The sequence below is a fragment of the Microbacterium sp. Gd 4-13 genome (assembly GCF_003095395.1).
In the GTDB taxonomy this organism is placed as follows: domain Bacteria; phylum Actinomycetota; class Actinomycetes; order Actinomycetales; family Microbacteriaceae; genus Microbacterium.
This window is the reverse complement of record NZ_QEIJ01000001.1, coordinates 624210-681704: the sequence shown is the minus strand read 5'-3', so window position 1 is coordinate 681704 and position 57495 is coordinate 624210. Positions and strand designations below refer to the sequence as shown.

Below are 57495 nucleotides of genomic sequence, written 5' to 3'. Positions count from 1 at the left end.
TGGCGGTCGAGATGTCACCGTCGATGCCGACACCCCAGAGGCGCTCGCCCTCCACCCGCAGCTCGACGTACGAAGCCGCCTGCGCGTCGCCGCCGGCACTGAGCGTGTGCTCGACGTAGTCGTAGAGCGAGATATCGATGCCGCGCGAGCGCACGATCTCGAGGAACGCCGCGATAGGGCCGTTGCCGTTCGCGGTGGTGTCTTCGATCGAGTCGCCGTCGCGCAGTCGCACGTGCAGCTCGACGTCGCCGCTCATATCGCTCGACGAGCGCGTGCCGAGCACTTCGAAACGCCCCCAGCGATCGGCGGCGTCAGGCGCCGGCAGATACTCGTCGGTGAAGACGGCCCAGATCTGGTCGCTCGTGACCTCGCCGCCCTCGGCGTCGGTCTTGGCCTGCACGACACCCGAGAACTCGATCTGCAGCTTGCGAGGCAGGTCGAGGGCGTGGTCGCTCTTCAGCAGGTAGGCGACGCCGCCCTTGCCCGACTGCGAATTGACGCGGATGACGGCTTCGTACGAGCGGCCCAGGTCTTTCGGGTCGATGGGCAGGTACGGCACGGCCCACTCGATCTCGTCGACCGTGACGCCCTGGGCATCCGCCCGCGCGGCCATCGCCTCGAAGCCCTTCTTGATGGCGTCCTGGTGCGAGCCGCTGAAGGCCGTGAACACGAGGTCGCCGGCCCAGGGGCTGCGCTCGGGCACGGGCAGCTGGTTGCAGTACTCGACCGTGCGCTTGACGTGGTCGATGTCGCTGAAGTCGATCTGGGGGTCGATGCCCTGCGACAGCAGGTTGATGCCCAGTGCGACGAGGTCGACGTTGCCGGTGCGCTCCCCGTTGCCGAAGAGGCACCCTTCGATGCGGTCGGCACCGGCCATGTAGCCGAGTTCCGCCGCCGCGACGGCGGTTCCGCGGTCGTTGTGCGGGTGCAGCGAGAGCAGCACGTTCTCGCGGTGGTTGAGGTGACGCGACATCCACTCGATCGAGTCGGCGTAGACGTTCGGGGTCGCCATCTCGACGGTGGCGGGCAGGTTGATGACGACCTTGCGCTCGGGCGTCGGCTCGAGGATCTCGAGCACCTGGTTGCAGATGTCGACGGCGAACTCGAGCTCGGTGCCGGTGTAGCTCTCGGGCGAGTACTCGTAGAACACCTCGGTCTCGGGCACGGTCTTCTCGTACTGGCGGCACAGGCGCGCACCAGCCAGGGCGATGTCGACGATGCCCTGCTGGTCGGTGCGGAAGACGACCTCGCGCTGCAGCACGCTCGTCGAGTTGTAGAAGTGCACGATCGCGCGCTTGGCCCCCGCGATCGACTCGTAGGTGCGAGCGATCAGGTGTTCGCGCGCCTGCGTCAGCACCTGGATCGACACGTCATCGGGGATGCGGTTCTCTTCGATCAGCTTGCGCACGAAGTCGAAGTCGGTCTGGCTCGCGCTGGGGAACCCGACCTCGATCTCCTTGTAGCCCATCTGCACGAGCAGCTCGAACATGACGAGTTTGCGCTCGGGGCTCATAGGGTCGATGAGGGCCTGGTTGCCGTCACGGAGATCAACGGCGCACCACCGGGGAGCCTCGGTGATGCGGGCGTCAGGCCAGGTACGGTCGGGCAGATCGACGCGGATCTGCTCGTGGTACGGCCGGTACTTGTGGATGGGCGCGGCCGTGGGCTGCTGGGTGTTCTTCATGATGCTGTCGCTTCCGTTGAATGAGAGACGGGCCGACGACAAGCTCCGCGACGAGGTGGGCCCTAGAACGAGGCCTCGTCGCGGCGACTAAGAAGAAGCAGACCGTGAAGCATGCACAGATCGTACCAGGATGCTGCGCCCCGGCGTTCGCTCAGAACCCGAGGCGTCCGAGCTGCTTCGGGTCGCGCTGCCATTCCTTCGCCACGCGCACGCGTAGAGACAGGAAGACCCGCGTGCCGACGAGCGGCTCGATGCCGGCGCGGGCGCGGGCGCCGACGTCGGCGAGACGCGAACCCTTCGGCCCGATGATGATGCCCTTCTGACTGTCGCGTTCCACGACGATGTTGGCGTAGATGTCGGTCAGGTCGGTGCCCTCACGGGCCGCGATGTCTTCGACGGTCACAGCGATCGAGTGCGGCAGTTCGTCCCTGACGCCCTCGAGTGCGGCCTCGCGGATGATCTCGGCGATCCGGTCGTCGAGGCTTTCATCGGTCACGACGCCTTCGCCGTACAGCGGCGGGCCGTCGGGCATCATGCCGATCAGCTCGGCGACGAGCACGTCGAGCTGCTCCCCCGCCGTCGCCGAGAGGGGGATGACACTCGCCCAGTCCTCGCGGAGAGCGTCGACCTCGAGCAGACGCTCGGCGATCTGGTCGCGACTCGCCGCGTCGGTCTTGGTGACGATCGCGACCTTCTTCGCGCGCGGGTAGCCGCTGAGCGACTCCGCGATCCGCCGGTCGCCGGGGCCCACCTTCTCGGTCGCCGGCACGCAGAAACCGATCACGTCGACGTCGCCGAGTACCTGCTCGACGAGGTTGTTCAGCCGCTCCCCGAGAAGGGTGCGCGGGCGGTGGATACCCGGGGTGTCGACGATGACGAGTTGCCCGTCGGCGCGATTGACGATCCCGCGGATCGCTCGCCGGGTCGTCTGCGGCTTCTCGCTGGTGATGGCGACCTTCTCACCGACGAGGGCATTCGTGAGCGTGGACTTTCCCACGTTGGGTCGGCCGACGAAGGTGGCGAACCCCGAGCGGAAGTCGGTCATCTCATTCCCCTTTTCGAGGGAGACGGATCTCCCCGGTCTGCGGTGCGCGACCATCGGTGGTCGTCGTCGCCGCGTCAAGATTCTCGGCCCGCTCGACGAAGACCGTCGCAAGCCCGCGGCCGCGGCCGCGGGAGGCGCCGCCGGTCATCGTGAGGCCGGCGTACTGCGCTGTGGCGCCCGGCTGCGGCACGCGACCCAGCGCCTTGCCGAGGAGACCGCCGATCGAGTCGACGTCGTCGTCCTCGAGCTCGATCCCGAACAGGTCGCCGACCTCGTCGAGCGCAACGCGCGCACTGAGACGGTATCGGCCGGGCTCGAGCTCGACGATCTCGGTCGAACGCGCGTCGTACTCGTCGGAGATGTCGCCGACGAGCTCTTCGATGAGGTCCTCGAGGGTCACGAGGCCGGCCACGCCGCCGTACTCGTCGACCGCGAGGCACACGTGAACGGCGTCGCGCCGCATCTTCTGCAGAAGCGTCTCGGCCTTCATCGACTCGGGCACGAACATCGCCGGACGCGCTATGCGGCGGATCGGGGCGTCGCGCCACGAACCCTGGTCTTCGAACCCGAACTGCACGAGGTCTTTGAGGTACAGCATTCCGACGACGTCGTCCCGCTCATCGTCGACCAGCGGGAGCCGGGAATGACCCGTGTCGAGGAAGAGGGTCATCGCCGAACGGGTCGAGGCCGCAGCATCCACCGTCGTCATGTCGGTGCGCGGGATCATCACCTCGCGCACATACCGATCGGTGAAGTCGAACACCGAATGGATGAGCTCGCGGTCGTCCTCTTCGATGAGTTCGTTCTCGGCGGCCTCGTCGATGATGCTGAGCAATTGCTCCTCCGACGCGAACGACGAGCCCTGCGACAGACCGGGCGTGACGCGGTTGCCGATCGCGACGAGGCCGTAGGCGAGGGGGCCGAGCAGGATCCGCAGACCCCGCACGAGCGGAGCCGCTCCCAGCAGGAGGCCGCGAGCATGCTGACGCCCCACCGAGCGGGGGCTTGCGCCGACCGCGACGAACGAGATGCCCGTCATCAGCAACGCCGCCGCGAGCATCGCCCACCAGATGTTGTCGAAGAGGAGGGTGAAGGCGACGGTCACGAGCACGGCCGCCGCGGTCTCTGCGAGCACGCGGATGAACGCGACCGCGTTGGCATGGGCGTCGGGGTCGTCGGCGATCTTCTGCAGGGCGCTGACGCTGCGACCCTCCGAGGTGAGGTCGACGAGATCGGCGCGCGAAGTGACGCTGAGCGCGGCCTCGATGGCGGCCATGAGACCGCCGAAGGCGACGAGGAGGAGGGCTGCGACGAGCAGGAGGGTTTCGGTCATGTGCGGCGACGTCGCCGCTCGGAAGCCTGGAAGCCCGAGATGAGCTCCTTCTGCAGACCGAACATCTCGCGCTCGTCTTCGGGCTCGGCGTGGTCGTAACCGAGCAGGTGCAGCAGCCCGTGGGTGGTGAGCATGACGAGTTCGTCCTGCGTAGAGTGCTTCGCCGCCACGGCCTGTGTCTCAGCCACCTGCGGGCAGAGCACGATGTCGCCGAGGAGACCGGCCGGAGTGGGCGCGTCGTCGGTGCCGGGGCGAAGTTCGTCCATCGGGAAGCTCAGCACGTCGGTGGGGCCGGGCTCGTCCATCCACTGCACGTGCAGCGCCTCCATCGCGCCCTCGTCGACGAGCACGATGGCGAGGTCGGCGTCGGGGCTGACGTGCAGCTCGGCGAGGTCGAACTCGACGAGGCGGAGGAGAACCTGCTCGTCGACCGCCACGCCCGACTCGTTGTTGATCTCGATCGTCACGGGCGTCCTCGTCTCGGCTGGTGATCGCGGGGGCCGGCCGCGCGACCGCCGCGGCGCTCGGCACGGTTGGCGAACTCGGCGGCTTCGTCGCGCTCGCGGCGAGACGCCAGGCGTTCCTCGTCGTACTCGGTGTAGGCGTCGACGATGCGCCCGACGAGCGTGTGACGCACCACGTCGGCGCTGGTCAGGTACGCGAAGTGGATGTCGTCGATGTCGCGCAGCACGCGGGTCACGAGACGCAGGCCCGACGCGCCCATCGGCAGGTCGACCTGGGTGATGTCGCCCGTCACGACCATCCGCGTGCCGAATCCGAGGCGGGTGAGGAACATCTTCATCTGCTCGGGCGTGGTGTTCTGGGCCTCGTCGAGCACGACGAACGAGTCGTTGAGCGTGCGCCCCCGCATGTACGCCAGCGGGGCGACCTCGATGGTGCCCGAAGCGATGAGCTTGGGCACGATCTCGGGGTCCATCATCTCGTTCAGCGCGTCGTAGAGCGGGCGCAGGTAGGGGTCGATCTTGTCTGTCAGCGAGCCCGGGAGGAATCCGAGACGCTCGCCGGCCTCGACGGCGGGGCGGGTCAGGATGATGCGGCTGACCTCTTTGCGCTGAAGCGCCTGCACGGCCTTCGCCATCGCGAGGTAGGTCTTTCCGGTACCGGCGGGGCCGATACCGAAGACGATCGTGCTCTCCTCGATCGCGTCGACGTAGGCCTTCTGCCCGAGCGTCTTCGGGCGGATGACCTTTCCGCGTGACGACAGGATCGCCTCGCCGAGCACCTCGGAGGGGCGGGGTCCGCCTTCGGAGCGCAGGATGCGGCTGGAGCTGCTCACATCCGACGGCTCGAGCCCGTGCCCGGCTTTCGTCATGGCGATGAGCTCTTCGACGAGAGCGAGCGCTCCGGCCACGACACGAGCCTCGCCGCTCAGTGTGATCTCGTTGCCGCGCACGAGCACGTCGACTCCCGGGTGCTCCTTCTCGACCACGCGCAGCAACCGGTCCTGCGGACCGAGCAGCTGAACCATGGCGACACCGTCGACGTAGACGTGCTCGACGACGGTCTCGTCGAAGGATTCAGGCATTCAGGCTCTTCTCGTCGAGGTCGCCCGCGAGCACGTGGGCGTGAACGTGGAAGACGGTCTGTCCGGCAGCTGCGCCGGTGTTGAAGATCAACCGGAACTCGCCGTCGGCGTGTTCGGCGGCGACGGTGCGCGCGAGCCCGACGACCTCGGCCAGGAGCGCCGGGTCACCGGCTGCGAGCTCCACGACATCGCGGTACGCGGCCGTCTTCGGAATCACGAGGATGTGGACGGGTGCCTTCGGGGCGATGTCGCGGATGGCGAAGACGTTCTTCGTCTCGGCGATGATCTCCGACGGGATCTCACCCTCGAGAATGCGCGTGAAGATCGAGGTCTCGGTCATGCAACCAGTCTACCGGCGCGGGGTCGAGCGGATCCGGCCGCGGGCGAGGTCACCAGCGGCCGAGCGCGACGCTCACGACGGCGAGGGCGGCGGCGCCCGCGGTCGAGGTGCGCAGAACGGTCGTCCCCAGCCGCACCCGAACCGCACCGGCGTCTTCGAGAGCGGCGAATTCGGCCGCGGCGATTCCGCCCTCGGGACCGACGACGAACACGACGTCGCGCGTGTCGTCGGCGAGGTCGACCGCGCTCAGGGGAGCCTCGGCCGACGGCTCGAGCAGCAGCATCCGCGTCTGTCCGGCCAGGGCGACGAGGTCAGCCGTACGAGCGAGCGAGCGCACCTCGGGAACCCACGCGCGATGGGCCTGCTTCGCCGCCTCGCGCACGATGGTCGTCCAGCGCGCGATTGCCTTGTCGGCCTTGCCGTCCCACCGCGAGACGCTGCGCTCGGCCTGCCAGGGCACGATCGCGTCGACACCGAGCTCGGTGGCGGCCTGCACCGCGAGCTCGTCTCGGTCGCCCTTCGCGAGCGCCTGCACGAGGATCACCCGCGGGCTCGGTGCCGGTTCCTCCCGACGCGCGTCGACTCGCACCGTCACCTCACGAGGAGAGACGGCAGCACTGCGGCCGGTGAGCCACACGCCCCGGCCATCCCCGACCGTGACCGCCTCGTCGACCCGAAGCCGACGAACGGATGCTGCGTGGTGGGCCTCGGCACCCTCGAGGACGACGTCATCGCCGGGCCGAGCCGAGGTCGCGGCGTCGGAGAGGAAGTGCAGCGCCACGATCAGACGTTGCGGAAGCGGTCGCGCAGCTTCGCGAACAGGCCCTGGTGGAACTCGGCCAGATGAGGGGCGGGGGCCTTCGTGCGCTTGGCGAAGTCTTCGATGAGCGCGCGCTCCTTGGCATCGAGCCTGGTCGGGGTGACCACGTGCACTCCGATGCGCAGGTCGCCGCGCTGGGTTCCCCGCAACGGCGTGATGCCACGTCCCTTGATCGTCAGCACGTCACCGCCCTGGACCCCCGCGCGCACCTCGAGGTCGACCGAGCCGTCGAGGGCGTCGATGGTGGTGTTCGTGCCGAGGATGGCATCCGACATCGACACCTCGAGCGTCGCGAGCAGGTCGTCGCCGTCGCGGCTGAAGGTCTCGTGGGGTGCGACCGTGACCTCGAGGTAGAGGTCGCCGTTCGGTCCGCCGGCGGGTCCGACCTCGCCGGAACCGGGCAGCTGCAGTCGCAGTCCGGTCTCGACACCGGCCGGGATGTCGACCGACACGGTGCGGCGAGCCCGCACACGACCCTGGCCCTGGCAGGTCGCACAGGGATACGGGATGGTCGTGCCGTGTCCCTGGCACGTTCCGCACGGCTGGTTCGTGACGACGTTGCCGAGGAGGCTGCGCACGGTTCGCTGGATGTGCCCGCTGCCGTGGCAGATGTCGCAGGTGACCTCCGACGTACCCGGCTGGGTGCACGCCCCCTGGCAGGTCTCGCAGAGCACGGCGGTGTCGACCTCGAGGTCGCGGTGCACGCCGAAGACGACGTCATCGAGCTCGAGGGTGACTCGCACGAGGGCGTCCTGTCCGCGTTCGCGGCGCGACCGCGGACGCGGACCACGGCTGCCGCCTCCGCCTCCGCCCCCGAAGAACGTCTCGAAGATGTCGCTGAAGCCGCCGAACCCGGCTGCTCCCCCGGCCCCGCCGAACGCTCCGCCATCGCCGCCCATGTCGTAGCGGCGACGCTGTTCGGCGTCGCTCAGCACGTCGTAGGCGTGGGTGACGAGCTTGAACCGCTCCGACGCGTCGGCGCCGGGGTTCACGTCGGGGTGAAGCTCGCGCGCGAGACGGCGGTATGCCTTCTTGATCTCGTCTGAGCTCGCGTCGCGCGCGACACCGAGAACCTCGTAGTGGTCAGCCACATTCGCCTTCCTGCCCGCACGCGGCGGGGATCGTCATTAAAACGGATGCCGCGTCAGCGGGCGTTCTCGTCGTCTTCGAGCATCCGGGTCAGATGGTGGGCGACGGCGCGGACCGCCGCCAGATGTGAGGGATAGTCCATGCGCGTCGGGCCCAGGAGCCCGACCCGCGCGCCCGTCCCCGAGGCGTCGTAGTCGCTGGCGAGGACGGATGCCTCGATGAGGCCGAACGGTTCGTTCTCCCGCCCGATGCTCGCGGCGAGTCCCTTGGCGTCGACGACCATCTCGGTCATGAGCTTCAACAGCGTGACCTGCTCCTCGATCGCCTCCAGGAGCGGGTAGATGCTGCCGCGGAAGTCGGACTCTCGACGAGCGAGGGTCGCCGCCCCGGCCATCACGAGGCGATCTTGACGGAACTCCTCGAGCTCTTCGGCAAGCACTCGCAAGATGGCGTGGGCCGCCGCATCCGTTCCGGTCGCCGGCACGATCGAGGCCGCCAGCAGGTCGGCGATTCGCTGCGTGGCGTCCCCGACGAGGTGCCCCACCACGACCGAGGAGACACGGGCGCGCAGCTGGGCGAGGTCGGCCTCGGTCGGCTCTTCGCGGACGAGGGCGATGCGCTGCGAGACGCGTCCGGTGTCGGTCACGACGATCACGAGCAGCCGCCCGCCACCGAGGTCGACGAGTTCGACGTGGGTGACGTTCGCGCGCGCGAACGACGGGTACTGCACGATCGCGACCTGCCCAGTGAGCTGGGTGAGAGCGCGCACCGTGCGCGAGAGCAGGTCGTCGAGGTCTCCCGAGCCGTCGAGGAACGACGCGATCGCGCTGCGCTGCGCGGGGCTCAACGGACGGAGGTCGGCGAGGTGATCGACGAACACGCGATAGCCCTTGTCTGTGGGAACGCGACCCGACGAGGTGTGGGGAGCGGCGATCAGCTCTTCGTCTTCGAGCAGCGCCATGTCGTTGCGGATGGTGGCCGCCGAGACCCCGAACGCGTGACGCTCGACGATGGCCTTGCTCCCGACGGGCTCGCGCGTGTCGACGTAGTCCTGCACGATCGCTCGGAGCACCTGGAGTCCGCGTTCGCTGACCATGGTCCCCTCCGCTCTGCCGTTCTCGTGGGTCGGACTGGCACTCGCGCGCCGTGAGTGCCAATTCTAGCTGATCGGGCCGCGCGAGGCCCTGACGTCACGCTGTGAGCGTGCGCACCACCGTATCGGCCAGCAACCGCCCGCGGCGAGTCAGCACGACGCGTTCGGCGCCGGCCGGTTCCGCCGCGACGAGTCCCTCGTCGACCAGCGACGCGACGGCGCGCACGCCCTCATCGGTCAGTTCGGTGAAGGGCAGCCCCTCGCGGATGCGCGAGCGCAGCAGAACGGACTCCAGTCGCCGAGCCGTCGCGTCGGGACGCTCGCGCGCGGCCGCCGGTGACTCTCCCCGCGCGAGCCGCTGGGCGTACGCCGCCGGATGCTTCACGTTCCACCACCGCAGACCGGCCACGTGGCTGTGGGCGCCGGGCCCGAACCCCCACCAGTCGGTCCCCCGCCAGTAGGCGAGGTTGTGGCGCGACCGCCGGCTGTCGTCGCGCGCCCAGTTCGACACCTCGTACCAGTCGAACCCCGCGGCGGCGAGCATCTCGTCGGCCAGTTCGTACATGTCGGCCTGCAGATCGTCGTCGGGGGCGACGACCTCTCCCCGACGGATCTGACGGGCAAGCTTCGTGCCGTCCTCGACGATCAGGGCGTAGGCCGATAGATGATCGGGCTCGAGCGCCACAGCGGTCTCGAGCGATGCGCGCCAGTCGTCGAGCGACTCACCCGGAGCGCCGTAGATGAGGTCGACACTCACCGCGAGGCCCGCATCGCGGGCCGCCGCCACCGCCGTCGCCACATTCGCCGGATCGTGCGTCCGATCAAGCGCCGCGAGCACGTGAGGTCTCGCCGACTGCATGCCGATCGACACACGCGTCACCCCGGAGGCCGCAAGCTCCCGCATGACCGCGGGAGTCACCGTGTCGGGGTTCGCCTCCACGGTGATCTCTGCCCCGTCAGCGAGGCCGAAAGCATCCGTCACCCCGGCCAGCATTCGTCCGAGGTCGCCGGCCGGAAGGAGCGTTGGGGTTCCCCCGCCGAAGAACACCGTCTGCGCGGGGCGGAGCGCACCGGCATCGTCCAGGATGCGGCGCGCGAGGCTGACCTCCTGACCGACCGTGTCGGCGTACTGATCCTGTCGGGCACCCTGCAGCTCGGTGGCCGTATACGTGTTGAAGTCGCAGTATCCGCACCGCTCTCGACAGAACGGCACGTGGAGATAGACACCGAACGGTGTCGACGGATCGTGGCCGAGGTCGTCGGGAAGAGCGCCGTCGGGAGGTGCAGGGTCGCCGAGAGGGAGGGCGGACCCCATCAGGCGGGCGTCGTGTACATCGGAGAGATCGCGCGCAGGTATCGCGAGAAGAGCTCGCGCCGACGCTGACGCACCATGGCGGGGAACAGCCGGTAGAGGAACGCCACCGGGCGATCGAAGGCCCGCACCGTGAACCAGACCTCGTCGTTGTCGCGCCACTCGAGCAGGAAGAGCTCCTCACCGCTCACGACTGACCCGCCGACCGTGCCGAGCGCGAAACCGACACGACGGGGGTCTTCGATGACCGAGATCACGCGGGCCTCGGCGTCGGCGCGATAGCGGCCGGCGTGACCGTGCAGATGCACCGTGGTGCCCGGGCCGACGAACGGTGTGCCGTCGGCGGCGAAACGCTGATCGGACTCGAGCCGGCTGGGGGCGATGGGCCTGCCTTCACCGTCGTACCCGACGCCGGTGTACGACGGACCCGCCGCCGGGCGCACGTCGGCGAGGGTGAGGCCGCCCTCGCGCTGGGCCGACCAGCTGAGCAGAGCCTCTCCGGCGATGGTGAAGCGCTCTTCACCGCTGCCGATCCGCCAGGCCTCCTCGGCAGGCACCGACCGCTCGGGCGGGTACTGCATCAGGTCGGGGGCCTGGGTGGCTCCGACGGCGGCGTAGTCCACCGTCTCGTCCTTGAAGGTTCCGCGACGCATGACCTCAGCCTTACTTCTTTTCCTCGACGTCGCCCGAGAGAGCCGCGATGAACGCGCCCTGGGGGACCTCGACGCGACCGATGGTCTTCATTCGCTTCTTGCCCTCCTTCTGCTTCTCGAGGAGCTTGCGCTTGCGGCTGATGTCGCCGCCGTAGCACTTGGCGAGGACGTCCTTGCGCATGGCTCGGATGCTCTCGCGGGCGATGATGCGCGCACCGATCGCCGCCTGGATCGGGATCTCGAACTGCTGGCGAGGGATGAGCTTGCGCAAGCGCTCGGTCATCAGGGTGCCGTAGGCATAGGCCTTCTCGCGATGCACGATCGCCGAGAACGCGTCGACCTTCTCACCCTGCAACAGGATGTCGACCTTGACGAGATCGGCGCTCTGCTGACCCGAGGGCTCGTAGTCGAGACTCGCGTACCCCTGGGTCTTGCTCTTGAGCTGATCGAAGAAGTCGAACACGATCTCGCCGAGCGGCATGTTGTACCGGATCTCGACGCGATCCTCGCTGAGGTAGTCCATGCCGAGGAGCGACCCGCGTCGCTGCTGGCACAGTTCCATGACCGTGCCGACATAGTCCTTCGGCAGCAGGATCGCGGCCTTGACCATGGGCTCCTGAACGGAGGAGACGCGGCCGTCGGGGTACTCGCTCGGATTGGTCACGGTGACGGTCTCACCGTTGTCGGTCGTGACCTCGTAGACCACGCTCGGAGCGGTGGCGATGAGCTCGAGACCGAACTCGCGCTCGAGTCGCTCGGTGATGATCTCGAGATGGAGGAGCCCCAGGAACCCGCACCGGAAGCCGAAGCCGAGGGCGACCGAGGTCTCGGGCTCGTACGCGAGCGACGCGTCGGAGAGCTTCAGCTTGTCGAGCGCCTCACGCAGGTCGGCGTAGTCGCTCTGCTCGATCGGATAGAGGCCCGAGTAGACCATCGGCTTCGGGTCGGTGTAGCCCGCCAGCGCCTCGGTCGCGGGAGACCGGTGCGTGGTGATGGTGTCGCCGACCTTCGACTGGCGCACGTCCTTCACGCCGGTGATCAGGTAGCCGACCTCACCCACGCTCAACCCTCGGGAGGGCGTGGGCTCCGGACTCGACACGCCGATCTCGAGGGTCTCGTGGGTGGCGCGCGTCGACATCATCTGGATCTTCTCGCGCGGCTCGAGCTTGCCGTCGATCATTCGCACGTACGTGATCACACCGCGGTAGGCGTCGTAGACCGAATCGAAGATCATCGCCCGCGCGGGAGCGTCGGGGTCGCCCTTCGGCGCGGGGATGTCGCGGACGATGCGGTCGAGCAGCTCCTCGACGCCCTGGCCTGTCTTGCCGCTCACGCGCAGCACGTCGTCGGGTGAACCTCCGATGAGCCCCGCCAGCTCGGCGGCGAACTTGTCGGGGTCGGCGGCGGGGAGGTCGATCTTGTTCAGCACCGGGATGATCGTGAGGTCGTTCTCGAGCGCGAGGTAGAGGTTCGCGAGCGTCTGCGCCTCGATCCCCTGCGCCGCGTCGACGAGCAGGACGGCTCCCTCGCACGCGGCGAGCGAGCGGCTGACCTCGTAGGTGAAGTCGACGTGACCGGGGGTGTCGATCATGTTGAGCGCGAAAGAGTTCGACGGCGTCTCGAACGCCCACGGCATGCGCACCGCCTGGCTCTTGATCGTGATGCCGCGCTCGCGCTCGATGTCCATGCGGTCGAGGTACTGAGCGCGCATATCGCGGTCGGCGACCACGCCGGTGATCTGCAGCATCCGATCGGCCAGCGTCGACTTGCCATGGTCGATGTGGGCGATGATGCAGAAGTTGCGGATCAGTTCCGGCGGGGTCGCGGAGGGCTCGAGAGACTGGAGTGCGCGCGGTGACATGTTCCGTCGATTCTACGGGCGACGGAGCGCGTCCGCGGGCGCAGGTGCGGGCGGGCGGCTTCGAGCGCCGCGCGCACCCTCTGGTGGCGGCCGCGTTACCGGACGTTTACCTCGACGACACGCGAGTGTCCGTGACATCGTGGAGTATCGACACAGGTCCCCCCGACCTCCGAACGGCCGTCGTCCCGGCCGCTGTTCGTCGTGCGCCCAAACCCTGGAGAAGAGTCTGTGACGTCGCATCCCCCTACCTCTGATCGGTCCGAGACCACGAGAGGAGGAAAGGGCCGGGCGTTCGCAGCGAGTGCTGCCGTCGCGGCCCTCGCCGTCGGCTCGTTCGGCGTCGGCGCCCTGCCCGCCACGGCAGCCGTCAGCAGCGACGCCCCCGTCGTCATCAGCGAGGTGTACGGCGGCGGCGGCAATAACGGCGCCGTCTTGAACCGAGACTTCGTCGAACTCCTCAATACGAGCGACGCCGCTGTCGACCTCGACGGGTGGAGCGTCCAGTACGCCTCGGCGTCGGGCACCTCGTGGCAGGTCACCCCGCTCGGTGACATCTCGCTCGAGGCCGGCGAACACCTCCTCGTAGGACAGGCGTTCGGCACGAACACCGCGCTTCCCGGTTTCGAGGCGGACGTCGACGGCTCGATCGCCATGCAGGCCTCCAACGCGAAGGTCGCGCTGGTCGACACCATCACCCCGCTCGGCGTCGGTACCGGCGTAGCGGCGCTCCCCGAGGTCATCGACTACGTCGGCTACGGGTCTGCCAACGACTTCGCCGTCGCAGCGGCACCGGCCACGAGCGTGACCCAGTCGGCCGCGCGCGATGCCGCGGGAACGAACACCGCGAACAACGCCGCCGACTTCGTTCTCGGTGCCCCGACCCCGACGAACAGCGGCTCCGGCACGACACCGAACCCCGAGCCGACGACGCCCACGCCGCCATCGCCGTCTCCCTCCCCCACCCAGCCGACCACCCCGGGCGCCGTCGTGCCGATCGCCGACATCCAGGGCACCGGGTCGGCGTCACCTCTCGCAGGCCAGACGGTGACTACCGAGGGCGTCGTCACGGCGCACTACCCGACCGGGGGGCTCAACGGCTACGTCATCCAGACCGCCGGAACGGGCGGGCCGATCGACCTGGCGACCCACACCGCGTCCGACGCCCTCTTCGTGTACTCCCCCGCAGCCGTCGGCGCCGTCGCCCTCGGCGACACCGTTCGTGTCACCGGACCGGTGAGCGAGTTCAACGGTCTGACCCAGATCACTGCGGGTGTCGGCGCGGCCACGAAGATCGACGCCGCCACCGCGCCGACCTTCTCGACCGTCGCGTGGCCGACCACCGATGCGCAGCGCGAGTCGCTCGAGTCGATGCTCGTGCAGCTGACCGACGACTTCACCGTGTCGAACACCTACTCGACGAACCAGTACGGGGAGGTCGGCCTCGCCGCCGGCGCCACGCCCCTTCGTCAGCACACCGATGCCGCCCGACCGGGAACTCCCGAGGCTGCCGCCGTGGCTGCGGACAACGCGGCACGTGCGCTCACGCTCGACGACGGCGCATCGACGAATTTCCTGAACGTGACCTACAGCGCGCTGACCCCCGCTTACGTCTCGCTCGTCGAGCCGGTCGTCGTCGGCGGCCAGGCCGAGCTCAGCGGCTCGTTCATCGTCGACTACCGCAACAACACCTGGAAGATCAACCCGACGCAGCCTCTCGTGGCCGACGGCAGCGGAGCAGACCAGGTCGCGTTCTCGAACCCGCGCACGGCAGCCCCCCAGCCCGTCGGCGGAGACCTCAGCGTCGCGTCGTTCAACGTGCTGAACTACTTCACGACGCTCGGCGAGTCGACCACGGGCTGCCAGACCTACACCCCGCTCCCGAACGGCCAGGCGAACTCCGTCCGCACCGGTTGCGACGTGCGCGGTGCGTGGGATGCGGCGGACTTCGCCCGCCAGCAGTCGAAGATCGTGACCGCCATCGAAGACCTCGACGCCTCCGTCGTCGGTCTCATGGAGATCGAGAACTCCGAAGCGCTCGGCGAGACGAAGGACGAGGCCGTCGGGTCGCTCGTCGCCGCGCTGAACGCGGCGTCGACCCCGGGCAAGTGGGCGTTCATCCCGACCGCCGACTCGCTCGCCGACGTCGACCGCGACGTCATCACGAACGCGATCATCTACCAGACGGCGCTCGTGCAGCCCGAGGGCGCCTCGGTGGCGCTGGCCACCCAGAGCGGCAACGGTCAGCCCTTCGCCAATGCGCGCGAGCCGATCGGACAGTTCTTCGTTCCCGCAGGCGGCGGGGAGAAGTTCTTCCTCGCCGTGAACCACTTCAAGTCGAAGGGCTCCGGCGAAGGCGTCGACGCCGATCAGAATGACGGGCAGGGCGCGTCCAACAACTCGCGCGTTCGTCAGGCGACAGCGCTGACCGCATGGGTCGACGACGTCACGACTGTTGAAGACGCCGTGTTCCTCGTCGGCGACTTCAACTCCTACACGCAGGAAGACCCCATGCAGGTGCTCTACGGCGCCGGCTACGTCAACGCCGAGTCGGAGTTCGAGGTCGGCTCGTCGAGCTACTCGTTCTCGGGCCTGACCGGTTCGCTGGATCACGTGCTGCTCAACGAGGCCGCTCTCGAGCGCGCCACGGGGGCCGACATCTGGAACATCAACTCCGGAGAGTCGATCGCGCTCGAGTACAGCCGCTACGGCTACCACGGCACGAACTTCTGGGAAGACGCGACGCCCTACCGCTCGTCGGACCACGACCCGGTGAAGGTCGGCCTCTCGGCTGACGCAACGGCCCCGACCGAGATCGACATTCTGACGATCAACGACTTCCACGGTCGTCTGGAAGCCGACAACGCCAACGGCGTGGCGGGTGCGGCGGTCATCGCCGGCGCCGTCGACGCCTACCGCGACGAGAACCCGAACACGCTGTTCGTCTCGGCGGGAGACAACATCGGCGCGTCGACGTTCACGTCTCTGATCCAGCAGGACAACCCGACCATCGACACGCTCGTGGCGTCTGGCCTGGATGTGAGTGCCGTGGGCAACCACGAATTCGACCGTGGCTTCGACGACCTGGTGAACCGGGTGATCCCGCGGTTCGGGGGCAACACCGACACCGACGTTGTCACCGACGCGCAGCGCGAGCTGGGCGGAGCCTACGGACTCGGAGCCAACGTCTACGACCGTGTGACGGGTGAGACGGTGCTCCCGGAGTATGCGATTAAGGACGTCGACGGCGTGAAGGTGGCCTTCATCGGTACCGTCACCGAAGACACCGCCACGATGGTCGATCCTGCGGGCATCGCCGACATCCGCTTCGGCGACCAGCTCGAGGCGGCCAACCGCGTCGCCGCCGAGATCGCCGACGAGGCCGACGTCATCATCCTGCTCACGCACTCGGGGGCCGCGACCTCGAACGACTGTGCCGACCTCGCCTCGGATCAGGCCGGCTTCGGTGCGCTCGCAACGGGTGCGTCGGCGCAGATCGACGCGATCGTCTCGGCCCACACGCATCAGACGTACGCGTGCGACGTTCCGGTGGCGGGCACCGACGGTCAGACCCGCCCGGTGATCCAGGCGTCGGAGTACGGCAAGGCGCTCGGCAAGCTCGAGATCTCGTACGACACCGCCTCGGACGAGCTCATCTCGATCGGCGGCAGCACGTTCCCGCTCGTGACCGGAACCCCCGCCGCTGGCGCCTACCCCGCGAACACCGAGATCGAAGCAATGGTCGCGGACTACGTGGCCGACGCCGACATCATCGGCGCCGAGCCGGTCGGCGAGATCAGCGCGGACATCCTCCGCGGGGGCACTCCCCCGGGCGGCAACCGCGGCGTCGAATCGTCGATGGGCAACTGGGTCTCCGACGTCTACCTGTGGGCGACGAGCGAGAACCCGGCATTCGCGGGCAAGAAGGCGCAGATCGCGTTGATGAACCCGGGTGGGCTCCGCGCCGACCTGCTCTACGGCGCGGACGGCGTCGTGACCTACAAGGAGGCGGCACTCGTGCAGCCTTTCGCTAACACCCTTGTGACTGTCACCCTCACCGGTGCGCAGATCGAAGAGATCCTCGAGCAGCAGTGGAAAGCGACGGGCGACCGACCCAAGCTGCACCTCGGTGTCTCGGAGGGTTTCACCTACGAGTATGTGCAAGACGCCGATCCGCGCAGCGGGCGTGTCGTGTCGATGTCGTACCAGGGTGACCGGATCGCCCCGAGCGACACCTTCACGGTCGTCACCAACTCGTTCCTGGCGAACGGCGGCGACGGGTTCAAGACGTTCGCCCTCGGCACCGACCGCACCGATACCGGTCAGGTCGATCTCGACGCCACGCTGGCGTACTTCGAGGCCTTCGACGTCGTCGACCCGGCGCCCCTGGGTCGCGCGATCGTGACGACCGATGAGCCGGGCACCGAGAACCCCGGCACGGGTGAGCCGGGCACCGAGAACCCCGGCACGGGTGAGCCGGGCACCGAGAACCCCGGCACGGGTGAGCCCGTCACCGAGGCGCCGAACGGCAGCTGGGCCAGCGTGACGCTCAACGACCGCGTCGAGCAGGGCGGCGTGCTCAACGTCACCGTGACGGGCCTGAAGCCGGGCCAGCTGATCGGCGCCACGCTGTTCAGCGAACCGCTCGTGGTGACGGGAATCCCCGTCGCCGACGCGTCGGGACGCACATCGTTCGCTGTCGCGATCCCGTCGGACTTCGCTCTCGGCGCGCACGAGCTCGTGATCACGACCGCGGGTGAGAGCCCGATCCGGGTCGGTGTCACCGTTCTCGCCGGCGGCCAGCTCGCCGTCACCGGGTCGGAGCTGCCGCTCGGAATCGCCTTCGCTGCGGGCTTCCTGCTCGTGGCGGGCGGTCTGACCTACGCCCTCCGGCGTCGGTCGCCCGTGACGCGCTAGTCGCAGACGAACGCGCCCCCTGTTCGGCTTCGGCCGGGCAGGGGGCGCGTCGTATGTTGGAGACATGTCGGTCGCGGTGGTGTTCGTCCACGGCATTCGCACGTCCGCCAGCATGTGGCGGCCTCAGCTCGAGTACCTCGCAGCGCGAGGAATCACGGCGACAGCGGTCGATCTGCCCGGACACGGAACCCGGATGGCGGAGGACTTCACCATCGAAGGGGCCTTCGCCACCATCGACCGGGCCGTCAGGGATGCGGCCGCCCGGGGCCCCGTGCTGCTGGTCGGTCATTCCATGGGAGGCCTGCTCGCGCTCGAGTATGCGGGATCGGACGCGCCCCCTCCGCTGGCGGCGGTCATCGGCGCGGGCTGCACCGCTATCCCGCGGGGAGCAGCCCTGCGGGCATACCGCCTCTTCCTCCGAGGATTCGACTCGCTTCCCGATCGGGGCGCCGCCATCACCGACTACGTGCTCGCCCGCACGCTGCCGGAAGAGACCCGCGAGGACTTCGGCGCGGGCGGGTACGCGTTCGACACGCAGCACACCGCGCTGGCGAGCCTCTCGGTGCTCGATCTCATGCGAGCGCTGCGCAGCATCCGTGTGCCTCTCTGGTTCGTGAACGGGCAATACGATCAGCTACGCATCAACGAAGCGCTGTTCACGAGGACCGTTCCCGAGGCCGAGCTGATCATCGTGCCGAAGACCACCCATCTCGTCACCTCGATGCGCCCCGATGTGTTCAACGCCGTGCTCAACCTCGCGATAACGACGGTGGAGCAGACCTGATAGACTCGGTGTTTGGCTTGCGTGTGGGTTTTCCCACCCTCACGACCGCCGTGCGACAGCCCTCTTCTGTCAACCGGCAATTGACCGAATCCTCCGAACGAAAGACCGTCGAACGTGGCGAATATCAAGTCGCAGATCAAGCGCAACAAGACCAACGCGAAGGCTAACGAGCGCAACAAGGCTGTCAAGAGCGGCCTGCGTACCGAGATCCGTCGCACCCGTGAAGCCATCGCCGCAGGCGACAAGGCCACGGCCGAGAAGGCCCTCATCACGGCGACCAAGAAGCTCGACAAGGCCGTGAGCAAGGGCGTCATCCACCAGAACCAGGCGGCGAACCGCAAGTCGGCCATCGCCAAGCAGGTCGCCGCTCTCTGAGCCGCACCTCGTGAAAAGCCCGTCCCGTTCGCGGGGCGGGCTTTCTCGCTTCCGCTGCGAACCCGCGGAATGGCCGACACACGAGGCGTGGCGGTGTGCCTCAGCGAATCGCGGCGTCTCGGCGGGTGGACGCCGCTCAGTCGCCGAAGGGCGTGCGCGTCGCGATCACGGTGATCATGCGCTCGAGCGCGAACACGGGGTCGCGTGACGCGCCCTTCACTTCGGAGTCGGCCCGGGCCACCGCATGGATGGCCATCCCCAGCGTCGTCTGCGACCAACCGACGAGGTCGCGCCGGGCTCGGTCGACCTGCCAGTCCTTCATACCCAGCCGGGCAGCCAGAGCCCCCGACGATTCGCGACTGCCCGCAACCCGCGCCATCGTTCGCACCTTCATCGCCACGGCAGCCACAAGCGGCACCGGGTCGGCGCCCGAGGCGAGCGCCTGGCGGAGGGCGATGAGGGCATCTCCGTACCGGCCGGCGATCGCGGTGTCGGCGACGGTGAACGCCGACGTCTCGACCCGACCGCCGTAGTAGCGCTCGACGATCCGGTCGTCGATGTCGCCAGCGACGTCGGAGATGAGCTGCTGGCACGCGGCCGCGAGCTCGGTGACGTCATCGGAGAAAGCCGAGACGAGCGCGCGGAGCGCGGTGGGCGCGATGCGTTTGCGAGCGGCCGAGAACTCGCCCGCGGCGAAGTCGTACTTGTCGCTGTCGCGCTTGATCGCCAGGCACGGAATCTCGATGCCGCTCCCCTGCCCCGCGCGCACCGCATCGAGCAGCTTCTTTCCGCGCACGCTCGCTGCGTTGTGCCGCAGCACGATCGTCGCGCCCTCCTGCGGGTGCTCGAGGTAGGCGAGCGCCTCGAGCAAGAAAGTGTCGGATGCTTTCTCGACGCCGCCGATGCGCACCAGACGCGGTTCGCCGAAGAGAGAGGGAGAACTGACGCCGAGCAGGGTGCCCGCGGCGTAGTCGTCGGCACGGACGTCTGTCACCTCGAGGCTCGGATCCTCGGCGCGCAGGTAGTCGCGGATGCCCGCGATGGCACGCTCGGCGCACACTTCTTCGGGTCCGGAGACCAGCACCACCGGCGCCGGTCGCGGCTCGCGCCACGAGACCTGCGGGATCGCCGACTTGGCCTTCGCCGGAGCGGATCGACGGGGAGCGGCGGCCATACCCACCAGCCTAACGAGCCCCCGCGACGTCGCGTTCCCTCCAGAGAGCGAGCACGCCGTCGTTGCCTTTCCACGCCGCGACGATGCCCTCCTGATCGGTGCGGGCGACGGTCGCCCCCACCGACGCCAACGTCGACAGGATCGACTCTCGAGGGTGGCCGTAGTCGTTGTCCGCACCGACCGTGACCAGCGCGAGCGTCGGCGACGCGGCGCCGTAGAGCCGTGCGTCCTGGTCGGCGCTGCCGTGGTGCGCGACCTTCACCACATCGAACTCCCCCACCGGCTCGTTCCGCTGCATCGCCTGCTGCGCCTCGGCAGACAGGTCGCCCAGGAGCAGGGTGTCGGGGATGCCCCCGCCGCGCACGTCGAGCACGACGCTCGCGTCGTTCCCGGCGGCGACCGCCGCGGATGGCCACAGCACCCGCCACCGCGCACCGCCCAGGATCCCCTGCATACCCGGGTGGGCGAGCTCCGTGCGGGATCCGCCCTGCCGAAGCCCAGCGAGCACTCGATCGGCGGCGCCGCCGTCGGAAGGCCCGTGCACGACCAGGTCGACGCGAGCACGCACTGCCTCGACACCGCCCCGGTGATCGGCGTCGAAGTGGGTGAGCACGAGCAGGTCGAGCCGAGAGATCCCGAAGCGCGAGAGACACGTGTCCAGCGCTGCGGGGTCGGGCCCGGTGTCGATGAGTGCGATGGCACCCTCCGATCTCAGCAGCACGGCATCGCCCTGACCGACGTCGCACGCGGCGATCGCCCAGTTGCCGGGTACCGTCCACGGGCCGGCCACCGTGCGAAGGGCCGTTTGTCCGCCACCGAGCCCGACGACCGTACAGACCACCACGAGCGCGACGCCACGCAGCATCCGCCGATTCGTTCCGGGCGGAGCGAGCACGACCACGGCGACGCACACCGACACGGCTGAGAGGGCGGCGAGTCCGCCCAGTTCGCTCCACCACGGCAGCTGCTGCCCGGGCAGTGCTCCGACCACCTGGGCGATCCCGGCGATCCAGCTCGCCGGGAGCCACGCGATCGCCGTGAGTCCGTCCTGCACCCAGGGGAACGGAGCCGCAAGGCACGCCGCGAGCCCCGCGAGGGTGGCGACAGGGGCGGCCGGCGCCGCGAGGAGGTTGGCCGCGACCCCGAGCACCGGCACGCGAGGGTCGACGAGCACCAACAGAGGCCCGCAGGCGAGCTGTGCCGCGAACGGTATCGACAGAGCGAGGGCGAGCGGTCGCGGCATCCAGCGGCAGAGCCCGTCGGCCAGCGGACGAGCGAGCACCAGAAGGGATGCTGTCGCCACCGTCGAGAGCGCGAATCCCAGCGACATGGCGAGCCAGGGGTCGACGGCGAGCAGCAACACGACGGCGAGGCACAGCACGCTCAGCCCCGCACCCGCGCGCCCGAGCGCGAGAGCGAACATCGCGATGGCGGCCATCGCACCGGCGCGCACCACGCTGGGTTCGGGGGTGACGAGCACGATGAACCCCCCGAGCGTGACGAGTCCGGCGGCGATCCGCGTGCCCCGTCGCGCGCCGACGAGGGCTGCGGTGCCGTACGCCACCCCCACCACGAGGGCGCAGTTCGCACCCGACACGGCCGTGAGGTGCGACAGCGACGACGCCTTCATGCTCTCGTCCAGCGAGGCCGAGACCGCACGCGTCTCGCCCACGGCAAGGCCGGGCACGAGTGCCGCACCAGGGCCGGGAAGCCCTCCGGCCGACTCGACGAGACCGCGACGCAGATCGGATGCGGCGGCGAGCACCGCGTTCGGCCGCTCCGCGCGCACGATCACCTCCTGTGCGCGGAGAACGAGCACGGCCCGATCGCCGACGCCCAACGGGATGGAGGTTGCGCGCACGGTGACCTCGCTGCCGATGTCGACGCGGTCGAGCGACGCGACGGCGTCTGCCGCGACCCCGACGCGCAGCGGCAGCGCCCCGCCGGTGACGGCACGATCACCGGCCGTGATGCGGTCGGCGAGGGCGTCGAACCAGATGTCGCCGGAGCTGTTCGGGTCGAGCTTGCCTGAGACCGTCGCCTCGACGACGAGCGCGCGGGCACCGCCCGTGGCCAGGTGCTCGACGCTCGTGCGGCCGGGCTGCGCGAGCGCCACGTGCGACACCGCCACGGCGGCGCCGACCGCGGCCACCACGATCACCGCGCGCACCGGCGTCGGATGCCGCCAGAGCAGGGCGCAGCCCACGACCGCGGTCACCCAGAGCGCCGCCGATGCCCACACCGCCGTCTCGGGGACGCAGACTGCGAGGGCGGCCGCCGCCCACGCCGTTACGGCCGCTGGAACGAGCCGCGCTGCGCGCCGGCGTCGACGCGCGGCGCTCATACCCTCACGAGAGCGCGCAGGCCGTCGACGATCTTCTCGCCGATCCCGGGGATGCTGAGCAGATCGTCGACGCTTGTGAACCGCCCGTTGTCGTCGCGCCACGCGACGATCCGCTCCGCCAGCGCCGGGCCGATCCGCGGCAGCGTATCGAGCACCGAGGGGTCGGCGCTGTTCAGGTCGATGAGTCCGCCGACGGCGCCGAGCGCAGCATCCGGCTGCCCCTGCGCCGGCTCGTCGGTGATCGCTCCGATCACGGGCACGACGAGCTGCTCGCCGTCGGTCACCGGGCGCGCCAGGTTGACCGACCCCCGGTCGGCATCTTCGGCGAACCCGCCCGCCGACCCGACCGCATCGACGACGCGAGCCCCGACCGTCAGACGATAGAGCCCGGGTGCCGCGACCGCGCCGGTGACGTGAACGTAGACCGCTCCGTCGGCCGGGTCGCCCGGCGGCGCTGTCGCCGAGGGGGTCACCGTCGTGGTTCCCGCACCGCCCGCGCCACGAGCGATACCGATGCCGACCGTGATCACCAGCCCGGCGAGCAGCAGCACGACGACCGCGCCCACGCCCAGACGTCGAGAGGCGGTGCGATCGTGGGCTTCTGGCACCCCGGTGACGCTACGTGGCCTCGGTGCGCGTCGGGCGGCGCCTGCTCACTGCCGTGGAAGGATCGCGACGGACGCGGCCTGGGGAGGGGCGGATGCTGCGCCCCTCCCCCGTTGCGACCGTTGCTACTTGGTCGAGAAGCTGACGACCTTGGGCGGGCGCACCACCGCGCGGACGATCTCACGGTCGCCGAGTGCTCGGCGCACCTTCTCGTCGGCGCGCGCACGGGCCTCGAGATCGGCGGCATCGATCCTCGCCGACACCTCCAGCGTCGCGCGCACCTTGCCGTCGACCTGCACGACCGCGGTGACGGATTCTTCCACGAGGAGGGTGGGGTCGGGCTGACGCCAGACGGCCAGACCGACGAAGGGCTCGTACCCGAGCACCTCCCACATCTCCTCCGCGGTGTGCGGGGCGAAAAGGTCGAGGATCATCGCGATCGCTTCGGCCGCCTCGCGGACGGCGGGGTCGCCGGCTCCGGCTCCGGTGTCGATCGCCTTGCGGGTCGCGTTCACGAGCTCCATGAGCCGGGCGACCACGACGTTGAACTTCGTCTGCTCGATGAGTCCGGGCGCATCAGCCCACAGGCGGTGCGTGACGCGACGCAGAGCCGCGTCGCCCTCGGCCCACACGACGTCGGTTTCGCTGTCGACGTCGTGGGCGATGCGCAGCGCTCGGGCGAGGAACTTGGTCGCGCCGGTCGTGGAGACGTCGTCCCAGTCCTTGTCGTCTTCCACCGGGCCGGCGAATCCGAGGGCGACGCGAAGGGCGTCGGCGCCGTGCGCGTCGAGCTCTTCCTGGAAGAGCACGAGGTTGCCCTTGCTCTTCGACATCTTCGTGCCGCCGAGGATCACCATGCCCTGGTTGATCAGGTGCGTGAACGGTTCGGTGAACTCGACCATGCCCATGTCGAACATCGCCTTCGTGACGAAGCGCGCGTAAAGGAGGTGGAGGATCGCGTGCTCGACGCCGCCGATGTAGAAGTCGACCGGGCCCCACTTGTCGGCCTCACGCGAGGAGAACGGCTGCGTCGTGTCGCCGGGCGAGAGGAACCGCATGTAGTACCACGAGCTGTCGACGAACGTATCCATCGTGTCGGGGTCGCGCCGAGCGGGAGCGCCGGTCTCGGGGTCGGCCACCTCGACCCAGTCCTTCGCCGCGCCGAGCGGCGACGCGCCCTTGGGGGTGAGGTCGAGACCCTCGACCGCCGGCAGACGCACCGGCAGCTGATCGTCGGGCACCGGCACGATCCGACCGTCGTCGGTGTGGATCATGGGGATCGGCGTTCCCCAGAAGCGCTGGCGCGAGATGAGCCAGTCGCGCAGACGGAATGTCTTGGCGGCGCGGCCGAGGCCGTCCTTCTGAAGCTGGTCGATCACGCGAGAAATGGCCGTGCGCTTGGACAGCCCGTCGAAGGGGCCCGAATTGATCAAACGGCCCTCACCCGTGAGCGCGACGCCCGTGCGCGCCGGATCGAGGTCATCGATGCTCTCCCCGCCCGGATCGATCGGCACACCGTGCTCATCGAGCTCGATGACGGGGATCGCGCCGGTGATCGGAGCGGTGGTGTCGACGACAATCCGCACCGGCAGATCGAACGCGCGGGCGAAGTCGAGGTCGCGCTGGTCGTGGGCGGGAACAGCCATGACCGCGCCGTGGCCGTAGTCGGCCAGCACGTAATCCGCCGCCCAGACGGGCATGCGCTCGCCGTTGACGGGGTTGATCGCCCAGCGCTCGAGGAAGACGCCGGTCTTCGGACGGTCGCTCGACTGCCGATCGATGTCGGTGGCCTTGCGGACGTCGGCCAGGTAGGTCGAGAACCGCTCCTGCGCCTCGGCGGACGCGCCCTGGACGAGCTCGGCGGCGAGGTCGGAATCGGGTGCCACGACGAAGAATGTCGCGCCGTGCAGCGTGTCGGGGCGGGTGGAGAAGACGGTGACCTTCTCGGCGCGTCCCTCGATCTCGAAGTCGATATCGGCGCCCACGGAACGACCGATCCAGTTGCGCTGCATCTGGATGACCTTCTGCGGCCAGAAACCCTCGAGCTGGTTCAGGTCGTCCAGCAGACGGTCGGCGTAGTCGGTGATGCGCAGGTACCACTGGGTCAGCTTCTTCTTGACGACCTCGTTGCCGCACCGCTCGCAACGACCGTCCACGACCTGCTCGTTGGCGAGCACGGTCTGGTCGAAGGGGCACCAGTTCACGGCGCCGTCCTTGCGGTAGGCGAGGCCCCGCTCGTAGAGGCGCTCGAAGAGCCACTGGTTCCAGCGGTAGTAGTCGGGGTCGCTCGTGTGGAGCACGCGGCTCCAGTCGAAGGAGACCCCGTAGTCCTTCATGCTCGTCTTCTGCTGAGCGATGTTCGCCGATGTCCACTGCACCGGATCGGCCTTGCGCTGGATGGCCGCGTTCTCTGCCGGGAGACCGAAGGAGTCCCAGCCGATCGGATGCAGCACGTTGTAGCCGCGGTGCCGCCAGAACCTCGCGACGATGTCGGAGTAGAGGTAGTTCTCGGCGTGCCCCATGTGCAGGTCGCCGGAGGGGTAGGGGAACATCGCCAGCACGTACTTGCGTGGGCGGGTGTCTTCGTCGCCGCCGGCGCGGAACGGGTCTTTCTCGGCCCAGCGTTCCTGCCACTTCCGCTGGACCGCGTGAACGTCGGGGCCACCGCTCTCAGCGGGCGAAGAGGGCATAGAAGACATACGGAAGAGCCAATCGTGGGGTTCGGGTCGCGCACACGGCGCGCGATCCACGTTACCGGAATGCCGCCGTCACCAGCCCGGCGGCAGAACGGCGCCGATCGCGGCCAGGGGCGCGCGCGCTTTCCAGCCCACCTCGCGCACCTCCGCCTCGGGCCGGGAGTGCCACGTGATGCCGCCCCCGGCGCCGACGTACGCACCGTCGGGGTGCACCACGACGCTGCGGATCACCATCGCGAGGTCGGCTCCTCCGTCGTCGCCCACCCACCCGAAGCAGCCCGAGAACACGCCCCGCGGAGCCGCTTCGAGTTCGCGCAGGATCGTCATGGCCGACAGCTTCGGGGCCCCCGTCATGCTGCCCGCCGGGAACGCGGCCGCGAGCAACGAGCCGAGGGTCGCGCCATCGGCGAGGGAGCCCGCGATCGTGCTGACGAGCTGGTGGACGGCGGGGTAGCTCTCGATGTCGAGCAGCCGTTCGACGGTCACGGTGCCGGGGGCGCACACCCGCGCGAGGTCGTTGCGCATCAGGTCCACGATCATGACGTTCTCCGCGCGTTCCTTCGGATCTGCACGCAGCTCGTCGGCGAGCCGGCGATCCTCCACGGGATCGATCGAACGCGGTCGGGTGCCCTTGATCGGATGCGTCCGCACCACCCCGTCGGCCACCGTGAGGAAGCGCTCCGGGGTCGCGCTGACGAGGGCCGTGCCTCCCGCCCGCACGAAGCCTCCGTGGTGACTCGGGGATGATGCCCGAAGCCTGCGATGCACCGCGCGCGGATCGATATGCCCGTCGATCTCGAAGCGGGTCGTCACGCAGAGGAGGTAGGCATCGCCCTCACGGATGTGATCGCGACACCTCTCCACCAGTTCGCCGTACTCCGACGGCAGATGGCGGGAACGGGCGACGGATGCGGCGGGCTCAGCCGGCAGCGCAGCATCCGGCCGGCATCGCGCCGCCGTGGCGGCCAACCGCGTGGCTCGCTCGCGCGTCGGCGCCCACGCCCAGACGCGGCGGTTCGCGTGATCGAACGCGAGGAAGTCGTCTACGCGCAGCCACCACCGCGCGGGGTCGTCGCCGGTGACGGTGGGCGCAGCAGCGGCCGAGGCGCCCGCCTCATAGGTGACCCAGCCCACCCACCCGCCGCGGAAGGGGCCGGCCTCGTCGGTGCGATGCGAGGGTCGCGTCAGGTCGACCGCGTCCACCGCGGCGGGGTCGAACTCGGGGCGTCCGACGCCGAGCCAGCTCCAGCCGTGGAGGGCGTCGGGGCCGGCGTCGAGCCAGAAGCCGTGCGGATCGTCTCCCACGACACCGGCGTAGGCGTCGGAGGGGTCGATCCATGCGTCGACGGCGACGGCGACGTTCAGTGGCGACACGCTCCCAGGGTAGACGCGACGACGGGTTCTAGGCTCGTGGCGTGAACGAGATCCTGACGTGGCTGCTCGACACGGTGCAGAGTGTCGATCCCGTCGTGCGGACGATCATCGCCGGCCTGGCCATCATGCTCGAGACGAGCGTGCTGGTCGGTCTCGTGGTGCCCGGCGACACGGTGGTGATCGTCGCGGGCACCGCCGTCTCCGGCCCCGTCGAGGCAATCGCGCTCGGGTTTGCGGTGGTGGGCGGTGCGCTCATCGGTGAGAGCATCGGCTTCGCCCTCGGCCGATTCCTCGGACCCCGCATCCGCGCCTCGCGGTTGGGGCGGCGCATCGGGGAGAAGAACTGGCAACGCTCGGAGCGGTATCTCCAACGTCGCGGCGGCCTCGCGATCTTCCTCTCGCGGTTCCTCCCCGTGCTGCACTCGTTGGTCCCGCTCACGGTGGGCATGAGCAACTACTCCTACCGGCGGTTCCTCGCCTGGACGACGCCGGCGTGCGTGATCTGGACGACGCTCTACATCTCGGTCGCCTCCCTCGCCGCGGGCACGTATCGCGATCTGTCGCAGTCGATCCATTACGCGGGCTACATCTTCGTCGCCGTGATCGTCGTGTTCCTCGTGCTGATCTTCATCGGCAAGAAGGTGATCGAGCGCGTGGAGCGCAAGCATCTCGGCGACGATTCGGCCGAACCCTCGCACGCGGACGATGCGGGCATGAAAGACTGAGAGCGATGCCTTCCGACGCACCTGAGCGCCCCAAGATCCTGTGGCTCGCCCGTCTCGAGCGACGCTTCCACTCGTGGCGGGAGCGTCGCGCCCGCGGGCGCGGCCTCGTGCCCACCGCGACCGGCTTTCCCGGATACGGCAGTGAGGAGTGGGTACGGGTCCTCGGACGCGTCCTGATCGTCCCGGCTGTGAAGCAGAGTTCATCCGGCGAGTACTCCAGCGTCCGCGGGTGGCGCAGCTTCGCGGCCGTTCCCGTGGCGTTCGCTCAGGTGACGGTCACCATCGAGGGCGAGCGCCACGATGTGCGCGCCGACCGCGGCGGCGTCATCGACACTGTGCTGCCGGCCCGCCTCGAACCGGGCTGGCAGACGATCACGGTGACCGTCGAGGACGGCGAGCCGGTCGAATCTCGGGTGTTCATCGTGGCCTCCGGCGTACGCTTCGGCCTGGTCTCCGATGTCGACGACACCGTCATGGTGACCGCGCTCCCCCGGCCTCTCCTGGCCGCGTGGAACTCTTTCGTCGTCGACGAGCATGCCCGCCAGCCCGTACCGGGCATGGCGGTGATGCTCGAGCGGCTGACGCGGGAGCACCCGGGTTCGCCGGTCATCTACCTGTCGACGGGCGCGTGGAACGTCGCCCCCACGCTCATCCGCTTCCTCCGCCGTCACCTCTACCCCGCGGGGGCCATCCTGCTGACCGACTGGGGTCCGACCCACGACCGGTGGTTCCGTAGCGGCAAGGACCACAAGAAGACGAACCTGCGGCGGCTGGCCGAGGAGTTCCCCGACATCCAGTGGCTGCTCGTCGGAGACGACGGTCAGCACGACGACGAGATCTACACGGGTTTCGCGATCGACCACCCCGCGAACGTCGCCGGCGTGGCGATCCGCAAGCTCTCACCCGCCGAGGCGGTGCTCGCCGGTGGCCGCACGGTCGTCGACGATCACTCCGCAGCGGAGGTGCCTTGGGTCACGGCGTCGGACGGCGCGGGCCTTCTCGATCGGCTCGCGGCCGTCGGCATCGCCGCGGAAGACGACCCCGAGAAGTGACGGTGTCGTAGGGCCCGTCTACGGTGGAACCATGTGCGGTCGATTCGTGGTTGCCAATGTCGGTTCCGAACTCGTGGGGGTCTTGCGCGTCGACGTCGAGAACGACGTTCTCCCCGCTCCGTCGTACAACATCGCCCCCACGGCGTCGGCGGCGATCGTGCTCGATTCGGTCAAGACCGATCCGCCCACCCGGCGGCTCGAACCAGCGCGCTGGGGCCTCGTACCGTCGTGGGCGAAAGATCCGGGAATCGGCGTCAAGGCCTTCAACGCCCGATCGGAAGAGATCGAGAACAAGCCGATGTTCCGGGGGGCGCTCGAGAAGCGCCGTGCCATCGTGCCTGCGTCGGGCTACTACGAGTGGAAGACGACCGACGACGGCAAGGTTCCCCACTACATCCACCCCGCCGACGGATCGCCTCTGTTCTTCGCCGGCCTCTACGAATGGTGGAAGAACCCCGAGCTCGCCGATGACGATTCAGCTCGGTGGATGCTGAGCTTCACCATCCTCACCCGCGCCTCGATCGGTCGGCTGGGGTCGATCCACGACCGTATGCCGTTGTTCATGGACGCCGACTACGCCGACGCGTGGCTCGACCCATCGACCGACAACGTCGGCGACATCCTCGACGCCGCCATCGATGCGGCGCCCACCGTCGCCGACACCCTCGACGACCACGTCGTCTCCACGGCAGTGGGCAACGTGCGCAACAACTCCCCGGAGCTGATCGAGCCGGTCGACGAGTGACGTCCCCCACACAGCAGACCGCGACCACGACCGTACTGAGCGGCGACGAGTGGCGAGCGATAGCCGAGACGCACGCGGCACGCGCTGACGCCCTCACGGCGGGACGGCGAGCCCGGGCATCTCGCGGCGAGACTCACCCGGTCGACGACTTCCTCTTCACCTACTACTCGTACAAGCCCTCGGTGCTACGTCGCTGGCACCCCGGTGCCGGTGTCGCGCTCGCCGACGCCGACGAACGTGCCGGGTGGCGGTGGTATCGCTCCGGCGACGGCGGCGTCGTTGTCGACACCGACGCGTTCCGTGCGGATCGCGGCGATCTGATCACGGCCGTCTCTCGCCTCCTCCGGGCGACATCGCAGCGACCGGCCCATTTCGGATGCTTCGGACTCCACGAATGGGCGATGGTCTACCGAGACGCAACACCCCGACACGACGTCCCCCTGCGCCTGAGCGCAGCCGAGACAGATGCCGTGGTCGACGCATCCGAGCTTCGCTGCACCCACTTCGACGCGTACCGGTTCTTCACCGATGCCGCGGTGCCGCGCAATCATGAGCCCCTGAGCCGCGACCTTCAGGTCGCCCGCGAGCAACCGGGCTGCCTGCACGCCGGCATGGACCTCTACAAGTGGGCGGTCAAACTCGGGCCTCTCGTCCCGGGTGAGGTGCTGCTCGATGCGTTCGAACTCGCGCGAGACATCCGCACGCTCGACATGCAGGCTTCACCGTACGATCTGCGGGACTGGGGTTACGAGCCGGTGGCGATCGAGACGGTCGAAGGAAAGACCGAATACGGACGACGCCAGCGCGCGTTCAGCGTGCGCGCGGCCGATATCCGGATAAGCCTGCTCACCCGGCTCGGCGACGGTTCCTCGTTGAACCCACCCGAGTCGCGGGTGGAGCCCATCCGCTAGAGCTTGAGCCGGCCTGCGATCACCTCGGCCGCGACAGCGCTGATGGGCGACTGGGTGGAGCGAGCGTGCATACGCAGCAGCCGGAAGGCTGCGTCCATATCGATGTCGTGGCTGAACGACACATACCCCTTGGCCTGTTCGATGACCACCCGGCTGTTCAGGGCCCTCTGCAGCTGCCTCTGAGCCATGACGGATTCTTCGGTGAGCCGCTGTTGCAGGATGCTGATCGTCGCGATGTCGGCAAGGGTCTTCGCCGCTGTGGCATCGGCGTGATTGAGCTCGCCGGTCCGATCGCGGAAGAGGTTGAGCGAACCGATGACCGAATCGCGCAGCCGCATGGGGATCGCGTACAGAGAGGCATACCCGGATCGATGCGCGTCGGCCGCGAATCGTGGCCACTTGTCGGTGACGTGCCGGAGATCGGGGACCGAGACGACGTCGCCGGTCAGAGCGGCTTCGACACAGGGACCCTCACCGACGTGAACCTGGAGGAGTCCGATGAGCTCGCTGTGCTCGCTGGTGGACGCGATGACCTCCAGTTGACGGTCAGGTCCGGCCAGCAGGATGCCGGCCGCGGTGGCGTCGAAGATATCGGTGCAGTCGTCGACCAAGAGCTGCAACAGGTCGACGATGTCGAAATCGTCGACGAGCGAGTCGGCCAGTTTCGCCACGGTTCGCAGCAGGTGCTCTTCGCGGGTGCTCATAGTTGAGTGTAGGTACCGTTCCGGCTCAGAGATCGAATCTCAGACGGCGTGCGACGACTTCTTCGGCGACCTGCGCCACCGTCCGGCTGGTGGAATAGGCGCGCCCGCGCAGAACGAGCAGGGCGTCTTCCACCCCGATGCCGAGTTGCGCGGCGACCATGCCTGAGGCCTGGTGCATCTCACGGCGGGAGTGCGGACCGTCCGGCAGACCGTCTTCGGTGTGCTCGACGTCGTCGAGCGCGCGCTGGAGAATCCGTCGGGATGCGATTTCAGCGAGAGTCGTGACGTCGGCGACCGCGCGGGCGGTCAAGTCTCGCGGTCGGTCGTTGTAGAGGTCGACCGCTCCGACGCTCAGCTCGCCGACATAGAGCGGGAACGAGTAGATCGCGCCGACGTCGAGCAGGCGGAATGCCTCCCGGGCACTCGGCCAGTTCGTCGACGTCGTCCGCGCAAGGTCTGTCTCGAGCACCGGTCGTCGGTCGCTCAGGGCGTCCCAGCACGGTCCTTCGCCGAGATCGATCTGGATCTCGTCGATTCGGGCCGCGGTGCGGTTGCTGGCGCAGACGGTCTCGCTCCCCAGCGGACGACCGAGAGTGGAAATGGAGGCACCCGAGACCTGCGCCGCGCCCACAAAAGGGCCGCACAGGTCATCGCCCTTCCGGGCGGCGGAGAGACGCGCGAGCGCTTCGGAGAAAGCCGCACGATCGTCGCCGGGGAGGGATGTATCCATACTCACCCGTCCACCTCCGTTGAATGTTCGGGCTCTCAATTCGGGTGCCGTACGGCTGACGCTATCAGCACCGATGCCATCGCGGGGAGGCAGCGCCGCGGGGGTGGCCCGGCGCTGCATCGGAAATGACGCGATCCCTGCACCGCGTCGATGTCGCGCGCCCCTCGGAGGCGAACTACGGTCGTGCACGGACCCCATCTCTGGTCGAACGGGAGAGCCTGATGGACAGAACATTCACAATCGTCGAACGAGTCGCCACCGTGGCGGAGCTGCGTTCACTGGCTCGGGCCGTGGGCTGGGACGACCACTTCGACTGGGACACGATGCAGAGTGCGCTCGATGGATCGCTCCACGGGGCCGTGGCCGTGTGCGACGGGCATGTCCTCGGCGCCGGTCGCCTCGTCGGCGACGGCAGTCGGTACTTCTACGTGCAGGACGTCATTGTGCATCCCGACGCCTCCGCCGACGGCCTCGCCACCCGGCTCGTCGATCGTCTACTGACATGGGTCCGGCATACGGCGGGGCACTCCGCCATCGTCGGCCTGTTCTCCAGCCCTGACGCGGTTGGCGTCTACTCCTCCTTGGGGTTCGTACCCGCCTCGGAGGACCCCGTGGGAATGACGCAGCAGCTAAAAGGCGGGAGCGATGCGGGGTGAGAGCGCGAGCGGCTACCGCCCCGCCGCGTGGGCCGGCTACCGATCATCGGCGCTCACCTCCCGTGATCACGACCGCCGTGCTGATGGTCATTGCGGGGTATCCCGCGGTGCCCGTTCGCGTCCTCGTTATGCTCCCGGCGCGGTCACCGACCAGAGCATTCCGGGCACCGTTTGCGGTACCTCGGGGCTGCCCGGGCGCTGAAAACTCGATCCGGCCGCTGAGGCGTCGAAAGTGACGGGGTTATCTGGGCCCTAGAACCAGAAAACCCCCGGAACTCCGGGGGTATCTTGGTGGACCTGAGGGGACTCGAACCCCTGACCCCCTGCATTGCTTGACGACGTCCTCTGGTACCCCTACGGGCGGCCGTTGCTAGACGTTGATTGGGTGTACCGAAGGTCGCGATCTTCCTTCTAGGTCATTATTGGCGGTTCAATACTGACAAAGTCACTTACACACGGCGTCTCCCAGTTTGAGAATGAAGCCAGCGACGCGGGCGCCCGCCGGCACGGTCTGAAGACGGAAAGGCTCGACCAAGCACTCGCACATGGTCTCCGTCGACTCTTGCAACGAGCTCGGAAAGATCTGGCGCGCACGGGCAGAAACGTCCGCTGGGAAGAGCGCTGATCGAACGTGAGAGCACGTCGGGCGTAGGTTTTGCCCAAGCGGGACACGCAGGTCGTGGGGACTTTTGCTGGGCGCCGCAGGCATCGCCAGCATGACCAACACACCAAACTTCAGCACTCGTCCCGCTTACGACCCGAGGGGCGCCGAGCGGCTCAACGTCGAGAAGGACGCTCTCGGCGAGAGTATCGCTCGCGGCATGGTGGGCTTCGCACTGCGCGGTATCAGCGACATTCGGGAGGTCCGCGCTGACCCCAAGATCGCGGACACCGACGATGTGTTCGTCGGCCTCCGCGCGGACTTCCCGGATGTGAAGTTCGTCGCGCTTACTTGACTGTTGCTCCCCCGGGTTGTCCGATTCGGCGATCCGTATCCTTGCGGCCGGGAACAAGGGCGCCCAGTGCAGGCACGTTCGTCCAGTAAGAACTCATAGGAACGACCCTTAGAGAGCTGGCAGGCACATCCGGGGTCAGAAACGTCAATTCCCCGGCGCGTGCTACTTGTGATAGACGCGAAGCTGCAGTTTCGAAAACTAATGGATGACCGCCGCGGACACCGCTCGCAACAGCCTCCTGGAACGAGTCGGTCAGGTGAACCATTCCCCGGCTCTTCGGTTGAAGACCACGTTGTAGGTCGAGAATCTCGCTAGCGAACATCCACGGCGAGGCATGGTATAGGCGCATCTCCGGTGGAATCGTATTGTCGAACAGGACTTCATGCTTCAACTCGGCGCTGTGACCGTAACGAGCACGAATAGCCTTGCCGCGCAGCTCAAATCTCGCCTCTCGAGCGTCGGTTGCCACCGTCGCAACTTCCTGGTCGGATACGTTCCCCAGCACCTCCACCAGCGCGGCTATCTGGACCCAGCCCGACTCGTCACGTTCGAGGTCCAGGCGGTGGCGAAGCAAATACGCGAGCTTCTTGCTCAGCCGCACACGGCCACTGCCGGTCGTATTCTTCGTGGCGGCTGGGATCTCCGCGAGACCACGCCCGTCCAGGAGCGCCTGCAGTGCCGACCTCGCGACGGAAGCAAGCACGTCGTCTCCTACTGTTCGTGCATATGCAGCGAGTCGTGTCTCAGCCTGGCCAGGGAAAAAGCTTTTCGCGCGTTCAGGCGACGTGATAGCCCATAGATGACGCGCCAGCACTCCTGCCTTATACGCGCGCCAGCACTCTTCGACTGTAGCGATGTGGTCGATCTGGGCGAGGTAGGCGTCAAAGACGGTTCTGCGCACGTCCCAATCCTCGACGGGGAAGTACGGGTGATCGTCCGTTATCTGAGCCAACTCGAACCCGACCGGCCGGCAACCTATAGCCTCCCAATCGATCGCGATTAGTCGCCCGCCCTCGCCAAGAAGCCAATTGTCGAGGTGCGCGTCCTTTCGAGTCACATTGTCGACTCCCTTCACTGCATCCCACCATTTGTCAAAGGCCGGCAAGTAGTTCTCAACACCACACGACCTGAGGAACCGACCAACCTCCTTGCTCTTCAAAGTTTTGCGAACCCCGTCGGCCGAAACATTCTCCGCTTCGATACTGTTGATCAAACCAAGGAAGCGAGCCGCCTTCACGGCAAGCTGAAGGCGCTCAGTGGCGTCTGCTGTCTCAAACAGTTCCATCAGCGACGTCCCGGATACGAATCGATGAGCCAATACAACGGTACTGTCGGAATTCTCTTTTGCATCGAGAATGGCGGGAACCCCAAACTCGGCGTTCAAGTCCTTTCCGGCCAGAGCCCGTTGGATCCGCTCCGACCTTGCTGATCCTCTCTGGTAGTTAACTTTGGGCACCTCTTTGAAGACGAAAGTCTCGGTTACTAGGCCGTAGTAATCGCCAACCGTGGTGACACTGCTCCGGCCGCCGAGGCTCCGCCTAATAAGATTCGCGTTCTCCAACGCGGACCTCGACGCGAGTAGCCAAAGATCTCTCGCGGTTCCGTTTGCTGCGGTGGCGACGAGCCCCGTAGTCCCCCGCAGCGCGCTGTCATTCTTTAGTGGACCCCACGACTCGACGTTGTGAGCCAGGACCATCTGGGCTGCCGCTGTATAGCGGGCGTCGGCCGCGATAACGGCAAGGCTCTCAGCGGCGATCAGTCGTGCTTCTGGATCCCTCTCAATCGATGCAAGCTCAAGTTCATTCTGTGCGCGGACGAGCCCTACGCCAGAACGACCTCGGTCCGCTTTTCGATATTTAACCGCCGCGGTCAAAGCCTGAACCTCGTCTATCCCTAATGTCGACCGGCAATTGACGACAAGATCCGCAAGAAGCTCCGCAACCATAGGGTCGTCGAGCCGTTGAGAATTACGAATCTCTGCGAAGACCTCTTTTGCGGAGGCGATCAAGAGTGGGTGGGTGTCGTCCCCCGTTCGGTATCCAAACGGGACGCGCAGTTGCGTAGCCACTAGACCAGTAAAGCCACGGGTTCGCAAGTGGTCGATGATTCCTTTGAGGATCTTGGTCGTGAGAAAGTCTGTAACCCTTGTAAGACCGCGCTGCTCAGCTCCCGCGACCAAGGATGAAATACGACTAAGAAGATTCTCGTCCGCCGTGCAAATCGCTATCCGCAGCTGTGCTTGCGCAACTGCAAGGTGAAGCGGTATAGACTTGCTCGCCAATCCGAATGTCTGGCTGAATTCGAGCGCCTCTTGTAGTTGTTCCAAGTTCGATGAGCAATCGAAGTTGAGCGTTGCTGCGCCGATCAAGTAGGGAAGAGCCGAGGTGGCGTCGTTCTCGTATTCAAGCGAAATCCTGATTGCCTCGTAGGCTTCTAGCGCCTCTTCCTCGGTGATCGCTTCGAAGCCTGCGATAAGGACAGTGGCTACGCCGAGCTTGCCGGTGAATTGCCCGTAGTCCCTAGCGGACCCGACGCCGCTGTGGCCGGCCGCGTCTCGCAGGTACGCCCTAGCGGCTTTCAACGCCGAGACGAATGTTACAGGTTGTCGCCAGTTTAGGTTTTTGGCGTAATCGTATAAAGCGAAGGCGACTCGCCTCCTGATCGCGAAGAGTGTCTGCGTGTATTTGAACCGCTTGCTCGAGCCGCTCAGCGCCAGCCTGACTTGCGAGTATCCGATGGAAGCCCAGAACTCGATAAAGAGTAGGTCGGTAACTGTCACGTTGACTTCTCCGTCGAGGATGGAGATCCAGCTGTCGACAAGTGCCTGTGACGAAAGGCTACTCTGTGTGAACGGATTGAACTTCGAGATGACTAACTGCTGGAGAACTGGTGAGGTGCCTTGTTCGGAAGCTGGACCGACTAAACCAACCGTAGCGAGGAGATCCAGCAGGTCCTCACGCCGTCGTTCGTCGACATTAATAGTCGCGTCGAGGGGCTCATCGGCAGGAGCGGACACTCTGCGCCGTGACATCATCAACGGTGTGGGACGGATGTCGCTCATGCTATTCGCTCTCGCTAGGAATCATGTTTGATCTCGCCCTCGCCACAGGCCCGGTATTTGCCAGGATCGACCTGATCGAACTCGTCGTCGGCCACCCCGCGTGAAATGCCATCAATGTGGTGGAACTCGGATTGAGCGACTGCGGCATTGTTGCGGAAGTCATACCACGACATCCGCTCGACGAGACCCCCATGGTTGGCGGCGCCATATGTCTCGTGGAACCGGCGGGGGAACCCAGCTTGGCCATGGACCGCACATGCCCGAGTCCGGCCTCGATGGCGGGATAGTCGCGTTCTGTCGATTCGTCTTCCGAGTGCGCGAACACCGCGGCGCCCTCAATCAGTTGGCTGAACTGCTGGAGCATATTCTGCGACAGCAGGCCCCAATCCTCCGCGAGGATGTCGATGTTCTTGCTCATCGCCTCGTGAATGCTGAGGATGTGCGTCCCGACGGCGCTCATCCGCGTCGACTCGACGCCGCGCGCCCGAGAACGGACCGAAGCTGCTCGTGGGCCGCCCGCAGGACCGACGCGCCGTAACCGCTGGGCCGGGCGAGCCCTTCTTCGACGAGACGGCTCGCGACGATCCGCTTGCCGGGAGCTTTCAGTCCGTGTTCTTCCGACCAGCGTTCGAGGTGACGCGGCCAGACCTCGGCCGTCGGTTCCGGCAGCTCCGGGAGCTCGGGCGGCGCAGTGTCGGGGTTGCACTCGGCAAGAAGCTTCCCGAACGCCTCGGCGTAGGCGGCGGGATCGAGAAGGTTCTCGAGGGTCAGCGCCCCCAGAACGACGATCCGGTCCTCGGGGACACCTCCTGCGATCAGCGCGTCACGCCGGTCGCGTCCGCCCTGATCGCCGTCGACGAGGTAAGCCACCCGCGCGCCCGCGAGGTCGAGCTCGGGATACATCCCCGGCGCGACTTCCGACAGTCCCGGCGCGACCTGATAGTCAAGGTCTTCGGCACCGACTGCCTTCTTGATGAGGCTCGGGAGGACGAGCATCTCGGATGCCCCTTCCGCGAGTACCACGTAACGGGCTGTCGAGAACGCCGCTGCCCCCGCGCCCATGGCGAGCATCAGCGGCGAGAAGCCGGCCGCCCCGTCCCAGAAACTTCCCTTGATCAGGCTGCGGTACTCGTGGTCTGGGTCGGGGACCACTGCCCGAATGTTGGAGCCGAGATCCGGAGGCAGGCATGCGGGTGAGTGCGTCGTGTAGATGATCTTGGCCGCCTGCCGCTGCGTCATGAACGTGTTCACGAGATCGGCCTGCGCATCGATGTGCAGGTGGGTCTCGGCCTCGTCGATGAGAAGAACCGGAGGCGTCGTCTGCCCACGCACGTCAAGGAACGCCACCAGGGCCACGAACATCTTCAGCCCCGCGCTGCGCTCGTCGAACTGGGTGATTCGAGTGCCGTTCTGCCGGATCCGGATCGCGAGGACCGCGCCCTCGGTCTTCAGCACGACGCTTATGTCGGACTGGTTCCACGCCTTCTTGAACTTCGCGGCGAGGGTGCGGTTGGCGCTGTCGACGAGCGTCTCCCGCTCGCCCTCGTCGCCGGTCGTGAAAGTCGCCCAGAGCTTCTTCAGGTCGAGCTCGGCCATCCCGAGGAGATTGCGCAGGGAGGCCGGCGGTGTGGCGACGAGCTGGTCTGAGAGAGCGTGCGACGAGACGAGCGTCCGGTCCTCGTCGCCGAAGAGCAGGATGTCCGGCGTCAGGCCGTGGAGATCGCTCGCGACGTCGTCGGTCGGATCGGCGCGGTCCTGCCAATCGAGAACGGCGCGGATTGCGCCCGAGATGCCGGGACCGATGCCGTAAGCGACCAGATCGGCGCCGACCGCCCGCAGCTCGTCCGCGCGCCGGCCGGTCGCGGCGACCGCTCCTTCCGACTCGACGTCGGCGGTGAGGCCGTTCACGGCCTGCTCGGTCCGCTCTTTCAACAAGGCGCGAACCTCGTCGGTCGGCTCGACGTTGCCGTCTTCGTCAGGCTCGGGCTGGACGTAGATGAGTTCCGCGAAGGCCTTCTTGGTAGCGATGCGCTTGAGCCCCGTAAGCGCCTTGGCGAGCGGCGCGACAGCCTTCCTCGGCGAAGGAACCACGGCAAGGTGCGTCGCGCCGGTCCCGGCGGTCCGGGAGAGCCAGAGCACCCGGGGGGCTTCTTCGAGGTCGTAGTTTTCGACCTCCGACCGATCATCGTCGTCGAGGACATACTGGACGCGCACAACGACGGCGTCGTCGGCCACGTCCATGCCACGGGACCGTTCGAAGGGCGCCAACGCGCCGCCGTTATCGACGTACGCGAGCGCCTTCAGGAGAGTCGTCTTGCCGGCCTCGTTCGGGCCGACGACAGCGATTACCTTGCTGTCGAGATTGATCTTCCCGCCAGCGAGACGGCCAAAACCCCGCACCTCCGCCTTAACCAGCCTCACGAGAGAGCACCCTTCGAATCGATTGTGCGCGCCGCCATCGTCCCCATGGGCCGATTATCACAGCGGGGTGCGACATCCCGCGCGGCATGCGTGCGGCGCGCCGCCACGAGCTACAGCTCTGCGCCCGAGCCCAGCCCGAAGAATCGCTCGAAGAACGCCCCCAGCGTTTCGATCACGCGCCGCTTCTGCTCGCCGCGACCGCCATCGGCAGAGAAGCGGAAGGCCGGCGGAAGCACCTTCGTGATCGCGGTCCCGGTGGTGCGCAGCGCGCCGTCACGGAATGCGGTCTTGATGAACGCGTGAGTGGCATCGGCCCGGAGCCGCTCATCCGCGATGATCGCTTCGAGTTCGTCCTCGCGGTTGGCCGCGACGAATGCCTGCCACTCCTCGTCGACAGCGCCGTCAACAGAGACGGAGTCGACGAAGGCCTCGATGAGGTCCTTCTTGTTGCGCAGTGACGGGCTGGCGTCGACGGCACGGGAGAGGCGACGCCGACGTGGGTACAGAACCAGCATCTGTTCGCGAATGGGCGTTGCTGATAGATCCGCTGCCCGACGCCCATGCATCGATCCGGCGAGCAGGTGCGTCTCAGTGTGTCAGCCGCGCGCCGGCACCGCGTGAGCACTTTTCTGACCGGCCGCGCACATAACAGTCATGACCGATTACAACGACAACAGCCCAGACCTCTTCAACCAGATGATGCTGCCCGCGGCGGCCTACATCCGTGGCATCGACCACTTCATCAAGCACGGCGGCACGGACCGTCCTAGCCCCGTGCCCACTGCCCCGGCCGACGAGATCCTCTACGCGTTGATCGCAGTCGGAGCGGACTTCGCGAACGATTACTCCGCAGACCTCGATTTTTTGCGAGACATGCTTCCTCCGGTCTACAGCGGCCGGTACACCGAGTCCTTCCAGTGCGAATTCAAGACCGCCCTGGCTGAGGTCACGAAGCAACTGCAGCAGCGCTAGGAGGGACCCCGCTGCGTCGCTCACGAGCTCGCGCTTGCCATCCATCTTGGAGTACTCCCTCGGCGTTGCTCAGAGCTGGGAGATCCCGCTCGATGACGAATTCTTCGATGACCTGTTCGTCTACCTCGTCGGTAACGGAGATTACGAGCAGCTCTACTTCAGAACCCTCGCGGCGGTGGAAGGTGGCGGCTACGACACACTCAGGAACTACCGCTTCGACCTCTGGTTCGAACCCTACAGCTGAGACCCCCGAACAGGCCCGGACACCCTCGCTATCTCGCCAGCGATGTCCGGGCCCCGTGCGAGCTCGGCAGAGTCGAGGTCATCCGGCGACGCGCCTGCGGTCCTGCCAGCACAGACCTCGGGTAAATCGACACGTCATGCGCTAAGCGTTCTGCCGCCGGGGCCCTGCAGAACAAGCTCGATCGTGGAGCAGCGCGTCCCGGCGGCCGCACCCACCAACAACACGAAACGGAGGATCCGGTCGGCGGGTGAAGCGGGGCGTCTCAGAACCATGGTTCCGAGACAACTCCAATCTCAGCCGCTGAGTCGCCGGACGCCGTCTGGCTCGTGCTTCACAAGCTGTGTCTGCGACCGTTCTCAGAAACACCTGCGGCCGCTGGGTTCTGAGGTGCGAGTCGGGATTTCGGCGTTCGCTCGAACCGTCCACGAACGCGCATAGGGCAGACGACGGCTGCCCGGCCGTTTGAACTGAGCGGGAAATAGGAATATGACCGAGACGAGCACGTTTCGCCTCATCGGCGAGTGGCGCTGCGGAGACGACTACCGGCTCAAGGAGGTGAGCTCTGACGACGAACGGACTGCCCTGCGCGAGCTCTACCCCACGATGGACCAACGGCATGTCGATGCAGCCGTTGCAGATCTCGCCAAGCCGAGCGACGCTAATAGCGTTGCACTGGCAGGCTACGCCTGGGCTTGGATCGCCGTGACCTCGGTCGACGACGTTCGCGAGGCACGAACCGTCATCCATTCTGCGCTCGCCGCCCGCGGACGTTGGCACGAGGCGGCCGCAGCAACCGAGCCTCGTCCGTCGTCGACCGCAGGAGGATGTCCCGGCAGGTGTTTGGCGGACGCCAGCACAGCGGCGGCCCGGTAGCGAGTTCAGAATCTCGGGGCAAGATGGGGCCTATGACTACGGAGCAGTTCGACGAAGATGTGCACGCTGCGATCCTCGCCTCAAGGCCAGCCCCGGACATGCAGGTGGCGCGTGAGGCCGGCGAGATTGTCGAGCACATGCTGGGCGACGGCAGATCGATCATCGACCCGAGCACGACCATCTGGACTGCCGAGGCAGCGGAGGAACTCCGGGCAAGGATTGGCGACAATCCCATCGTCGGAGCCGGCCAGGGCCAGTGGGACAAACTCGACCTACAGCTCAAGGGCGCCCCGCGGGCCGTGGTGCTTCTCGCGGCTGAGCTCGTGTTCCTGAGGGAGCACCCCTTGCGTTCGGCGCTACCTGAGACACGGAGAGCACACGTCGAGAGAGTGCTATCGCACCTCGACGTCGCCGCGAGCATTCCTGAGTCGATGTCCAGTTGGCTCGCTCGCCCCGCTGGGACCGCCGGGTTCGAGCCCGGGTCCTGGTACAACGGCGCGCTGTGGCTGCACGTCATCTGGGTCTCGACTTTTGTGCGCCACTGGAGGAGCTTGGCCGAGCACGAGCGTGACCTGGCTCAAGCCGATCCGTGGGAGCTGCAGCGGGTCATGCTCGCCTCAGGCAAAGACAGATCAGACATCCGCAATGCTCTACAGTTCCTCGCTCGACCGGATGAGTTCGAGCCGATTTCGTCGGCAGGCATGAAGTCGAAGATCCGCGCCGCGCTTTCCGACCGAATCGGCGGGCCAACCGGCGACGGTCTTGAGTCAATCGACCACGACCTGTTGGCAATCCGCGCCGCACTCGCTCCCGAGGTCGGCGGACCGTTCCACTTTTGGAGCCCGGGGGTCGCGGAGCTCTGGGGTCCATCGGACATCAACACGACGACGGAGCCGTTGGACTCTGTCGCCCTGAGCGAGCCGCGACCCCGCCACTACTGGCTCTACTCCCCCGGCGCGCAAGCGTCGGAATGGGCCGAGTTCTCGGCAAGCGACATTATGGCAATCGGCTGGGATGCACTTGACGATCTCTCCACTTATCCGAGCCGTGAGGCGATCCGGCAGGTGCTCGACCCCGGCGGGACGGGCGCGTCAATGAAGAACGGCGTGCTCGCGCTCTGGCAGTTCCAGAACGAGATCGCGGTTGGGGACATCGTCTACGCCAAACGCGGACGGCGAGAGATCGTTGGACGCGGAGAAGTCACATCCGGCGCCCGCTATGAGCCGGGACGACCCTCGTTCCGACACGTTCGCTCGGTGAAGTGGACGGACATCGGGTCGTGGGAACATCCCGGAGACGCGGCCACCAAGACGCTCACTGACATCACGACCTTCCACGACTACGTCGGGCGGCTCGAGGCGCTCTTCACCGAAGATGCAGAGCTCGAGGTGCCGACACTGTCCTCTCCGGTTCCGGAGTACGACATGGCGGCGTTCCTCAACGAGGTTTACATCTCCGCGGAACGGTACGAACGATTGAGCGCCTTGCTCTCGCGAAAGAAGAACGTCATCCTGGCCGGGCCTCCGGGCGTGGGAAAGACGTACGCCGCCAAGCGGCTGGCCTATTCGATGATGGGCGCGAAAGACCCGAGCCGAGTCCAGATGGTCCAGTTTCATCAGAGCTACTCGTATGAGGACTTCATGATGGGTTACAGGCCGACGGAGTCGGGTGGCTTCACACTTACCGAGGGTCCGTTCTATCGGTTCTGCGACCTTGCGCGCGCAGATGATCCAGACCGGCCGTATTTCTTCGTCGTGGACGAGATCAACCGAGGCAACATCTCCAAGATCTTCGGTGAGCTGCTGATGCTTATCGAAGCGGACAAGCGGGGCCAGGAACTTCGTCTGCTCTATAAGAACGAGACCTTCTCGGTTCCGCCCAACGTCCATATCATCGGCATGATGAACACCGCCGACCGCAGTCTCGCGGTCCTGGACTACGCGCTGCGCCGCCGCTTCGGGTTCTTTGAAATGGGCCCCGGCTTCGATTCCACGGGATTTAGGCGGTGGCAGCAGGACGCCGACAGCCCAACACTGGACGCTCTCGTCGCGGTCGTCACCGACCTCAACACGGCAATCGGCGACGATCCGGCGCTTGGTCCAGGATTCGCCATCGGACACAGCTTCCTCTCCCGATCCGTTGGTACCAGTAAAGATGGCTGGCTGTATTCCGTCGTAGAGGACGAACTCATCCCGCTGCTCGACGAATACTGGTTCGACGAGCCGGGTAGAGCCGACGAATGGGCTTCACGGCTCCGAGCCGCCGTCGCATGACCGACCGGACCATCGCCATCCGCAACGTGTACGTCATGCTGGCGTACGCGTTCCGAAGGATGCACAGTGATGGCACCGACAGCATCGCGGCAGAACGGTTCGACCACCTGCAGGACCTTCTCGCAGAGATCCTCATCCGCGGCGTTGGGACGCAGGTGAAGCGGGGTCTTCACCGCGACTATTTGGAACGTAGCGACGCGCTGGCGACGGTGCGAGGCCGCATCGACATTACGCGGACCATCGCGACTCGGTCGATGACCAGAGGTCGCCTCGTCTGTGAGTTCGACGAGTATGAGCCGGACACGCCCCACAATCAGGCGCTGAAGTCGGTCATTGTTCTTCTCCTTCGCCGGGGTGAGATCGCTCCTCCGCGCAAAGATGCACTCCGCCGCCTCCTCCCCTACCTGGACGCCGTGACTCTGGTCGCGCCCACCTCCGTCCGCTGGAACACACTGAACTACCACCGTGCGAACGCTAACTACAGGCTGCTCCTCGGAGTGTGCGAACTCATCATCAAAGGGCTGCTTCCCACCCAAGACTCCGGCACTGCGAAGCTCACCTCATGGATCTCAGACGACGTCATGAGCAGCCTCTATGAACGCTTCCTGCGCGAGTACTTCCGTGTGCACCACCCGGAGCTCCTCCCATCAGCGTCTGCGATTTCCTGGGACTACGACCGAGCGAGTGCGCTCGGCGCCGACCAGCTCCCGGCGATGCTCACGGACCTCACGCTCCGCAGCGGCGGACGCAAGTTGATTATCGACGCGAAGTACTACGGAAAGTCGATGCAGATAAGCCGCTGGGACAAGTCCACCGTCCATTCGGACAACCTCTACCAGGTGCTTGCCTACGTGAAGAACGCCGACGTCGCCCGAGACGGATCAGTGAGCGGCTTGCTGCTCTACGCGCGAACCGATGCGGTACAGCAGCCTGACCTCGACGTCATTGTTCAGGGGAATAGGATCGGCGCGCGAACGCTCGACCTCAATCAGCCGTGGCAGGCTCTGCGCGCGCGACTCGAAGTCGTCGTCGCCGAACTGTGACGTCAGAAGCTAGACGAGACGTCGGGGTAAGCGCCGGCAGCTTGAGCCGCATCCACACACACCAGCCGCATTTCTCTGGCCGGCGGAGCCTGACCCGCTTTTCCGGACACCAACTTTGAGGCGATGATCGTCTCGGAAGGAGTCCGTGAGATGCCTGCTGCCCACCCGCCGGAGTTCCGGCGTCGAGCCCTGGATCTGGTCGCCCAGGGCAACCCCGTCGCGCAGACCGCCCGCGATCTTGGGATCAGCGAGTCGTGTCTTCGGAACTGGATGAACCGGGACGCGGTCGATTCCGGCCGCAAGTCCGGGATCACGACGGACGAGCACAAGGAACTCGTCGAACTGCGGCGCCGGAACCGCGTGCTTGAAATGGAGATCGAGATCCTCAAGCGCGCCAGCGCCTACTTCGCCAGGGAGAACGTGCTCCCAAAATAGGGTTCCGGCTGGTCCAGGAGCTCGCCGCAGACGGCATCCCCGTCGCGGTGGCCTGCCGGTTCCTGAACGTCTCCACTTCGGGCTACTACGACTGGGTCAGCCGGCCGCCGTCGCGACGAGCCCTGGCGGATGCGGAGTTGACGACCACGATCCGACGCATCCACGCCGACTCGCGAGAGACCTACGGCGCACCGCGTGTGCTCGCCGAGCTACGCCTCGGTCTCAGTGTTCGCGTCGGCCGCAAACGCGTCGCCCGGCTCATGCGGATCGACAGGCTGGTCGGCGTCTCGCACCGCCGGAAGCGACGCGGCTGGAGGCCTGACACGGCGACCCACGAGGACCTCGTGAAGCGGCAGTTCCGCGCTGACGCCCCGAATCGGCTCTGGTTCTGCGACATCACGCAGCACCGCGCGAGAGACGGATGGGTCTACTGCGCCGCCGTGATCGACGCCTTCAGTCGCCGGATCGTGGGGTGGTCGATCTCGGATCGGATCACCGCGGAGATCGTCGTCGACGCGCTCGAGATGGCCCGCTGGCGACGCCGTCCCGAGCCCGGGACCGTGGTTCATGCGGATCGAGGAGCGCAATACACCAGCTGGCTCTTCGGGCACCGGTTGCGCCAGGCCGGGCTGCTCGGCTCGATGGGCAGGGTCGCGTCGTCCGTGGACAACGCGCTCATCGAGTCGTTCTGGTCGACGATGCAACGCGAACTCCTGGATCGCACGAGCTGGGACTCGAGGGCGCAGCTCGCGACGGCCATGTTCGAGTGGATCGAGGGGTTCTACAACCCCCGCCGCAGGCACACGTCCCTCGGCGACCTCAGCCCCGCCGACTACGAAGCCCTTCACACGACCGCAGAGATCGCGGCATGATCAACACACAAGAACCGTCCGGGAAACCGGGTCAGGCTCCTCACCGCTGGAGGGCCTGCGCTCTGCGCCCACCCTGAGCCCGACAACGCCCGGCCGAAATCCAGTCTGTCCGGGCGCAACGCTCAGACGGAGCTTGAAGAGTCGGAGCCAGGGACACCCAGGGACGTCCAGGGACGTCTAGGGACAACTTTTCACCGACAGAGGTGCCATATTCTGGTCTCAAAACTGACACAAAAGCCGATGTTGTCAGTAATCAAGATCTAACGAACAGCGACTAACAACGAAAAACCCCCGGAAACCGGGGGTAATCGTGGACCTGAGGGGACTCGAACCCCTGACCCCCTGCATGCCATGCAGGTGCGCTACCAGCTGCGCCACAGGCCCTTACGCTGCCTCAGAAGGCAACCCCCCTAGATTACTACATCCGAAGGGATGCCACGAACCAGGGAGCGCGATTCGTCACTCTTGATTCGCGGGTGCCGGCAGATCGATGGGAACCACCGGGCAGTCCTTCCAGAGACGCTCGAGCCCATAGAAGACACGCTCCTGCTCATGGAAGACGTGCACGACGAGATCGCCGAAGTCGAGCAGCACCCAGCGCGACTCCTGGCGGCCCTCCCTGCGCAGACGCTTGTGCCCCGCTTCGAGAAGATCCTCCTCGATGGCGTCGGCGATGGCCGCGACGTTGCGCTCGTTGCGCCCGGTGACCATGAGGAAGATGTCGACGAGCGGCAGCGGCTCGGAGACGTCGAGAGCGACCAGATCCTCGCCGCTCTTGGCATCGGCGGCGCGAGCCGCGATCTGCAGCATCTCGCGGGAATTGTCGGTGGCGACCATTTAGAAGATTCCTGTCGTGAAAGCGAGGACGAGAAGTCCGGCCACGGTGACGAGCAACGCGCCGGCAGTGATCGTCAGCGCGATGAGCAGCCTGCCGCCCTTCTCAGGGGCGGGGGGCCGGATGATCTCGTCAGAGTTGCGCACCTGACTGATGGCTGCGCTGGCGGCGATCGGGGTGGGTGAGGATGCTGCGGGTAGCTCTCCGTCGACGAGGACGGCGTCGACATCCTTCCCGTCGTGCAGCCCCGGCGCGTGCCCGACGGAGCCGAGCCCTTCGGGGAGGTCGAAGGTGCCGGTGATGAGCACCTCGCCGGTGGCCGTCACCGGAGCGACGAGCGGCGCGGCAGCGGGAGTCTGAGAGAGGATCAGCGCGTTCGGCGTCGACGACGAGACCCCCGTCGATCCGGTCCGGGTGATCAGCTGGTCGAACGAGGGAGGCAGCTCCACGACGGGGGTCTCCCCGGCGAGAAGGCCCGACCCGAAGTGGGGGTTCACCACGGCGACGGGTTCGTCGCCGACGGCGGAGGGGCGAACGAGCCCGGGGACGTCGGCGATCGCTGCTCCCGACTCCGCGTCGCCGGAGCGGGCAGACACGGCCTCCGGCTCGTCTGCGCGCGTCGTCGTGTCGGCGTCCGGGGGCGGCGAGGGAGCCCCATCCGGCGCGATGATCGGGACCGACGCGGTGCGGATCCGCTCGACCTCGCGCGCTTGGCGGCGGGTCAGGGGGGTCACGGCGAGATCTGCGAAGGATGCGGGCGTGACCGGCTCCTCCGCCGCGACCGACGGCGGAAGGGCGACGGGCTCCGCCGTCTCCGCAGATCGCTCGGCATCGGCGTCGGGCTCAACGTGCGTCTCCGGTTCGGCGGCCGCATCGGGCTCGGACGACGCCATCCCCGAATCGAGTTGCGGTTCGGACTCGATCGCGTCGGCCTCGATGGGCTCCGCCGTGTCGATGGCGTCGTCGGCGTGGGCGTTCTGCTGCGCGTCCTTGTCACGCTGTGCAGCCGCAGCGCGATCGTCGGCCTCGCTCAGGAAGGCTTCGTTCTTGGCGATGTCTTCGGGGGTGAGGACGGGAGTGGCGCCCGTGTTGCGGATCTCTCGCAACCGCCGACGGGTCAGCGGAGGCGTGTCGGGCTGATCGGGTGTGCTCATGCCTTGCTCCGATAGAGGTGATGCTTCTCGATGTACTGGACGACGCCGTCGGGTACGAGATACCAGACCGGATTGCCCCTGCGGACGCGGTCTCGGCAGTCGGTCGACGAGATCGCGAGGGCGGGGATCTCGAGCTGGCTCACGTTGTCTCGCGGCAGGCCGTCCGTGCTGAGCACGTGACCTGGGCGTGAAACGGCGACGAAGTGGGCGAGGCCCCACAACTCATCATGGTCCCTCCACCCGAGAATCTGCGCCACGGCGTCCGCACCCGTGATGAAGAACAGATCTGCGCCGGGGCGCTGAGCCTTGATATCGCGCAGGGTATCGATCGTGTAGGTGAAGCCGTCCCGGTCGATATCCACCCGGCTGACAGTGAACTGAGGGTTTGACGCCGTTGCGATCACCGTCATCAGGTAGCGGTCTTCGCTCGGCGAGACCTGCTGCTTCTGCCACGGGCGCCCCGTGGGAACGAAGACGACCTCGTCGAGATCGAACGACTGCGCGACCTCGCTAGCCGCGACGAGGTGGCCATGGTGGATCGGGTCGAACGTTCCACCCATGACCCCGATCCGCGGGGCGCGCGTCGTCGTCATGCAGTGAGCCTCAGTGGCCGTGCCTCTCGGGAGTCGGCGTTCCGTGCGTGCGCGCGTAGGCGTCGGCCTTGTGCGCGTGACGGTTGGCCACGTTGCGGTACGAGAGCGTGACGAGTCCGAGGAGGGTGAAGACGGCGAGGGCCACGGCGCCGTACCAGAACGTCTCCAGGGCGACGTTGCCGTGGTGTTCGGCTTCTTCAGCGGCGAAGGCGATCAGCGTGGCGATGGTCATCGAGGCTCCGTTCGGGTTCGCGCGGCGGCGACGCGCATGTACGAGTTTAGGCCGTCAGGCACGGGTCTGTCCGTCACCGCGCGCCAGCCACTTCGTGCTGGTCAGTTCGGCGAGCCCCATCGGACCCCGCGCGTGCAATTTCTGGGTCGAGATCCCCACCTCTGCGCCGAATCCGAACTCTCCGCCGTCGGTGAACCGCGTCGAGGCGTTCACCATGACGACCGCGGAATCCACTTCGGCGAGGAACCGCTCGGCGCTGGCCGCGTCATCGGTGATGATCGACTCGGTGTGGTGCGTGGAGTAGCGGCGGATGTGAGCCAGCGCATCGTCGAGGTCATCGACGATACGCACGGCGAGGTCGAGGCTGAGGTACTCGCGCGCCCAGTCGTCATCGGTGGCGGCAACGACGGAGGTGTCGTACGCCGCGGTCTGCTCATCACCGTGCACAGTGACGCCCGACTCCTTGAGCGCCGACAACATTCCGGGAAGGACACGGGGGGCGGCATCGCGGTGGACCAGCACCGTCTCGACGGCGTTGCAGACGCTCGGGCGCTGGGCCTTGGCGTTCACGACGATGTCGCGAGCCCAGTCGGCGCGCGCGGAGGCATCGACGACGACGTGGACGACGCCCGCCCCTGTCTCGATGACGGGTACGAGCGACTCGGTGACGACCGTCTCGATCAGCTGAGCGCTTCCGCGCGGCACGAGCACGTCGACGAGTCCGCGGGCGCGCATGAGCTCGCGGGCTCCGTCGCGACCGAACTCGTCGACGGTCTGAATGGCCTCCGGGTCGATACCCTGCGTCGCGAGAGCAGCGCGCATACTCGCCACGAGCGCCGCATTCGAGCTCTCGGCAGCACGACCGCCGCGGAGGACGACCGCATTGCCGGAGCGCAGCGCGAGTGCCGTGATGTCGACGGTGACGTTCGGACGCGCTTCGTAGATCGACCCGACGACACCGAACGGCACCGACACCTTCGTCAGCCTCAGACCGTTCGGCAGCACGCGCTCGTCGAGCACGCGCCCCACAGGATCGGGCAGTTCGGCGATGTCGCGCACGGCCGCCGAGAGCGCCGCGACACGACTGTCATCGAGGCGCAGGCGATCGAGCAGCGCGTCGCCGATGCCGTTCGCCCGGCCACGCTCGAGGTCTTCCGCGTTCGCCGCGACGATGTCGTGGGAGTCCGCGTCGAGCTGCGCCGCGATCGCCTGCAGGGCAGCGGTCTTCTGTACGGAGGTCAGCAGCCCGATCGTGCGCGCGGAGTCTTTCGCGCGCAGCATCCGGTCGTGGGCCGAGGCGACGAGAGCGGTCATCAGCCCAGCCTATCGGCGGCGCTCACCGTACCGACGGGCCCGGTGCGCGTGGGTGCTGCATCCGGATTCGGAGCGAACCACGTGCCGATCTCTTCGCCGCCGAGCGCCTCGGCGACGAGGTCGGCACTGGTCACCAGCACGCCGACACCGGATGCTGCAGCCAGCCGAGCAGCCGATACCTTGGTGGCCGCTCCCCCGGTGCCGACGCTGTTGACGACGACCGTGCCGAACTCGAAACCCGAGAGGTCGTCACCGAACTCGACGTGGGTGATGGGCCGGGCTCCCGGTTCGCCGGGTGGGCGCGTGTAGAGGCAGGCGATGTCGCTGAGGAGCACGAGCCCATCCGCGCCGATGAGCTGCGCCACGAGAGCCGCCAGCCGATCGTTGTCGCCGAAGCGGATTTCGTGCGTCGCGACCGTGTCGTTCTCGTTGACGATCGGCAAGATGCGCAGACCCATGAGCCGCTCCATCGCGCGTCGCGCATTCGATCGGTGCGTCGCGTTCTCGAGATCGCCCGCTGTCAGGAGCACCTGGCCGGCGAGGAGCCCGTGTCGGTCGAGGGCCGTCTGGTAGCGCCACATGAGCACGTTCTGCCCGACCGCTGCGGCGGCCTGCTGCGTTGCGAGATCGTTGGGGCGACCGGCGAGATCGAGTAGCGGCAGCGCTGTGGCGATGGCACCGGAGGAGACCAGCACGATCTCCGTTCCCCGCGCCGACGCGGCGGCAAGAGCGTCGACGATCGTGTCGATGCGGTGCGCACCCTCGCCGCCGATGGACGACGAACCCACTTTCACCACGACGCGCTGAGCTCCGGGGAGGTCTGCGCGGGTCTGCGCCGTCATTGCTCGGTGATCTCCTCAGCGTGGCGCGCCTTGCGCTCGACCTCGTCTTCGGCGCGAGCGGCCGCCTTGGCGTCCATCCGCTCCTTGTAGCGCTCGCGACGCTGATCCGTCGTGCGACGGGGGTTGAGGTCGAGGCGCGGATCGGTTCCACGGGGAGCGGTCATGAGCTCCGCGGGCGAAGACATCGTCGGGTGCCAGTCGAACACGACGGCGTCGTCCTCGCCGATGACGACGGTCGCCCCGGGCGTCGCGCCCACCTTGTACAGCTCGGTCTCGACGCCCAGCTTCTCCAGGCGGTCGGCGAGATAGCCGACGGCTTCCTCGTTCTGGAAGTCGGTCTGCTGCATCCAACGAACCGGCTTCTCGCCCAGCACGCGGAAGATCGGCCCGTAGGTTCCGCCTTCGACGCGCACGGTGAAAGCCTTCTCCGAACCCGTCGGACGAATGACGATCCGCTCGGGTGCCGGTGCGGCGGCGAGCTCTGCGCGGTGCTTCTCGACGACCTCGCCGAGGGCGAACGTGAGTTCGCGGAGACCGGCACGGCTCACGGTCGAGATCTCGAACACGCGGAAACCACGCGCTTCGATCTCGGAACGAACGAGGTCGGCCAGGTCTTTGCCCTCCGGGACGTCGACCTTGTTCAGGGCGACGAGCTGGGGCCGCTCGATGAGGGGCACCTGGCCTTCGGGAACCGGGTAGGCCGCGAGCTCGGCGAGGATGATGTCGAGGTCGGTGAGAGGGTCCCGACCGGGCTCGAGCGTGGCGCAGTCGAGCACGTGCACGAGAGCCGTGCAGCGCTCGACGTGGCGGAGGAACTCGAGGCCGAGACCGCGCCCCTCACTGGCACCCTCGATGAGCCCGGGTACGTCGGCGATCGTGAAGCGCACGTCGCCGGCCTGCACGACACCGAGGTTGGGGTGCAGCGTCGTGAACGGGTAGTCGGCGATCTTCGGACGCGCCGCCGAGACGGCGGCGACGAGACTCGATTTGCCCGCCGAGGGGAAGCCGACCAGGGCGATGTCCGCCACCGTCTTCAGCTCGAGGTTGAGATCACCCTCCCACCCGGGAGTGCCGAGGAGAGCGAACCCGGGCGCCTTGCGCTTGGGGTTGGCCAGGGTCGCGTTGCCGAGACCGCCGATACCGCCCTGCGCGGCGATGAACCGCATTCCGGGGGTGATCATGTCGACGATGGTCTCGCCCGCGGCATCCTTCACCACCGTGCCCACCGGCACGTTGAGCTCGACGGGTTCACCGGCGGCACCGGACCGGTGGTCGCCCATGCCGAACCCGCCGTTGCCGGCGGACCGGTGCGGCGAGTGGTGGTACGACAGCAGCGTGGTGGTCTGCGGGTCGGCGACGAGGACGACATCGCCCCCGTGCCCGCCGTTGCCACCGTCGGGGCCTGCCAGCGGCTTGAACTTCTCGCGCTTGACCGAGACGCAGCCATTTCCACCGCGCCCCGCACGAAGGTGCAGTGTGACGCGGTCTACGAACGTGACCATGCGTGTTCCTTTCGTGCGGTGATGCGGGACGAGGGCCCGGGAGGGCCATGGTGAAACGGTGAAGGGGACGGGCAAAAGCCCGCCCCCTTCCAGAGCTGTGCGACCGGAGCCGCTGCTCGTGCGTGTCGGAGGTTACTCCGCGCCCGCGACGATGTTGACGACCTTGCGGCCGCCCTTCTGGCCGAACTCGACAGCACCGGCCGAAAGGGCGAAGAGGGTGTCGTCCTTGCCACGGCCCACGTTGGCGCCGGGGTGGAAGTGCGTGCCGCGCTGGCGGACGATGATCTCGCCGGCGCCGACGACCTGGCCGCCGAAGCGCTTCACGCCGAGGCGCTGAGCGTTGGAGTCACGACCGTTACGGGTGGAGCTTGCGCCCTTTTTATGTGCCATCTCTGCGTCTCCCTGGCTTTACTTGATGCCGGTGACCTTGACGCGCGTGAGGTCCTGACGGTGCCCCTGGCGCTTCTTGTAGCCGGTCTTGTTCTTGAACTTCTGGATGACGATCTTCGGTCCGCGCAGCTCACCGAGCACCTCGGCGGTCACCGAGACGCTCGCGAGCTTCTCTGCGTCGGTCGTGACGGCGTCGCCGTCGACGAGGAGCACGGCAGGAAGCTGCACGTTGTCGCCTACCTTGGCCGCGAGGCGATCGAGAACGACGATCGTGCCGACCTCTACCTTCTCCTGCCGGCCACCGGCCCGCACTACTGCGTAAACCACTTCATACCTGTTTCGTTCGGGAGCACGAGGCTCCGGTTTGTCTGATGACGGAAGTCTTGGTGCGAGTCGTCCGCGTCGACCGCGTCATCCGGGCCGGCGTCCTTCTCAGACCGCCGCTGCCGGGCACGTGACACGAACGCACCAAAGGGAAATGCTACCCGATGCCGACTCCCCTGGCAAAAGCTCGGAGCCGCGTGTCGCGGTGCCCGCATAGGATCTCGACGTGACGATCCTGATCGACAACCCCCTGTGGCCGGCACACGGACGGCTGTGGGCGCACCTGGTCAGCGATTCCGACCTGGCCGAACTCCACGCCTTTGCCCGCGCGAACGGCATCCCGCGGCGGGCGTTCGACCTCGACCACTACGACGTCCCCGACGAGGCGCACCCGCGGCTCGTCGCCGCGGGTGCCACCCATGTCGAAGGTCGTGAACTCGTTCGGCGTCTGATCGCGTCAGGACTGCGTGTGACCGCTCGGGAGCGGCGCAGCATCCGCTGAGAGCACTCAGCCCTCTTCGGTCGGTCCGGCCTGCACCGGAGTGCCACTCAGAGCCGCCGTCGTCACACGGCGGCGCGAGCGACCCTGGCCGGGCGCCTTGGGCTCGGGAAGCGCGCTCAGCACCGAATCGAGCAGGACGTCCTTCTCGGTGCGCGGGTTCTTCGATGCGGCGTCGGTGCGCTTCTTGCGCGGGCGCTTGACCGGCTCCGCCTCCGCGACGGGAGCTTCCACGACGACCGGTTCGATCGCGGGGGCTTCCTCCTCGCCGTTGGGCTGGATGGTCGACGCCGCGATCTGCGCCAGGGCCGACTTCACGCCTTCGGTGATGACGTGGGTTCCGCCCGTGGCGCTGTTGCCGCCATTGCTCGTGTTGCCGCCCCCGTTGCCGGAACCGCGCGAGCGCCGGTTGGACGAACCGTTGTTCGACGACGATCCGCCTCCGTTGGAGCGGTGCTTCACCACCGGGTCGTGGTGCACGACGACGCCGCGACCGGCGCAGACCTCGCACGCCTCGCTGAAGGTTTCCAGAAGCCCCAGGCCGAGCTTCTTCCTGGTCATCTGCACGAGTCCGAGCGAGGTGACCTCGGCGACCTGATGCTTGGTCCGGTCACGGCTGAGGCACTCGACCAGACGGCGCAGGACGAGGTCTCGGTTGGACTCGAGCACCATGTCGATGAAGTCGACGACGATGATTCCGCCGATGTCTCGCAATCGCAGCTGGCGGACGATCTCTTCGGCCGCTTCCAGGTTGTTCTTGGTGACGGTCTCTTCGAGGTTTCCGCCGGAACCGACGAACTTGCCGGTGTTGACGTCGACCACGGTCATCGCCTCGGTGCGGTCGATGACGAGCGAGCCGCCCGAGGGCAGCCACACCTTGCGGTCGAGAGCCTTTTCGATCTGCTCGGTGACGCGGAACTCGTCGAACGGGTCACGGTCGGCCTCGTACGATTCGACGCGGTCGAGCAGGTCGGGTGCGACGCTCGCGAGGTAGCTCGTGATCGTCTGATGTGCATCCTCGCCCTGGATGAGCATCTTCGTGAAGTCCTCGTTGAAGACGTCGCGCACGATCTTGACGAGGAGGTCGGGCTCGGAGTGCAGCAGTGCCGGTGCCTGGATCGTCTCGATCTGGCGGCTCACGTGCTCCCACTGGCTGGTGAGTCGCTGCACGTCGCGCGTCAGCTGGTCCTCGGTGGCCCCCTCGGCCGCGGTGCGCACGATGACGCCCGACGATTCGGGGAGGACCTCTTTCAGGATCTTCTTCAGGCGCGCGCGCTCGGTGTCGGGAAGCTTGCGCGAGATGCCGTTCATCGCGCCGCCGGGCACGTAGACGAGGTACCGCCCGGGGAGCGAGATCTGGCTCGTCAAACGGGCGCCCTTGTGCCCCACCGGGTCTTTCGTGACCTGGACGAGCACCTTGTCGCCCGACTTCAGCGCGAGCTCGATCCGGCGCGGCTGGTTGCCCGTCTCCACGGCGTCCCAGTCGACCTCGCCCGAGTACAGCACGGCGTTGCGACCGCGACCGATATCGACGAACGCGGCCTCCATGCTCGGCAGCACGTTCTGCACGCGGCCGAGATAGACGTTGCCGATGAGCGAGGCGTCCTGGTTGCGGGCGACGTAGTGCTCGACGAGCACGTGGTCCTCGAGCACGGCGATCTGCACACGGCCGTTCTTCGAGCGGACGATCATCTCGCGGTCGACGGCCTCGCGACGGGCGAGGAACTCGGCCTCGGTCACCACCGGGCGGCGACGACCGGCCTCGCGACCGTCGCGGCGACGCTGCTTCTTCGCCTCGAGGCGCGTGGACCCCTTGATGCGCTGCGGTTCGGTGACGTACTCCACCGCGCGCTGGCGGGGTGCCGCAGGCGCGGACTCCGCGCGATCCTCGCTGCCACCGCTCTCGCCGCGACGGCGATTGCGTCGACGTGCCGAGGTTCCGGCTGCAGGAGCCTCGTCGGGCTCGTCGAATTCCTCCGCACGCGGCGAAAGAGCGACGACGGGTGGGGCGTAGAAGTGCAACTGGGTGCTGACGGCCGAGACGAACACCTCGGGCAGCAGGCCGAGAGCGACGGCCGTCAGCTCGGCCGGCTCTTCGGGGGCCGACTCCTCGGGGGCCGGCTCCTGCGCGGGAGCCTCTTCGACCGGCACCTGCTCCGGCGCGGGAGCGTCCGCGCTCGAGCCGACCGAGGACTGCTCGTCGGCACCGGCGGCATCCGCGACCGGCGCCTCGGCGGCCTCGACCGCGGGGGTCTTCTCCTCGGCGGCGGGCTCATCGGCCGCGCCGGGTTCCGGGGCGGCATCCGACGCGACGGCATCGGGCCCAGACGCGTCGGCTGCGGGGATCGCACTGCGGTCACCCTCGGTCGCCTCGACCGCGTCGAGCACGGCCTCCATGTCGGCGATCGTCGTCAGCTGCTCGGGGGCGTCCTGCGGCACATCGCTCGCGGGGGTGTCGTTGCGGTTCTCGGTCTCATCGGCCATCACGGGGGTGCTCCTTGCGGACGACACCGCGCATCGTCCGACGAAATCTCGTGCGGCGCCACACCCGGCGGGGCCGCGAACTCATTTGGTCTGCAGCCGGCCCGAGGCTCTAACTGCAAGGGCGTCCATCGCCCGAAGTCTGTCGTGATGCCGGTGCGGCGCGGCCGCGGGCATCACCGACCATTATCGCACTCCCCCGCCGGTAATGCAGACCAACGCTTCGAGAGTCGGTTCATCGCCGAGCCGGACCAGAGGTACGGGTGCCATAATCCGAGCCATGAGCGCACCGGCAGCATCCCCGCACCGTCCGACCGTGATGGCGGTCTGGCTGATCATCGCGGGGGTGGTCGGGTGGTGGGCCGCCTTCTCCCTCACGATGGAGCGCCTGCACCTCCTGGCCGACCCCGACGCCACCGCCTCGTGCGATTTCAACCCGCTCATCCAATGCGGCAAGAACCTCGTCTCCGCGCAGGGAAGCGTGCTCGGATTCCCGAACCCGATCATCGGTCTCGCCGGCTGGATGGCGCCGTTGTTCGTCGGGGTGGCGATCCTGGCCGGCGCGCGGTTCGCTCGATGGTTCTGGTGGATCTTCACCCTCGGGACCGCCGGGGCGTTCGCGTTCGTGGTGTGGCTGATCGTGCAGAGCATCTTCGTCATCGGCACGCTCTGCCCGTGGTGCATGGTGACGTGGTCCGTGACCATCCCGACCTTCTACGTCGTGCTGCTCCACGTCTTGCGGACGGGCATCGTGCCCGTGCCCGCAGGGGTGCGTCGAGGAGCGGCCGCCACCATGGGGTGGATGCCGCTCCTCGCCGTCGGCAGCTACGCGATCATCGCGATCGTCGCGCAGCTGCGGCTGGACGTGATCGGATCTCTCGTCTGACCCGTCGGGTCAGAACCAGATAGCGAGCTCGCGCGCCGCCGACTCGGGGCTGTCGCTGCCGTGCACGAGGTTCTGCTGCACGGCCAGGCCCCAGTCGCGCCCGAAATCACCGCGGATTGTGCCGGGCGCCGCGGTCGTGGGGTCGGTGGTGCCCGCGAGCGAGCGGAAGCCCTCGATCACACGGTTGCCGGCGAGTCGGATAGCGACCGACGGGCCGGAGAGCATGAACTCGAGCAGCGGCTCGTAGAACGGCTTGCCCTCGTGCTCTGCGTAGTGCTGTTCCAGGGTCGCGCGCTCGGGCTCGACGAGCCGGATGTCGACGAGGGCGTACCCCTTCGCTTCGATGCGGGCGAGGATCGCGCCGGTGAGGCCGCGGGCCACGCCGTCGGGCTTCACGAGTACAAGGGTCTCTTCGGTCGCCATGAGTCAGTTTCCGTTCGGTGTGCGGGGATCGGCCAGTGCGGCGTTTCGGCGGTCGAGGGACGCCCCCTTGATCGTCGCATACGCCCACATGCCGCCGAAAATGAGAGCGACGAGAAGAAGCGCCGGTACGAGGAATCCGCCGAGGGCGAGGACGACCTGCAGCCCCCATCCCGCGACGATCGCCCACCGGTGGCGGAGGAACCCCGACGTGATGACCATCAACAGGGCCAGCACAACCCCGCCGACGATCCCCCACCACGGTTCGATGCCGCCGGGCAGCACCTGCAGTCCGAAGACGACGAGG

53 protein-coding genes and 1 tRNA gene (2 of these 54 running past the window's edge) are annotated in these 57495 nt (G+C 67.4%); 18 read left to right on the top strand and 36 right to left on the bottom strand.

Annotated features, from left to right (window positions below; all coding sequences use genetic code 11):
• The 12 genes from leuA to lepA all read right to left on the bottom strand — a co-directional run.
• On the bottom strand, positions 1-1684 hold the 5' portion of the coding sequence (gene leuA, locus DEA06_RS03235) for a 2-isopropylmalate synthase (protein ID WP_116646816.1). 77 nt of this gene lie to the left of the window's left edge; only the first 1684 of its 1761 coding nucleotides appear in the window; the start codon lies at positions 1682-1684; its stop codon lies beyond the left edge, outside the window.
• Between the two features lie 151 nt (positions 1685-1835).
• Entirely contained in the window at positions 1836-2729 is an 894-nt protein-coding gene (gene era / locus DEA06_RS03230; protein WP_116646481.1) for a GTPase Era, read from the bottom strand.
• Between the two features lies 1 nt (position 2730).
• Complete coding sequence (locus tag DEA06_RS03225; protein WP_116646480.1) at positions 2731-4062, bottom strand: hemolysin family protein; 1332 nt, start codon at positions 4060-4062, stop codon at positions 2731-2733.
• Entirely contained in the window at positions 4059-4529 is a 471-nt protein-coding gene (gene ybeY, locus DEA06_RS03220; RefSeq protein WP_116646479.1) for an rRNA maturation RNase YbeY, read from the bottom strand. The genes DEA06_RS03225 and ybeY overlap by 4 nt, the downstream gene beginning before the upstream one ends.
• Positions 4526-5608 carry a PhoH family protein gene (locus DEA06_RS03215; protein WP_116646478.1) on the bottom strand — a complete coding sequence of 361 codons (1083 nt, stop codon included), beginning with the start codon at positions 5606-5608 and terminating at the stop codon, positions 4526-4528. Before DEA06_RS03215 ends, ybeY begins: the two co-directional genes overlap by 4 nt.
• Positions 5601-5948: an HIT domain-containing protein gene (locus tag DEA06_RS03210; RefSeq protein ID WP_116646477.1), complete on the bottom strand. Its 348-nt coding sequence runs from the start codon at positions 5946-5948 to the stop codon at positions 5601-5603. The genes DEA06_RS03215 and DEA06_RS03210 overlap by 8 nt, the downstream gene beginning before the upstream one ends.
• Positions 5949-5997: 49 nt before the next feature.
• Entirely contained in the window at positions 5998-6729 is a 732-nt protein-coding gene (locus DEA06_RS03205) for a 16S rRNA (uracil(1498)-N(3))-methyltransferase (RefSeq protein ID WP_116646476.1), read from the bottom strand.
• A gap of 2 nt (positions 6730-6731) precedes the next feature.
• Positions 6732-7859, bottom strand: a complete 1128-nt coding sequence (gene dnaJ / locus DEA06_RS03200; protein ID WP_116646475.1) for a molecular chaperone DnaJ — start codon at positions 7857-7859, stop codon at positions 6732-6734.
• A 53-nt stretch (positions 7860-7912) separates the two neighbouring features.
• A complete protein-coding gene (gene hrcA / locus DEA06_RS03195) occupies positions 7913-8953 on the bottom strand; it encodes a heat-inducible transcriptional repressor HrcA (protein ID WP_116646474.1) in 1041 nt (346 codons plus the stop codon).
• A gap of 94 nt (positions 8954-9047) precedes the next feature.
• Positions 9048-10265: a radical SAM family heme chaperone HemW gene (gene hemW / locus DEA06_RS03190; protein ID WP_116646473.1), complete on the bottom strand. Its 1218-nt coding sequence runs from the start codon at positions 10263-10265 to the stop codon at positions 9048-9050.
• Complete coding sequence (locus DEA06_RS03185; RefSeq protein ID WP_116646472.1) at positions 10265-10915, bottom strand: DUF1990 family protein; 651 nt, start codon at positions 10913-10915, stop codon at positions 10265-10267. The genes hemW and DEA06_RS03185 overlap by 1 nt, the downstream gene beginning before the upstream one ends.
• A 10-nt stretch (positions 10916-10925) precedes the next feature.
• Entirely contained in the window at positions 10926-12776 is a 1851-nt protein-coding gene (lepA, locus tag DEA06_RS03180; protein WP_116646471.1) for a translation elongation factor 4, read from the bottom strand.
• A 228-nt stretch (positions 12777-13004) separates the two neighbouring features.
• Here lepA and DEA06_RS03175 point away from each other — a divergent pair, with 228 nt between their 5' ends.
• The 3 genes from DEA06_RS03175 to rpsT all read left to right on the top strand — a co-directional run bounded on the left by DEA06_RS03175 (position 13005) and on the right by rpsT (position 18849).
• The gene (locus DEA06_RS03175) at positions 13005-17690 is read left to right on the top strand and encodes an ExeM/NucH family extracellular endonuclease (RefSeq protein WP_116646470.1); all 4686 of its coding nucleotides are present in this window, start codon (positions 13005-13007) and stop codon (positions 17688-17690) included.
• A gap of 64 nt (positions 17691-17754) precedes the next feature.
• Complete coding sequence (locus tag DEA06_RS03170; protein WP_116646469.1) at positions 17755-18474, top strand: alpha/beta hydrolase; 720 nt, start codon at positions 17755-17757, stop codon at positions 18472-18474.
• 114 nt (positions 18475-18588) lie between these two features.
• Entirely contained in the window at positions 18589-18849 is a 261-nt protein-coding gene (gene rpsT / locus DEA06_RS03165; RefSeq protein ID WP_116646468.1) for a 30S ribosomal protein S20, read from the top strand.
• Positions 18850-18985: 136 nt separating this feature from the next.
• Here rpsT and holA read toward each other — a convergent pair whose 3' ends face one another.
• From holA to DEA06_RS03140, 5 genes are all read right to left on the bottom strand, one after another.
• Positions 18986-20023 carry a DNA polymerase III subunit delta gene (holA, locus tag DEA06_RS03160; RefSeq protein WP_116646467.1) on the bottom strand — a complete coding sequence of 346 codons (1038 nt, stop codon included), beginning with the start codon at positions 20021-20023 and terminating at the stop codon, positions 18986-18988.
• Positions 20024-20033: 10 nt separating this feature from the next.
• Positions 20034-22367 carry a ComEC/Rec2 family competence protein gene (locus DEA06_RS03155; RefSeq protein WP_116646466.1) on the bottom strand — a complete coding sequence of 778 codons (2334 nt, stop codon included), beginning with the start codon at positions 22365-22367 and terminating at the stop codon, positions 20034-20036.
• Complete coding sequence (locus tag DEA06_RS03150; protein ID WP_240606785.1) at positions 22364-22975, bottom strand: ComEA family DNA-binding protein; 612 nt, start codon at positions 22973-22975, stop codon at positions 22364-22366. Before DEA06_RS03150 ends, DEA06_RS03155 begins: the two co-directional genes overlap by 4 nt.
• Before the next feature lie 123 nt (positions 22976-23098).
• Positions 23099-25672: a leucine--tRNA ligase gene (gene leuS / locus DEA06_RS03145; protein WP_116646464.1), complete on the bottom strand. Its 2574-nt coding sequence runs from the start codon at positions 25670-25672 to the stop codon at positions 23099-23101.
• 69 nt (positions 25673-25741) lie between these two features.
• Positions 25742-27043, bottom strand: a complete 1302-nt coding sequence (locus DEA06_RS03140) for an anthranilate synthase component I family protein (protein ID WP_116646463.1) — start codon at positions 27041-27043, stop codon at positions 25742-25744.
• 41 nt (positions 27044-27084) lie between these two features.
• On the opposite strand from DEA06_RS03140, the gene DEA06_RS03135 reads away from it, so the two are divergent.
• From DEA06_RS03135 to DEA06_RS03120, 4 genes are read left to right on the top strand one after another with little or no spacing between them, the layout of a single operon-like run.
• Complete coding sequence (locus tag DEA06_RS03135; RefSeq protein WP_116646462.1) at positions 27085-27768, top strand: DedA family protein; 684 nt, start codon at positions 27085-27087, stop codon at positions 27766-27768.
• Positions 27769-27773: 5 nt separating this feature from the next.
• The gene (locus DEA06_RS03130; protein ID WP_116646461.1) at positions 27774-28820 is read left to right on the top strand and encodes a phosphatase domain-containing protein; all 1047 of its coding nucleotides are present in this window, start codon (positions 27774-27776) and stop codon (positions 28818-28820) included.
• Between the two features lie 31 nt (positions 28821-28851).
• Positions 28852-29565 (top strand): SOS response-associated peptidase, encoded by a 714-nt coding sequence (locus tag DEA06_RS03125; RefSeq protein WP_116646460.1) that lies wholly within the window; start codon positions 28852-28854, stop codon positions 29563-29565.
• A gap of 35 nt (positions 29566-29600) precedes the next feature.
• Positions 29601-30476: a 3-methyladenine DNA glycosylase gene (locus tag DEA06_RS03120; RefSeq protein WP_116646815.1), complete on the top strand. Its 876-nt coding sequence runs from the start codon at positions 29601-29603 to the stop codon at positions 30474-30476.
• On the opposite strand, the gene DEA06_RS03115 is transcribed toward DEA06_RS03120, so the two are convergent.
• Together DEA06_RS03115 and DEA06_RS03110 are read right to left on the bottom strand one after the other, a co-directional pair.
• On the bottom strand, positions 30473-31180 hold the full coding sequence (locus tag DEA06_RS03115) for a GAF and ANTAR domain-containing protein (RefSeq protein WP_116646459.1): 708 nt from the start codon (positions 31178-31180) through the stop codon (positions 30473-30475). The two genes, DEA06_RS03120 and DEA06_RS03115, sit on opposite strands and share 4 nt — an antisense overlap.
• Positions 31181-31205: 25 nt before the next feature.
• The gene (locus DEA06_RS03110; protein ID WP_116646458.1) at positions 31206-31910 is read right to left on the bottom strand and encodes a GAF and ANTAR domain-containing protein; all 705 of its coding nucleotides are present in this window, start codon (positions 31908-31910) and stop codon (positions 31206-31208) included.
• A 221-nt stretch (positions 31911-32131) separates the two neighbouring features.
• On the opposite strand from DEA06_RS03110, the gene DEA06_RS03105 reads away from it, so the two are divergent.
• Entirely contained in the window at positions 32132-32566 is a 435-nt protein-coding gene (locus DEA06_RS03105; protein ID WP_165817906.1) for a GNAT family N-acetyltransferase, read from the top strand.
• 716 nt (positions 32567-33282) lie between these two features.
• Positions 33283-33522, top strand: coding sequence for a hypothetical protein (locus DEA06_RS03100; protein WP_133241692.1), 240 nt, complete (start codon positions 33283-33285; stop codon positions 33520-33522).
• Here the strand turns inward: DEA06_RS03100 and DEA06_RS03095 are convergent.
• From DEA06_RS03095 to DEA06_RS03080, 4 genes are all read right to left on the bottom strand, one after another.
• On the bottom strand, positions 33515-36583 hold the full coding sequence (locus tag DEA06_RS03095) for an RNA 2'-phosphotransferase (RefSeq protein WP_116646455.1): 3069 nt from the start codon (positions 36581-36583) through the stop codon (positions 33515-33517). The genes DEA06_RS03100 and DEA06_RS03095 overlap by 8 nt on opposite strands.
• Position 36584: 1 nt before the next feature.
• The gene (locus DEA06_RS03090; RefSeq protein WP_116646454.1) at positions 36585-37043 is read right to left on the bottom strand and encodes a hypothetical protein; all 459 of its coding nucleotides are present in this window, start codon (positions 37041-37043) and stop codon (positions 36585-36587) included.
• Positions 37040-39004 (bottom strand): AAA family ATPase, encoded by a 1965-nt coding sequence (locus tag DEA06_RS03085; protein ID WP_116646453.1) that lies wholly within the window; start codon positions 39002-39004, stop codon positions 37040-37042. The genes DEA06_RS03090 and DEA06_RS03085 overlap by 4 nt, the downstream gene beginning before the upstream one ends.
• A 110-nt stretch (positions 39005-39114) precedes the next feature.
• Positions 39115-39519 (bottom strand): hypothetical protein, encoded by a 405-nt coding sequence (locus tag DEA06_RS03080; protein WP_240606784.1) that lies wholly within the window; start codon positions 39517-39519, stop codon positions 39115-39117.
• A gap of 139 nt (positions 39520-39658) precedes the next feature.
• Between DEA06_RS03080 and DEA06_RS03075 the strand changes: the two genes are divergently transcribed.
• The 7 genes from DEA06_RS03075 (at position 39659) to DEA06_RS03045 (ending at position 45716) form a co-directional block, all read left to right on the top strand.
• Positions 39659-39976 (top strand): hypothetical protein, encoded by a 318-nt coding sequence (locus DEA06_RS03075; protein ID WP_116646451.1) that lies wholly within the window; start codon positions 39659-39661, stop codon positions 39974-39976.
• 46 nt (positions 39977-40022) lie between these two features.
• On the top strand, positions 40023-40220 hold the full coding sequence (locus tag DEA06_RS03070; RefSeq protein ID WP_116646450.1) for a hypothetical protein: 198 nt from the start codon (positions 40023-40025) through the stop codon (positions 40218-40220).
• Between the two features lie 486 nt (positions 40221-40706).
• On the top strand, positions 40707-41093 hold the full coding sequence (locus DEA06_RS03065; protein ID WP_116646449.1) for a hypothetical protein: 387 nt from the start codon (positions 40707-40709) through the stop codon (positions 41091-41093).
• A gap of 32 nt (positions 41094-41125) precedes the next feature.
• Positions 41126-43366 (top strand): AAA family ATPase, encoded by a 2241-nt coding sequence (locus DEA06_RS03060; protein WP_240606783.1) that lies wholly within the window; start codon positions 41126-41128, stop codon positions 43364-43366.
• Positions 43363-44409: a 5-methylcytosine-specific restriction endonuclease system specificity protein McrC gene (gene mcrC / locus DEA06_RS03055; RefSeq protein WP_116646814.1), complete on the top strand. Its 1047-nt coding sequence runs from the start codon at positions 43363-43365 to the stop codon at positions 44407-44409. Before DEA06_RS03060 ends, mcrC begins: the two co-directional genes overlap by 4 nt.
• Positions 44410-44559: 150 nt before the next feature.
• Positions 44560-44844 carry a transposase gene (locus DEA06_RS03050; protein ID WP_165817905.1) on the top strand — a complete coding sequence of 95 codons (285 nt, stop codon included), beginning with the start codon at positions 44560-44562 and terminating at the stop codon, positions 44842-44844.
• Positions 44841-45716, top strand: coding sequence for an IS3 family transposase (locus tag DEA06_RS03045; protein WP_116646446.1), 876 nt, complete (start codon positions 44841-44843; stop codon positions 45714-45716). The genes DEA06_RS03050 and DEA06_RS03045 overlap by 4 nt, the downstream gene beginning before the upstream one ends.
• A 311-nt stretch (positions 45717-46027) precedes the next feature.
• Here DEA06_RS03045 and DEA06_RS03040 read toward each other — a convergent pair.
• From DEA06_RS03040 to rplU, 10 genes are all read right to left on the bottom strand, one after another.
• Positions 46028-46100, bottom strand: a tRNA-Ala gene (locus DEA06_RS03040).
• Positions 46101-46175: 75 nt separating this feature from the next.
• Positions 46176-46553, bottom strand: coding sequence for a ribosome silencing factor (rsfS, locus tag DEA06_RS03035; protein ID WP_116646445.1), 378 nt, complete (start codon positions 46551-46553; stop codon positions 46176-46178).
• Positions 46554-47705 (bottom strand): hypothetical protein, encoded by a 1152-nt coding sequence (locus DEA06_RS16775; protein ID WP_240606782.1) that lies wholly within the window; start codon positions 47703-47705, stop codon positions 46554-46556.
• Positions 47702-48298, bottom strand: coding sequence for a nicotinate-nucleotide adenylyltransferase (gene nadD / locus DEA06_RS03025; protein WP_116646444.1), 597 nt, complete (start codon positions 48296-48298; stop codon positions 47702-47704). The genes DEA06_RS16775 and nadD overlap by 4 nt, the downstream gene beginning before the upstream one ends.
• Positions 48299-48308: 10 nt before the next feature.
• A complete protein-coding gene (locus tag DEA06_RS03020) occupies positions 48309-48530 on the bottom strand; it encodes a hypothetical protein (RefSeq protein ID WP_116646443.1) in 222 nt (73 codons plus the stop codon).
• A gap of 54 nt (positions 48531-48584) precedes the next feature.
• The gene (locus DEA06_RS03015; protein WP_116646442.1) at positions 48585-49844 is read right to left on the bottom strand and encodes a glutamate-5-semialdehyde dehydrogenase; all 1260 of its coding nucleotides are present in this window, start codon (positions 49842-49844) and stop codon (positions 48585-48587) included.
• Positions 49844-50686 (bottom strand): glutamate 5-kinase, encoded by an 843-nt coding sequence (proB, locus tag DEA06_RS03010; RefSeq protein WP_116646441.1) that lies wholly within the window; start codon positions 50684-50686, stop codon positions 49844-49846. The genes DEA06_RS03015 and proB overlap by 1 nt, the downstream gene beginning before the upstream one ends.
• A complete protein-coding gene (gene obgE / locus DEA06_RS03005) occupies positions 50683-52188 on the bottom strand; it encodes a GTPase ObgE (protein WP_116646440.1) in 1506 nt (501 codons plus the stop codon). The genes proB and obgE overlap by 4 nt, the downstream gene beginning before the upstream one ends.
• Before the next feature lie 132 nt (positions 52189-52320).
• Positions 52321-52578, bottom strand: coding sequence for a 50S ribosomal protein L27 (rpmA, locus tag DEA06_RS03000; protein WP_116646439.1), 258 nt, complete (start codon positions 52576-52578; stop codon positions 52321-52323).
• 18 nt (positions 52579-52596) lie between these two features.
• The gene (rplU, locus tag DEA06_RS02995) at positions 52597-52905 is read right to left on the bottom strand and encodes a 50S ribosomal protein L21 (protein ID WP_116646438.1); all 309 of its coding nucleotides are present in this window, start codon (positions 52903-52905) and stop codon (positions 52597-52599) included.
• A gap of 223 nt (positions 52906-53128) precedes the next feature.
• On the opposite strand from rplU, the gene DEA06_RS02990 reads away from it, so the two are divergent.
• Positions 53129-53404, top strand: coding sequence for a DUF4031 domain-containing protein (locus DEA06_RS02990; RefSeq protein ID WP_116646437.1), 276 nt, complete (start codon positions 53129-53131; stop codon positions 53402-53404).
• A gap of 6 nt (positions 53405-53410) precedes the next feature.
• Here DEA06_RS02990 and DEA06_RS02985 read toward each other — a convergent pair whose 3' ends face one another.
• A complete protein-coding gene (locus tag DEA06_RS02985) occupies positions 53411-55885 on the bottom strand; it encodes an Rne/Rng family ribonuclease (RefSeq protein ID WP_116646436.1) in 2475 nt (824 codons plus the stop codon).
• A 277-nt stretch (positions 55886-56162) separates the two neighbouring features.
• Between DEA06_RS02985 and DEA06_RS02980 the strand changes: the two genes are divergently transcribed.
• On the top strand, positions 56163-56768 hold the full coding sequence (locus DEA06_RS02980; protein ID WP_116646435.1) for a vitamin K epoxide reductase family protein: 606 nt from the start codon (positions 56163-56165) through the stop codon (positions 56766-56768).
• A gap of 9 nt (positions 56769-56777) precedes the next feature.
• Here the strand turns inward: DEA06_RS02980 and ndk are convergent, their stop codons facing one another.
• Together ndk and DEA06_RS02970 are read right to left on the bottom strand one after the other, a co-directional pair.
• Positions 56778-57191: a nucleoside-diphosphate kinase gene (gene ndk / locus DEA06_RS02975; RefSeq protein ID WP_116646434.1), complete on the bottom strand. Its 414-nt coding sequence runs from the start codon at positions 57189-57191 to the stop codon at positions 56778-56780.
• Positions 57192-57194: 3 nt separating this feature from the next.
• Positions 57195-57495, bottom strand: the 3' portion of a protein-coding gene (locus tag DEA06_RS02970) for a DUF4233 domain-containing protein (RefSeq protein WP_116646433.1). The gene runs 107 nt beyond the window's last position; 301 of the gene's 408 nt are visible here — the last part of the coding sequence; its start codon lies beyond the right edge, outside the window; it ends in the stop codon at positions 57195-57197.

Excerpts from the sequence above, each read along its gene's own strand:
- DEA06_RS03185 (WP_116646472.1), bottom strand. The coding sequence starts at position 10,915 with ATGCGTCGCGGAACCTTCAAGGACGAGACGGTGGACTACGCCGCCGTC.
- DEA06_RS03125 (WP_116646460.1), top strand. The coding sequence starts at position 28,852 with ATGTGCGGTCGATTCGTGGTTGCCAATGTCGGTTCCGAACTCGTGGGG.
- DEA06_RS03075 (WP_116646451.1), top strand. The coding sequence starts at position 39,659 with ATGACCGATTACAACGACAACAGCCCAGACCTCTTCAACCAGATGATG.
- rpmA (WP_116646439.1), bottom strand. The coding sequence starts at position 52,578 with ATGGCACATAAAAAGGGCGCAAGCTCCACCCGTAACGGTCGTGACTCC.
- proB (WP_116646441.1), bottom strand. The coding sequence starts at position 50,686 with ATGACGGCGCAGACCCGCGCAGACCTCCCCGGAGCTCAGCGCGTCGTG.
- ndk (WP_116646434.1), bottom strand. The coding sequence starts at position 57,191 with ATGGCGACCGAAGAGACCCTTGTACTCGTGAAGCCCGACGGCGTGGCC.
- DEA06_RS03065 (WP_116646449.1), top strand. The coding sequence starts at position 40,707 with ATGACCGAGACGAGCACGTTTCGCCTCATCGGCGAGTGGCGCTGCGGA.
- DEA06_RS03100 (WP_133241692.1), top strand. The coding sequence starts at position 33,283 with ATGACCAACACACCAAACTTCAGCACTCGTCCCGCTTACGACCCGAGG.
- nadD (WP_116646444.1), bottom strand. The coding sequence starts at position 48,298 with ATGACGACGACGCGCGCCCCGCGGATCGGGGTCATGGGTGGAACGTTC.
- mcrC (WP_116646814.1), top strand. The coding sequence starts at position 43,363 with ATGACCGACCGGACCATCGCCATCCGCAACGTGTACGTCATGCTGGCG.
- DEA06_RS03170 (WP_116646469.1), top strand. The coding sequence starts at position 17,755 with ATGTCGGTCGCGGTGGTGTTCGTCCACGGCATTCGCACGTCCGCCAGC.
- obgE (WP_116646440.1), bottom strand. The coding sequence starts at position 52,188 with ATGGTCACGTTCGTAGACCGCGTCACACTGCACCTTCGTGCGGGGCGC.
- DEA06_RS03225 (WP_116646480.1), bottom strand. The coding sequence starts at position 4,062 with ATGACCGAAACCCTCCTGCTCGTCGCAGCCCTCCTCCTCGTCGCCTTC.
- DEA06_RS03155 (WP_116646466.1), bottom strand. The coding sequence starts at position 22,367 with ATGAGCGCCGCGCGTCGACGCCGGCGCGCAGCGCGGCTCGTTCCAGCG.
- hrcA (WP_116646474.1), bottom strand. The coding sequence starts at position 8,953 with ATGGTCAGCGAACGCGGACTCCAGGTGCTCCGAGCGATCGTGCAGGAC.
- DEA06_RS03095 (WP_116646455.1), bottom strand. The coding sequence starts at position 36,583 with ATGAGCGACATCCGTCCCACACCGTTGATGATGTCACGGCGCAGAGTG.
- DEA06_RS03015 (WP_116646442.1), bottom strand. The coding sequence starts at position 49,844 with ATGACCGCTCTCGTCGCCTCGGCCCACGACCGGATGCTGCGCGCGAAA.
- lepA (WP_116646471.1), bottom strand. The coding sequence starts at position 12,776 with ATGTCACCGCGCGCACTCCAGTCTCTCGAGCCCTCCGCGACCCCGCCG.
- DEA06_RS03090 (WP_116646454.1), bottom strand. The coding sequence starts at position 37,043 with ATGAGCGCCGTCGGGACGCACATCCTCAGCATTCACGAGGCGATGAGC.
- DEA06_RS16775 (WP_240606782.1), bottom strand. The coding sequence starts at position 47,705 with ATGAGCACACCCGATCAGCCCGACACGCCTCCGCTGACCCGTCGGCGG.
- DEA06_RS03020 (WP_116646443.1), bottom strand. The coding sequence starts at position 48,530 with ATGACCATCGCCACGCTGATCGCCTTCGCCGCTGAAGAAGCCGAACAC.
- DEA06_RS03215 (WP_116646478.1), bottom strand. The coding sequence starts at position 5,608 with ATGCCTGAATCCTTCGACGAGACCGTCGTCGAGCACGTCTACGTCGAC.
- DEA06_RS03115 (WP_116646459.1), bottom strand. The coding sequence starts at position 31,180 with ATGAGCACCCGCGAAGAGCACCTGCTGCGAACCGTGGCGAAACTGGCC.
- DEA06_RS02980 (WP_116646435.1), top strand. The coding sequence starts at position 56,163 with ATGAGCGCACCGGCAGCATCCCCGCACCGTCCGACCGTGATGGCGGTC.
- DEA06_RS02985 (WP_116646436.1), bottom strand. The coding sequence starts at position 55,885 with ATGGCCGATGAGACCGAGAACCGCAACGACACCCCCGCGAGCGATGTG.
- leuS (WP_116646464.1), bottom strand. The coding sequence starts at position 25,672 with ATGTCTTCTATGCCCTCTTCGCCCGCTGAGAGCGGTGGCCCCGACGTT.
- era (WP_116646481.1), bottom strand. The coding sequence starts at position 2,729 with ATGACCGACTTCCGCTCGGGGTTCGCCACCTTCGTCGGCCGACCCAAC.
- DEA06_RS03130 (WP_116646461.1), top strand. The coding sequence starts at position 27,774 with ATGCCTTCCGACGCACCTGAGCGCCCCAAGATCCTGTGGCTCGCCCGT.
- DEA06_RS03105 (WP_165817906.1), top strand. The coding sequence starts at position 32,132 with ATGGACAGAACATTCACAATCGTCGAACGAGTCGCCACCGTGGCGGAG.
- DEA06_RS03080 (WP_240606784.1), bottom strand. The coding sequence starts at position 39,519 with ATGCTGGTTCTGTACCCACGTCGGCGTCGCCTCTCCCGTGCCGTCGAC.
- hemW (WP_116646473.1), bottom strand. The coding sequence starts at position 10,265 with ATGGGGTCCGCCCTCCCTCTCGGCGACCCTGCACCTCCCGACGGCGCT.
- DEA06_RS03050 (WP_165817905.1), top strand. The coding sequence starts at position 44,560 with ATGCCTGCTGCCCACCCGCCGGAGTTCCGGCGTCGAGCCCTGGATCTG.
- DEA06_RS03110 (WP_116646458.1), bottom strand. The coding sequence starts at position 31,910 with ATGGATACATCCCTCCCCGGCGACGATCGTGCGGCTTTCTCCGAAGCG.
- DEA06_RS03210 (WP_116646477.1), bottom strand. The coding sequence starts at position 5,948 with ATGACCGAGACCTCGATCTTCACGCGCATTCTCGAGGGTGAGATCCCG.
- holA (WP_116646467.1), bottom strand. The coding sequence starts at position 20,023 with ATGGCCGCCGCTCCCCGTCGATCCGCTCCGGCGAAGGCCAAGTCGGCG.
- rsfS (WP_116646445.1), bottom strand. The coding sequence starts at position 46,553 with ATGGTCGCCACCGACAATTCCCGCGAGATGCTGCAGATCGCGGCTCGC.
- DEA06_RS03060 (WP_240606783.1), top strand. The coding sequence starts at position 41,126 with ATGACTACGGAGCAGTTCGACGAAGATGTGCACGCTGCGATCCTCGCC.